The organism is Rhodoferax sp. RT5P35, from assembly GCF_056521385.1.
Genome location: NZ_JBWMAX010000016.1, coordinates 56,593 through 112,052 on the forward strand (window position 1 = coordinate 56,593; position 55,460 = coordinate 112,052).

At 62.5% G+C, this 55,460-nt stretch carries 52 protein-coding genes and 2 pseudogenes (2 of these 54 only partly in view); 22 read left to right on the forward strand and 32 right to left on the reverse strand.

Annotated features, from left to right (window positions below; all coding sequences use genetic code 11):
- A protein-coding gene (locus tag AC097L_RS20715) for a phospholipase D-like domain-containing protein (RefSeq protein WP_479588607.1) crosses the window boundary here: on the reverse strand, window positions 1-409 show its beginning. Its footprint begins 989 nt before the window's first position; 409 of the gene's 1,398 nt are visible here — the first part of the coding sequence; the start codon lies at window positions 407-409; the stop codon falls past the left edge of the window.
- Between the two features lie 148 nt (window positions 410-557).
- Here AC097L_RS20715 and AC097L_RS20720 point away from each other — a divergent pair, with 148 nt between their 5' ends.
- On the forward strand, window positions 558-767 hold the full coding sequence (locus AC097L_RS20720) for a hypothetical protein (RefSeq protein WP_479588608.1): 210 nt from the start codon (window positions 558-560) through the stop codon (window positions 765-767).
- A 74-nt stretch (window positions 768-841) separates the two neighbouring features.
- Here the strand turns inward: AC097L_RS20720 and AC097L_RS20725 are convergent, their stop codons facing one another.
- The 5 genes from AC097L_RS20725 to AC097L_RS20745 are packed head-to-tail and all read right to left on the reverse strand — an operon-like array spanning window position 842 to window position 4,546.
- Window positions 842-1,603 (reverse strand): amino acid ABC transporter ATP-binding protein, encoded by a 762-nt coding sequence (locus AC097L_RS20725; RefSeq protein WP_479588609.1) that lies wholly within the window; start codon window positions 1,601-1,603, stop codon window positions 842-844.
- On the reverse strand, window positions 1,587-2,240 hold the full coding sequence (locus tag AC097L_RS20730; RefSeq protein ID WP_479588610.1) for an amino acid ABC transporter permease: 654 nt from the start codon (window positions 2,238-2,240) through the stop codon (window positions 1,587-1,589). The genes AC097L_RS20725 and AC097L_RS20730 overlap by 17 nt, the downstream gene beginning before the upstream one ends.
- A 6-nt stretch (window positions 2,241-2,246) precedes the next feature.
- Window positions 2,247-2,918, reverse strand: coding sequence for an amino acid ABC transporter permease (locus AC097L_RS20735; protein WP_479588611.1), 672 nt, complete (start codon window positions 2,916-2,918; stop codon window positions 2,247-2,249).
- A 24-nt stretch (window positions 2,919-2,942) separates the two neighbouring features.
- Complete coding sequence (locus tag AC097L_RS20740; protein WP_479588612.1) at window positions 2,943-3,755, reverse strand: transporter substrate-binding domain-containing protein; 813 nt, start codon at window positions 3,753-3,755, stop codon at window positions 2,943-2,945.
- Entirely contained in the window at window positions 3,752-4,546 is a 795-nt protein-coding gene (locus tag AC097L_RS20745; RefSeq protein ID WP_479588613.1) for a GntR family transcriptional regulator, read from the reverse strand. Before AC097L_RS20745 ends, AC097L_RS20740 begins: the two co-directional genes overlap by 4 nt.
- A gap of 177 nt (window positions 4,547-4,723) precedes the next feature.
- Here AC097L_RS20745 and AC097L_RS20750 point away from each other — a divergent pair, with 177 nt between their 5' ends.
- Window positions 4,724-5,713 (forward strand): diguanylate cyclase domain-containing protein, encoded by a 990-nt coding sequence (locus AC097L_RS20750; RefSeq protein ID WP_479588614.1) that lies wholly within the window; start codon window positions 4,724-4,726, stop codon window positions 5,711-5,713.
- On the opposite strand, the gene AC097L_RS20755 is transcribed toward AC097L_RS20750, so the two are convergent.
- From AC097L_RS20755 to AC097L_RS20815, 13 genes and pseudogenes are all read right to left on the reverse strand, one after another.
- Window positions 5,710-5,985: an HNH endonuclease gene (locus tag AC097L_RS20755; RefSeq protein ID WP_479588615.1), complete on the reverse strand. Its 276-nt coding sequence runs from the start codon at window positions 5,983-5,985 to the stop codon at window positions 5,710-5,712. The genes AC097L_RS20750 and AC097L_RS20755 overlap by 4 nt on opposite strands.
- 53 nt (window positions 5,986-6,038) lie before the next feature.
- Window positions 6,039-7,127: a PepSY-associated TM helix domain-containing protein gene (locus AC097L_RS20760; protein WP_479588616.1), complete on the reverse strand. Its 1,089-nt coding sequence runs from the start codon at window positions 7,125-7,127 to the stop codon at window positions 6,039-6,041.
- Window positions 7,049-7,255 (reverse strand): annotated as a pseudogene (locus AC097L_RS20765) (PepSY domain-containing protein); the annotation flags it as partial. The pseudogene AC097L_RS20765 and the gene AC097L_RS20760, both read right to left, overlap by 79 nt.
- Window positions 7,255-9,651 carry a TonB-dependent siderophore receptor gene (locus AC097L_RS20770; protein WP_479588617.1) on the reverse strand — a complete coding sequence of 799 codons (2,397 nt, stop codon included), beginning with the start codon at window positions 9,649-9,651 and terminating at the stop codon, window positions 7,255-7,257. The pseudogene AC097L_RS20765 and the gene AC097L_RS20770, both read right to left, overlap by 1 nt.
- A gap of 81 nt (window positions 9,652-9,732) precedes the next feature.
- A complete protein-coding gene (locus AC097L_RS20775; protein ID WP_479588618.1) occupies window positions 9,733-11,040 on the reverse strand; it encodes a sigma-70 family RNA polymerase sigma factor in 1,308 nt (435 codons plus the stop codon).
- Between the two features lie 172 nt (window positions 11,041-11,212).
- Window positions 11,213-12,508 carry a hypothetical protein gene (locus tag AC097L_RS20780; protein WP_479588619.1) on the reverse strand — a complete coding sequence of 432 codons (1,296 nt, stop codon included), beginning with the start codon at window positions 12,506-12,508 and terminating at the stop codon, window positions 11,213-11,215.
- A gap of 54 nt (window positions 12,509-12,562) precedes the next feature.
- A complete protein-coding gene (locus AC097L_RS20785; RefSeq protein WP_479588620.1) occupies window positions 12,563-14,185 on the reverse strand; it encodes a diguanylate cyclase domain-containing protein in 1,623 nt (540 codons plus the stop codon).
- 71 nt (window positions 14,186-14,256) lie between these two features.
- Window positions 14,257-15,531 (reverse strand): hypothetical protein, encoded by a 1,275-nt coding sequence (locus AC097L_RS20790; RefSeq protein WP_479588621.1) that lies wholly within the window; start codon window positions 15,529-15,531, stop codon window positions 14,257-14,259.
- A 140-nt stretch (window positions 15,532-15,671) separates the two neighbouring features.
- Window positions 15,672-16,421 (reverse strand): hypothetical protein, encoded by a 750-nt coding sequence (locus AC097L_RS20795; protein WP_295956419.1) that lies wholly within the window; start codon window positions 16,419-16,421, stop codon window positions 15,672-15,674.
- Window positions 16,422-16,435: 14 nt separating this feature from the next.
- Window positions 16,436-16,969, reverse strand: a complete 534-nt coding sequence (locus AC097L_RS20800; RefSeq protein ID WP_479588622.1) for a hypothetical protein — start codon at window positions 16,967-16,969, stop codon at window positions 16,436-16,438.
- Window positions 16,966-17,244, reverse strand: coding sequence for a DnaJ domain-containing protein (locus AC097L_RS20805; protein WP_479588623.1), 279 nt, complete (start codon window positions 17,242-17,244; stop codon window positions 16,966-16,968). The genes AC097L_RS20800 and AC097L_RS20805 overlap by 4 nt, the downstream gene beginning before the upstream one ends.
- Before the next feature lie 186 nt (window positions 17,245-17,430).
- A complete protein-coding gene (locus AC097L_RS20810) occupies window positions 17,431-20,115 on the reverse strand; it encodes a bifunctional acetate--CoA ligase family protein/GNAT family N-acetyltransferase (protein WP_479588624.1) in 2,685 nt (894 codons plus the stop codon).
- Between the two features lie 25 nt (window positions 20,116-20,140).
- Entirely contained in the window at window positions 20,141-21,067 is a 927-nt protein-coding gene (locus AC097L_RS20815) for a LysR family transcriptional regulator (RefSeq protein ID WP_479588625.1), read from the reverse strand.
- Between the two features lie 124 nt (window positions 21,068-21,191).
- Here AC097L_RS20815 and AC097L_RS20820 point away from each other — a divergent pair, with 124 nt between their 5' ends.
- Window positions 21,192-21,779, forward strand: coding sequence for an NADPH-dependent F420 reductase (locus AC097L_RS20820; RefSeq protein ID WP_479588626.1), 588 nt, complete (start codon window positions 21,192-21,194; stop codon window positions 21,777-21,779).
- A 43-nt stretch (window positions 21,780-21,822) separates the two neighbouring features.
- Here AC097L_RS20820 and AC097L_RS20825 read toward each other — a convergent pair whose 3' ends face one another.
- A complete protein-coding gene (locus AC097L_RS20825) occupies window positions 21,823-22,851 on the reverse strand; it encodes an NADP-dependent oxidoreductase (protein ID WP_479588627.1) in 1,029 nt (342 codons plus the stop codon).
- A 121-nt stretch (window positions 22,852-22,972) separates the two neighbouring features.
- Here AC097L_RS20825 and AC097L_RS20830 point away from each other — a divergent pair, with 121 nt between their 5' ends.
- The 3 genes from AC097L_RS20830 to AC097L_RS20840 are packed head-to-tail and all read left to right on the forward strand — an operon-like array spanning window position 22,973 to window position 24,256.
- On the forward strand, window positions 22,973-23,254 hold the full coding sequence (locus AC097L_RS20830; protein ID WP_479588628.1) for a DUF427 domain-containing protein: 282 nt from the start codon (window positions 22,973-22,975) through the stop codon (window positions 23,252-23,254).
- The gene (locus tag AC097L_RS20835) at window positions 23,251-23,994 is read left to right on the forward strand and encodes a 2OG-Fe dioxygenase family protein (protein ID WP_479588629.1); all 744 of its coding nucleotides are present in this window, start codon (window positions 23,251-23,253) and stop codon (window positions 23,992-23,994) included. The genes AC097L_RS20830 and AC097L_RS20835 overlap by 4 nt, the downstream gene beginning before the upstream one ends.
- 22 nt (window positions 23,995-24,016) lie before the next feature.
- Window positions 24,017-24,256, forward strand: a complete 240-nt coding sequence (locus AC097L_RS20840) for an HP1242/YdcH family protein (protein WP_479588630.1) — start codon at window positions 24,017-24,019, stop codon at window positions 24,254-24,256.
- Here AC097L_RS20840 and AC097L_RS20845 read toward each other — a convergent pair.
- Window positions 24,253-24,663: a hypothetical protein gene (locus AC097L_RS20845; RefSeq protein WP_479588631.1), complete on the reverse strand. Its 411-nt coding sequence runs from the start codon at window positions 24,661-24,663 to the stop codon at window positions 24,253-24,255. The two genes, AC097L_RS20840 and AC097L_RS20845, sit on opposite strands and share 4 nt — an antisense overlap.
- Window positions 24,664-24,798: 135 nt before the next feature.
- On the opposite strand from AC097L_RS20845, the gene AC097L_RS20850 reads away from it, so the two are divergent.
- The 5 genes from AC097L_RS20850 to AC097L_RS20870 all read left to right on the forward strand — a co-directional run bounded on the left by AC097L_RS20850 (window position 24,799) and on the right by AC097L_RS20870 (window position 31,530).
- Window positions 24,799-26,415, forward strand: coding sequence for a methyl-accepting chemotaxis protein (locus AC097L_RS20850; RefSeq protein WP_479588632.1), 1,617 nt, complete (start codon window positions 24,799-24,801; stop codon window positions 26,413-26,415).
- A gap of 205 nt (window positions 26,416-26,620) precedes the next feature.
- A complete protein-coding gene (gene pssA / locus AC097L_RS20855) occupies window positions 26,621-27,436 on the forward strand; it encodes a CDP-diacylglycerol--serine O-phosphatidyltransferase (protein WP_479588633.1) in 816 nt (271 codons plus the stop codon).
- 184 nt (window positions 27,437-27,620) lie between these two features.
- Window positions 27,621-29,240 (forward strand): 2-isopropylmalate synthase, encoded by a 1,620-nt coding sequence (locus tag AC097L_RS20860; RefSeq protein WP_479588634.1) that lies wholly within the window; start codon window positions 27,621-27,623, stop codon window positions 29,238-29,240.
- Window positions 29,241-29,260: 20 nt separating this feature from the next.
- Complete coding sequence (locus AC097L_RS20865; RefSeq protein WP_479588635.1) at window positions 29,261-30,799, forward strand: 2-isopropylmalate synthase; 1,539 nt, start codon at window positions 29,261-29,263, stop codon at window positions 30,797-30,799.
- On the forward strand, window positions 30,796-31,530 hold the full coding sequence (locus AC097L_RS20870) for a heparan-alpha-glucosaminide N-acetyltransferase (RefSeq protein WP_479588636.1): 735 nt from the start codon (window positions 30,796-30,798) through the stop codon (window positions 31,528-31,530). The genes AC097L_RS20865 and AC097L_RS20870 overlap by 4 nt, the downstream gene beginning before the upstream one ends.
- Before the next feature lie 39 nt (window positions 31,531-31,569).
- Here the strand turns inward: AC097L_RS20870 and AC097L_RS20875 are convergent, their stop codons facing one another.
- From AC097L_RS20875 to AC097L_RS20895, 5 genes are all read right to left on the reverse strand, one after another.
- Window positions 31,570-32,355: a peptidylprolyl isomerase gene (locus tag AC097L_RS20875; protein WP_479588637.1), complete on the reverse strand. Its 786-nt coding sequence runs from the start codon at window positions 32,353-32,355 to the stop codon at window positions 31,570-31,572.
- Between the two features lie 206 nt (window positions 32,356-32,561).
- On the reverse strand, window positions 32,562-32,822 hold the full coding sequence (locus AC097L_RS20880; RefSeq protein WP_479588638.1) for a BolA family protein: 261 nt from the start codon (window positions 32,820-32,822) through the stop codon (window positions 32,562-32,564).
- Window positions 32,819-33,385: a septation protein A gene (locus AC097L_RS20885; RefSeq protein ID WP_479588639.1), complete on the reverse strand. Its 567-nt coding sequence runs from the start codon at window positions 33,383-33,385 to the stop codon at window positions 32,819-32,821. Before AC097L_RS20885 ends, AC097L_RS20880 begins: the two co-directional genes overlap by 4 nt.
- Window positions 33,386-33,516: 131 nt before the next feature.
- Window positions 33,517-33,930, reverse strand: coding sequence for a peptide-methionine (R)-S-oxide reductase MsrB (msrB, locus tag AC097L_RS20890; RefSeq protein ID WP_479588640.1), 414 nt, complete (start codon window positions 33,928-33,930; stop codon window positions 33,517-33,519).
- On the reverse strand, window positions 33,927-35,417 hold the full coding sequence (locus AC097L_RS20895) for a protein adenylyltransferase SelO (protein ID WP_479588641.1): 1,491 nt from the start codon (window positions 35,415-35,417) through the stop codon (window positions 33,927-33,929). Before AC097L_RS20895 ends, msrB begins: the two co-directional genes overlap by 4 nt.
- Before the next feature lie 139 nt (window positions 35,418-35,556).
- Between AC097L_RS20895 and AC097L_RS20900 the strand changes: the two genes are divergently transcribed.
- The 7 genes and pseudogenes from AC097L_RS20900 (at window position 35,557) to eda (ending at window position 44,343) form a co-directional block, all read left to right on the forward strand.
- Window positions 35,557-37,191, forward strand: coding sequence for a 3-(methylthio)propionyl-CoA ligase (locus tag AC097L_RS20900; protein WP_479588642.1), 1,635 nt, complete (start codon window positions 35,557-35,559; stop codon window positions 37,189-37,191).
- Window positions 37,192-37,797: 606 nt separating this feature from the next.
- The gene (locus tag AC097L_RS20905; protein ID WP_479588643.1) at window positions 37,798-38,919 is read left to right on the forward strand and encodes a transposase; all 1,122 of its coding nucleotides are present in this window, start codon (window positions 37,798-37,800) and stop codon (window positions 38,917-38,919) included.
- Window positions 38,920-38,994: 75 nt separating this feature from the next.
- Entirely contained in the window at window positions 38,995-39,387 is a 393-nt protein-coding gene (tnpA, locus tag AC097L_RS20910; protein WP_479588644.1) for an IS66-like element accessory protein TnpA, read from the forward strand.
- Window positions 39,384-39,722 carry an IS66 family insertion sequence element accessory protein TnpB gene (gene tnpB, locus AC097L_RS20915; RefSeq protein WP_479588645.1) on the forward strand — a complete coding sequence of 113 codons (339 nt, stop codon included), beginning with the start codon at window positions 39,384-39,386 and terminating at the stop codon, window positions 39,720-39,722. The genes tnpA and tnpB overlap by 4 nt, the downstream gene beginning before the upstream one ends.
- A 228-nt stretch (window positions 39,723-39,950) precedes the next feature.
- Window positions 39,951-41,492, forward strand: a pseudogene (gene tnpC, locus AC097L_RS20920) (IS66 family transposase).
- 386 nt (window positions 41,493-41,878) lie between these two features.
- Window positions 41,879-43,696, forward strand: coding sequence for a phosphogluconate dehydratase (gene edd / locus AC097L_RS20925; RefSeq protein WP_479588646.1), 1,818 nt, complete (start codon window positions 41,879-41,881; stop codon window positions 43,694-43,696).
- Window positions 43,687-44,343, forward strand: a complete 657-nt coding sequence (gene eda / locus AC097L_RS20930) for a bifunctional 4-hydroxy-2-oxoglutarate aldolase/2-dehydro-3-deoxy-phosphogluconate aldolase (protein ID WP_479588647.1) — start codon at window positions 43,687-43,689, stop codon at window positions 44,341-44,343. Before edd ends, eda begins: the two co-directional genes overlap by 10 nt.
- Before the next feature lie 80 nt (window positions 44,344-44,423).
- Here the strand turns inward: eda and AC097L_RS20935 are convergent, their stop codons facing one another.
- From AC097L_RS20935 to AC097L_RS20945, 3 genes are all read right to left on the reverse strand, one after another.
- Window positions 44,424-44,561, reverse strand: coding sequence for a hypothetical protein (locus AC097L_RS20935; protein ID WP_479588648.1), 138 nt, complete (start codon window positions 44,559-44,561; stop codon window positions 44,424-44,426).
- 48 nt (window positions 44,562-44,609) lie between these two features.
- Complete coding sequence (gene gloA, locus AC097L_RS20940) at window positions 44,610-45,017, reverse strand: lactoylglutathione lyase (RefSeq protein ID WP_479588649.1); 408 nt, start codon at window positions 45,015-45,017, stop codon at window positions 44,610-44,612.
- Window positions 45,018-45,186: 169 nt separating this feature from the next.
- Window positions 45,187-47,076, reverse strand: a complete 1,890-nt coding sequence (locus AC097L_RS20945) for a DEAD/DEAH box helicase (protein ID WP_479588650.1) — start codon at window positions 47,074-47,076, stop codon at window positions 45,187-45,189.
- A 255-nt stretch (window positions 47,077-47,331) separates the two neighbouring features.
- Here AC097L_RS20945 and ettA point away from each other — a divergent pair, with 255 nt between their 5' ends.
- Entirely contained in the window at window positions 47,332-48,993 is a 1,662-nt protein-coding gene (gene ettA / locus AC097L_RS20950) for an energy-dependent translational throttle protein EttA (RefSeq protein WP_479588662.1), read from the forward strand.
- A gap of 144 nt (window positions 48,994-49,137) precedes the next feature.
- Here the strand turns inward: ettA and AC097L_RS20955 are convergent, their stop codons facing one another.
- Together AC097L_RS20955 and AC097L_RS20960 are read right to left on the reverse strand one after the other, a co-directional pair.
- Window positions 49,138-50,505 carry a TAXI family TRAP transporter solute-binding subunit gene (locus AC097L_RS20955; RefSeq protein WP_479588663.1) on the reverse strand — a complete coding sequence of 456 codons (1,368 nt, stop codon included), beginning with the start codon at window positions 50,503-50,505 and terminating at the stop codon, window positions 49,138-49,140.
- On the reverse strand, window positions 50,505-53,549 hold the full coding sequence (locus AC097L_RS20960) for a bifunctional diguanylate cyclase/phosphodiesterase (protein WP_479588651.1): 3,045 nt from the start codon (window positions 53,547-53,549) through the stop codon (window positions 50,505-50,507). Before AC097L_RS20960 ends, AC097L_RS20955 begins: the two co-directional genes overlap by 1 nt.
- 461 nt (window positions 53,550-54,010) lie before the next feature.
- Between AC097L_RS20960 and AC097L_RS20965 the strand changes: the two genes are divergently transcribed.
- Both AC097L_RS20965 and AC097L_RS20970 read left to right on the forward strand, forming a co-directional pair.
- Complete coding sequence (locus AC097L_RS20965) at window positions 54,011-54,190, forward strand: hypothetical protein (RefSeq protein WP_479588652.1); 180 nt, start codon at window positions 54,011-54,013, stop codon at window positions 54,188-54,190.
- Window positions 54,191-54,202: 12 nt separating this feature from the next.
- Window positions 54,203-54,643, forward strand: a complete 441-nt coding sequence (locus AC097L_RS20970) for an EamA family transporter (RefSeq protein WP_479588653.1) — start codon at window positions 54,203-54,205, stop codon at window positions 54,641-54,643.
- Between the two features lie 74 nt (window positions 54,644-54,717).
- Here AC097L_RS20970 and AC097L_RS20975 read toward each other — a convergent pair whose 3' ends face one another.
- Window positions 54,718-55,089, reverse strand: coding sequence for a hypothetical protein (locus AC097L_RS20975; RefSeq protein WP_479588654.1), 372 nt, complete (start codon window positions 55,087-55,089; stop codon window positions 54,718-54,720).
- A 69-nt stretch (window positions 55,090-55,158) separates the two neighbouring features.
- Between AC097L_RS20975 and AC097L_RS20980 the strand changes: the two genes are divergently transcribed.
- Window positions 55,159-55,460, forward strand: partial view of a single-stranded DNA-binding protein gene (locus AC097L_RS20980; RefSeq protein WP_479588655.1) — the 5' portion only. Its footprint extends 1 nt past the window's final position; only the first 302 of its 303 coding nucleotides appear in the window; the start codon lies at window positions 55,159-55,161; the stop codon is cut by the window's right edge — 2 of its three bases fall inside, at window positions 55,459-55,460.

Sequence of the window (55,460 nt, forward strand, 5' to 3'; positions counted from 1 at the left end):
AAATAAAGGTGCAGATGTCCAGCGTGTGCTGGGCTTTGGCAATCAGTTCTTGCAGGCTCTGCAGGGCTTCGCTGCCGTTCTTGTGGATCGCCAGCGAGTCGAATGTGGCGGCCGCACCCAGGCCCAGTGCGGTGGCAAGCTGTTCTTGGGCCGTAGCCGGTTGCGGGCTGCCTTGGGCCAGGGTTTTTAGCGCGCGGCGGGTGCTGGCCAGCTTGCGGCGGCCAAACATAAAGTACAGCGGCAGGGCGATGTAGGGCAGCAACACCAGCGAAATCGTCCAGGCGATGGCGGCGGACGGGTGGCGGCGCTGCTTGAGCGTGTGGGAGCCGGTGATGTAGATGCCCAGGCCCAGCAAGACCAACACACTGTGCAGCGTAATCCAGTGGCGGGTGAAGATGTCGTGTAGCAAGTTCGGTGTGTCGCAGAGGTAAAGAAACGGCGGATGACCGCCTGCCTAGTGTCTACCCGATTGCCATTCGCTCCAAACAGGATTGAAATGGCTTACGCGCTGATGCAATCCGCGTTGGCCGTAATTAATAATTTCGAAAGGATTCACCATGAGAGTCGAACTTATGCAACCCACTGCCACCATCGTTGCAGCCTTGATTGCCACCGAAGCCGACCGCAGCTCCACCGGCCACCGGGTCGCTTGCCAGGATTTGTTTGTGGCCACCTACCGCAAGCTGGAAACCGCGATGCTGCAAATCCAGAAGGAAGATGATGCGAAACTGGAAGTCAAGCGCGAACCTCAGCGCGAATACGCCTGAGCATTTTTTAAATAAAAATAGCTGCTAGCGCAGACACTATCTGCGCTAGCAGCTATAAATACAAGAGCAATTGCTTAATCTGTCAGTGAGGACAGGAACTGCTTGAGTTCTGGCGTTTGCGGGTTGCCAAACAACTCGGCGGGCGGCCCCATTTCGTGCACCCGGCCTTGGTGCATGAAGATCACGCGGTTGCTGACCTTGCGGGCAAAGCTCATTTCGTGCGTCACCATCAGCAGGGTCATGCCCTCGTCGGCCAGGCCTTCGACCACGCGCAGCACTTCGCCGACCAGTTCCGGGTCGAGCGCCGAGGTGATTTCATCGCACAGCAGCACCGCAGGCTCCATCGCCAGGGCGCGGGCAATGGCCACGCGTTGCTGCTGGCCACCGGAGAGCTGGTCGGGCCAGGCATCGAACTTTTCGGCCAGACCTACGCGGGCCAGCAGCTTCTTGGCCTGGGCGGTACCGGCATCGTCGGCCTGCTGCTTGACCAGGCGCGGGGCCAGCATCACGTTCTTGCCCACCGTCAGGTGCGGGAACAGGTTGAAACCCTGAAAAATCATGCCCACGCGCTGGCGCAGCGCCCGCATGGCCAGGGCGTTGTCGTGCAGCAGCGGCTTGCTGTCTACGGTGAGGCTGCCGCTCTGGAAGACTTCCAGCCCGTTGATGCAGCGCAGCAGCGTGCTCTTGCCCGAGCCGCTTTTGCCGATGATGGCGATGACCTCACCGGCCTGCACCTCCAGGTCGATGCCTTTGAGCACCTCGTTGGTACCGAAGGACTTGCGCAGCCCTTTGATTTCGACGATCGGGCCAGCTTGGGGTTTAGCGACGGGCTGCATGCATCTTCCTCTCTAACAATTTGGCGTAAAAACTGACCGGGAAACACAGGGCGAAGTACATCAATGCCACGCAGCTATACACCACGAAGGGCTTGAAGGTGGCGTTGGCGATCATGGTGCCAGCCTTGGTGAGCTCGATGAAGCCGATCACCGAGGCCAGGGCCGTGCCCTTGATCACCTGCACCAGGAAACCCACCGTGGGCGCAATGGCGATCTTGATGGCCTGGGGCAGCACCACGTAGCGCAGCCGTTCGCCAAAGCTTAGCGCCAGGCTTTCCGAAGCCTCCCACTGCCCCTTGGGAATCGAGGCCACGCAGCCGCGCCAGATCTCGGTCAAAAACGCGCTGGTGTACAGCGTGAGCGCGGCAGCTGCCGCCACCCAGGCCGAGGTGTTGATGCCAAACAGCGCGATGCCAAAGTACGCCAGAAACAACTGCATCAGCAACGGCGTGCCCTGAAAAACCTGCACATAGGCGGCCACAAAGGTGTTGGCCCCCCGCACCTGGCTCAGCCTGGCCACCAGCAGCAGCACGCCGACGATGCCGCCGCCGATAAAGGCCATCAACGACAGGCCCACCGTCCAGCGCGCCGCCAACAATAAATTACGAAAAATATCCCAAAGGGCGAAATCCACCATGGCTGTTTACCTTCCGTAAATGAAACGCGGACCCAGCCAGTTCAGCAGCTTGCGCACCGACATCGACAGCGCCAGGTAGATGCCGGTGGCGATGATGAAGGCCTCGAACGCGCGGAAATTGCGGCTTTGGATCAGGTTGGCGGCGTAGCTCAGCTCTTCGGTAGAGATTTGCCCGCACACCGCCGAGCCCAGCATCACGATGATGATCTGGCTGACCAGCGCGGGCCAGACCTTCTTCAAGGCGGGCGGCAGCACCACCCGGGTGAAGATCTGCATCTGGCTCAGCGCCAGGCTGGAGGCGGCCTCGATCTGGCCCCGGGGTGTGGCATCAATCCCGGCGCGGATGATCTCGGTGGCATAGGCCCCCAGGTTGATCACCATGGCCAGAATGGAGGCCACCTCGGGCGACAGCTTGAAGCCCAGGGCGGGCAGGCCAAAGAAGATGAAGAACAGTTGCACGATGAACGGCGTATTGCGGATCAGCTCCACATACGCGCCCACCAGCCACTGCAGCCACTGGGGTGCCCGCGTGTTCTGGCTGCGCACCCAGGCGCAGCAGATGCCCAGCACCGCGCCAATCACCGTAGCGACCAGCGTCAGCCCCAGGGTCCAGACGATGCCCTTGGCCAGCAGCGGCCATTGCGCCAGCACGGCGTAGAAGTCGAATGCAATGCGCATGGCTTGGCTCCGGTGTGGCTAAATTTATTCGGGTAACACACCAGCCGGACGGCCCAGCCAGCGCACGGCCATCTTGTCTAGGTCGCCGGACTTTTTGGCAGCGAGGATGATTTCATTGACCTTCAGGCGCAGCTTGTCTTCGCCTTTGGACACGCCAATGAAGTTGGGCGAGTCTTTCAGCAACAGCTTGTATTCGGCGTTGAGCTGCGGGTTCTTGGCCATCAGGTTGCCTGCGACGGACGCACCGGTGGCAATCACCTGCACCTGGCCGGAGACGAAGGACGAGACGGTGACGTTGTTGTCTTCAAAACGCTTGATGTCGGCGGTAGGCGGTGCCAGTTTAGTCAGCTCCTGGTCTTCGATCGCCCCGCGGGTCACACCGACCGATTTGCCCGCCAGATCCGCAAAGCTTTTGATGCTGACGCTCTTGGCGGCAAACACAGCCTGAAAGAAGGGCGAGTAGGCTACGGTGAAGTCAATCACGGCTTCGCGCTCGGCATTTTTGCCCATCGACGAGATCACCAAGTCGGCCTTTTTGGACTGCAGATAGGCCACGCGGTTGGTGCTGGTCACGGGGGCCAGTTCCACCGCCACGCCGAGCTTGGTGGCGATGTAGTTGGCCATGTCGATGTCCAGGCCCTGGGGCTTCAGGTCGGTGCCGACAAAGCCGTAGGGCGGGAAGTCGGTGGGGATGGCGATGGTGATCTTTTTGGCCTTGAGCACGTCGTCCAGTGCGGTCTGGGCGTGGGCACCCAGGCTGGCGAGCAGGGCGATGGCGGCGAGGCCGGATTGGAAGTGGCGGCGGGTGAACGGGATAGCGGGGGACGTACGTGTCATAGCAGGGCTCCTAGGTAAGTGGAAGGGTCGTCGGGGGGCGCATCCATGCCGGTGCCGGGTTTGGATTTGGCCTTACGGGATCTTGTATGCAAGTCTTGTGCCGCAGATGCTGCTTTGGCTGAAGAGCCCACCGGTGCCAGGGCATCGCGCAACTGGGCCAGCGGGTCGATGCTGACCGGCAGCCGCAAAGCGTGCTGCACCGTGCCGATGTGTGCGGCCATGAGTTGTTCGGCCAGGGCGGTGTCGCCTTTTTCTAGCGCGGCGACGATTTGCACGTGGTCTTCGCAGGACTGCTCGGCGTTGTGCGAGGACTGGTAGAGCATGGCGATCAGCGTAGTGCGGGCGGTGAAGTCGCGCAGCGTGTCGGCCAGCAGGCTGTTGCCAAGGCATTCGGCCAGGCACACATGGAAGTCGCCCAGCAAAAAGCTGCGCGTGCCTACGTCACTGCCTTTAACTGCGGCCTGCTCCTCTTTCAGGTGCTGTTTGAGTCGCTTCAGGGCAGGCTTTTCAATGCCTTGCAGGCTGCGGATCAGCCCGGTTTCGATCACCCGGCGGGCCTCAAAGGCCTCGCGGGCTTCGTCTTGCGAGGGCTCTATCACATACCAACCCCGGCGTGCGCTGACGGTGACGATGCCGCGTGCCGCCAGCCGGGTCAGTGCCTCGCGCACGATGGTGCGGCTGCAGTCGAACAGCATGGCCAGCGGCTGCTCGCCCAGGCGCGCGCCAGGGGCGAGTTTTTGCGCCATCACGGCTTCGATGATGCGGGTACTGATGTCGGCGGCAGTGGTCATTGCTGCGGATTATGCAGAAACTGTGCCAACTGATATACAAGATATGTGCACCTATTCGGTGACTATTCAGTGACCATTCGGCGTATTTCGCACCAATCGGGGACGTAAGGCCTGCAAGCTGTTACGCTAATTCCTTGGCGGCAGGCGCAGCGTGAGCATCGGCACTAAGATTCGTCCATGCTATTGCAGACTTCCGTTGTGGCCTTGGTGCTGCTCACCGCCTTGCTGGTGGGGGGTGTACTGTGGCTTGTGCACCGCCAACGCCTCCACGGCCTGCAGCAACGCCTGGAGGCGATCACCCAGACCTCTACCGATGCCATCAGTTGGGAGGGCCTGGACGGCGTTGTGCACCGCTGGAGCCCGGGCGCAGAAGCTATGTTTGGCTACACCGCGCAGCAGATGCAGGGGCAGACGCTCCAGCGGCTCGTTCCCGCCGACCGCTTGCACGAAGAAGACGCTTTGCTAGAGGCCTTGGGCACCGAGGTGCAGACCCTGGACACCCTGCGCCTGCACCAGGACGGCAGCCTGGTGCCGGTGTCAATCGCCCTGGTGGCCCTGGTGGATGGCCAGGGGCGGCGTACCGGCGTGGCCCGGGTGGTGCGCGACACCACGCGGCTGCAGGTGTCGGCCGAGCTGATCCAGTCCATGGCTTTCAACGATGCCTTGACCGGCCTGCCCAACTGGCGTTTGCTGCGCGACCGGATTTGGCGGGCACAGCTCAACAGCGGTCGGCAGCGCTCTTACTTTGCGGTGCTGTACGTCGATGTGGACAACTTCAAAGCCGTCAACGCCACCTATGGTCGCGCGGTCGGCGACAAAGTGCTGGTCGAGGTGTCGGTACGGCTGATGGCCGCCATCCGGCAAAACGACACCGTGGCCCGGGTACGCGGCGATGAATTCGTGGTGCTGCTGGAAGACCTGGGCGGCAAAGAGCCCGCAGCCGTCCACCATGTGAACGCCGTGGCCGACAAAATCTGGGACATGCTGGAGCGCGATTACGCGGTGGCTGCCTTGCCTGTGCGCTGCACGGCCAGCATTGGCATCCAGCTGCGGCTGGGCGGCAACGGCAGCGTGGACCAGATCATCCAGGCCGCCGATGCCGCCATGGAGCAGGTCAAGCAGGGCCGTAAATCCATTGCACGCGGTGTGTTTGGCGGCGTGGGTTAGCCGCGCTGCACTCTTACCCGTTGCACATTCCCAGGCTGCGCGGTCGATACCGGCACCACGCCTGTCGCATGGCGCTGGTTGTTGCACACATCGTGGCTGATGGCCAGGTTCTCCAGGTGGCTGTTGCCGCCCTCGCTCAGGGGCTGGATGTGCTCCAGCGTGGCAGCGGCGGGCAGCACATGTTCGCCACACACCCAGCACGGCACCACGCCATGCAGTTGGCGGGCCACAGTTTTGTAGATTTTGTCGCGGGTGTGGCCGAGTCGGCTCATGGCGTGTCTCTGGAATTGATTTGCTATTTATTGTATAGCTGGTGGCGTATGTTCTATATGCGCTGGAGGCTGTTTTTATTCAAATTTTGTACTTGGCGGGCGCGCCGCTTTTTGTGCCACACCAGTACACCCGTGACCGACAGCACCGTAACCGCCAGCCCCAGCAGGCAGATAAACAACCTGAACGGCCATCCCCACGTGGCCGCCATGTGCAGGGCGGCGAGCCAGATGCGGATGGTGTCCCCCGCGGCCGCGCCGGTGGGCCGCCAGAGGTGGCGCTGTGCGCCGGTATGGGCATCGAAGTACAGGCTGGTGGCGCCGCCGTGGTCGCGCGGGTCCAGGCTGCTGAGCACGTCGTAGCGGTACAAGGCCTTATGCGGGTCGTAGACCAGGGCTTCTTCTTCCAGAACGGCGAAGCCGTGCTGCAGCGCCGCCTGCGCCATCAGGCTGCGACCGATGGCGCGGGCCTCGGGCCAGGCGATGCCGGGCTCGGGCTGCGGACGCGGCAGCAGCGGCAGGCTGCGGGTGTTGGGCTGGTAGTCCACCAAGATCGACATGGTGGGCTTGTAGACCTCGGTGAGGTTGAAGGCGACGCTGCTCCAGGCCAGCACGAACAGCATCGCCCAGGGCCACAGGCCGCTGGCGCGGTGCAGGTCAAAATTCAGCTTGTGGCTGCCGCTGCCCCAACGGATTTTCCAGGCTGGCCACCATCGGCTGAACCAGGGCTTGGATGTCTTCGCGCGGAGCGGAAAGCTGAGGTAGGCCCCGACGAAGCAATCCAGCGTCCACAGCAACGCCACGATGCCGAAGGCATAGCTGCCCACCGTGCCGAGCGCCAGCGAGTAGTGCATGCGGTAGACGAAGGGCATCAGGTTCTTGCTGCCCTGCGACAGGTCGCCCCAGCGGCGCTCGCCCAATATTTCGCCCGTGGCCGGGTGCACGAAGACTGGTTGTTGGGCAGCGGGCCAGGTTCTCCCACCCGCGTGAACAGCAGGAATTTGGCCGCGTGGCCCGGCTCCTGCCGCAGCTTGGCGTACGTGACGCGGGCTTGCGGGTAGCACGCGGCCACCAGGGCACGCAGCACCAGCGGGTCGAGCGGTTGCATCATAGGATCCACCCGGAACAAGCGCGGGCTGATCCACGCCTCCAGCGCGTCGTTCCAGGCCAGCAGGCTGCCGGTGAGCCCGGCCACCAGCAGAAAGCCCGCCATCACCAGGCCGACATAGCGGTGCACGGCCACCAGCAGCGGCCGCATCACCAGCCTAGGCATCACCAGCGGTAACGCAGGCTGGCAATCGCGGTGCGGCGTGCGCCGTACTGGCAAGAGTTGTAGCAGTAGCCCGCGTAAATTTTGTCGCCCAGGTTGCTGACGTTCAGGCTGATCTGCGCGCCGCGCAGGGCGCTGCTGGCCTGGCCCAGGTCGTAGCGCAGCGCAAGGTCGAACAGCGTTACGTCGGACACGCTCCAGGTGTTCAGGTTGTTGCCGTAGCGCTTGCCGATGTGGCGCAGGCCGCCGCCCAGGCTGAGCCCGCGCAAGCCTTCTGATGTAAACGCGTAGTCGGCCCAGGCCGAAGCCAGGTGTTTGGGCGCGTTGGGTACGGACTTGCCGACCAGGTCGGGTATACCGTTGCGGTCGCTGTCGGTGTTGTCCTTGGTGATGTCGGCATCGGTGTAGGTATAGCTGCCGCTCAGGGTCCAGTCGCGGGCCACCACGGCCTTGCCTTCGAGTTCCAGGCCGCGCGAACGCACCTCGCCGGTCTGGACCAGGTAGTTGGTGTGCGCCGGGTCGGTGGTGCTGGCATTTTGTTTGCGTAGGTCGAACACCGACAGCGCCAGCATGCGGCTGCCGTCCTGCGGCTGGTATTTCATGCCGATTTCGAACTGCTGGCCGGTCTCGGGCTGGAACGGTGTGCCGTCGAAGCTGCCAATGCTGGTCACCGGCATGAACGAGGTGGCGTAGTTGGCGTACGGCGTGATGCCGGATTCGGACAGATAGGCCAGCCCGGCCTGGCCGGTAAAGGCGCTGTCTTGCATGCGGGCTACGGTGTTGCCGCTGGTGCGCTGGCGTTCGCTGCGGTAGTCGGACCAGTCTTGCCGGCCACCCAGCGACAGCACCCACTTTTTGTCGTATTTGAGTTGTTCCTGCAGGTACAAGCCGGTCTGGCGCAGGTCGTTCTGGTTGTAGCCGGTGGCCGCCGGGCGCGGTGCCGACACGTAGACCGGCGCGAACAGGTTCAACGTGCCCGATGCGCCGTCGCCCGTCACGGTGTGGCCGCTGCCACGCACGTAGTCCAACCCGACCAGCATGGTGTGCTCGGCTGCGCCGGTGTTGAAGCGTGCCTGGGCCTGGTTGTCGGCGCTCCACTGGTCGCCGTCGGTGACCATCAGCGAATTGGTGCTGGTGACGTTGCGCTGGTTGGCCGCGTAGGTGGTGAGGATGCCCAGGCCCCCAGCGTCAGCCTTGGTTTGCGAATAGCGCAGGCTCTGGCGCAGCGTCCACGTTGCATTGGCGCGGTGTTCCAGCTGGTAGCCAAAGTCGGTGTTCTGGTAGGTTTTGCCTGCGTCCGTGCTTTGCGCGCGGTTCACCGGGATTTTGCCGTTGGGGTTGGGCAGTACGGTGCCGGAGGCGGGCAGCAGGTTGATGCCGCCGCCCTTGTTGTGCTGGTATTCGGCGCGCAGCGTTACGTCGGTTTGGGTTGTCGGGTGCCAGGCCAGCGTGCCAGACAGAAAGTCGCGCTGGTCTACCAGGTAATCGGTCTGGGTGTCGCCGTCGCGCTTCAGGGCGGTCAGGCGGTAGGCCAGTTGGCCTTCGGTGTCGATTGGGCCGCTGAAATCGGCGGCCACCTGCTTGCGGTGGAAGCTGCCAACTTGCACCTCCACTTCGCGCTGCGGCAGGTCGGTGGGCTGCTTGGACACCAGGTTGACGATGCCGCCCGGCACGTTCTGGCCGAACAGCACCGACGCCGGGCCGCGCAGCACTTCGATGCGCTCCAGCGCATACGGCTCGACCGACTGCCGCCCGGTGAAGGCGATGGTGGCGATGCGCATGCCGTCGCGGTAGAAGAAGTCGCTGGTGCCGGTGGTGCTGGTGAAGCCGCGCAGCGCAATCTGCTGCGAATCGGTTGAATACGGGTTGTTGGCAGAGAACACGCCCGCCGTGTAGCCCAGCGCCTGCACGATGCTGCTGGGCTTTTGGTCGTCCAGCTCCTGGCGGGTGATGACCGAGATGGCGCGGGGGATCTCGCCCAGCGGCGTGTCGGTCTTGGTGGCGGTGGCGCTGCGCTGGGCGATATGGCCCTTGACCGGACCGTTGGCCCGTTCCCGCTCGGCCTGGGCGGTGACCCTCACCTCCGGCAGGGTTTGCGCGGCGGCCGACGGCAGCCGTTCTACCACCAGGGTGCGGCCGTCCACCCGGCCCTGCAGGCCGCTGCCGCGCAGCAGGCTTTCCAGCGCGGTGCGCAGATCTGGCGTGGGGGCGATGGCCAGCGCCTGGCGGCCCTGTAACTGGTCGTGCGGCGCGACCAGTTGCAGGCCGGCCTGGCGGGCGAGTTGCACCAGGGCCTGGTCCAGCGGCTGGGCGGCCAGGGCATACGGGGCCTGGGCCCAAGCGGGGGCATGGAATGCGATGGCCAGGGTCGTCAGGGCGAAAAGGGAAGGGCGGGTCATCCGGTGGAACTCCATCAATGCAGGTTAAAAACAAGGTCTCACTTCCATGAACACCTGGCCCGCTAAATTCCCTCAGGTTTTTTAATTCTTTGGCGTGATCTCCACCGCGCCATCCGCTGCCAGCGCTACCCGCACCGGCAGCGACCGGGGCAGCAGCCGCAGCCATTCACCGGTACTGGCGGTACGCAAGCGGCCCAGCACCGGCAACTGCGCCACGCCGGGAGCCACGCGTATGGGGTGCGGGTAGTAGCGCGCCAGGCGCTGCACCGCAACGGCCAGCGGCGTGCCGCGAAAGTCCAGCCAGCCGCTGCGCCAGGGGGCTATGTCTTGGGTGTCAGTGGGCAGCGCGCGTTGCAGTTGAGGTGCTTGGGCGGGCGCGATGCGCACCTGGTCACCGCCCAGCAGGTCTACCGGTGGGCCATCCAGCGGCTGCACCTGTACGCGGCCCGATGCCACGGCCACCAGCACCGCGCCGTCTTCCATCTCCACCGCGAACTGGGTGCCCAGCACGGTGATGCGGGCCAGCGCGGTGTCCACCACAAACGGGCGTTCGGTGTCGCGCGCCACGGCAAAGAAGGCGCTGCCCGCCAGCAGGCGCACGCTGCGGCGGTCGGCATACAAGGCCACATCGGCGCGGCTGGCGGCATCCAGCGTCAGCACGCTGCCATCGGGCAGGGTTTGCTGTAACTGGCGTGCGGTAGGGGTTTGCAGGGCCAGTGTGAACGTGGCTACGCGGCTGCGCCACTGCTGCCAGACGGCATGCGTTACCGTGGTTGCCGTACCCAAGCCCACCACCGCCAGCAGGGCTGACAAGGTTTGGCGGCGGCCGTGGCGCGGGCTGCGGACAGGCGGATCGCCGCGCCAGCGCAGCATGGCGGCGTGCACGCTGTCCATGGCCAGCAGGATGTCGCGTTCCACGGTTTTGACGGAGATGCCGTGCTGCAACGCCAGGGCTTGCTGGCCCACACCGTCGAGCCGGTGGGCCAAAAAAATGCTGCGGCAACGCGCGGGCAGGGCGTGCAGTGCGGCTTCGATGGCCGCAATGGCCTGCTGCAGGCCGAGCCGCTGGGCTGCGTCGCCGGTAGGGGGGTCGGCGTACAACGCAGTGTCGGTACCCGGTACAAAGAGCTCGGCCCCCCGGTCGTGGTGGCGGTGCAGGTTGGCAGCCAGGTTGGCGGCCACGGTGTACAGGTAGGCGCGGGTGTCAGAGTCGGGTGCCAGTACTGGCGGGGTCAGCGCCTGGTTTCGTTCGGCCAGTCGCATCCAGGTGTCGTGGGCCAGGTCTTGCGCGGTGTCCACACAGCCGGTGCGGCGGGCCAGAAAACGCAGCAGCCCCCGGTAGTGGGTGGGAAAGTCCGCCAGCAGGGCATGGGTGGGGGCAAGCGACATGGACGGCAGGCACTACTTTGTTGAGAATAATTCTCATTATAGTTGTGCTGACCGGTTCAACCTGCCCAAAGACGGCATGGCTCAGAAGCCTGTTGCTACATATTTAATAGCATATAGCGCAGATGGAATATGCGCTAGAGCCCTAAAACGCTTAAAAAATTACCTTGTGGACTCATCGGTACAACCCGAGCGCGCCGATGCGGCGTTCAATCTCCAGCGCCATCTTTTTGTAGCCCGGGCCGTCCACCCCGCCAAAGCGTTTCTGGAACTCTGCGGCTTGCAGGTCTTCGGGCAGGTCGCTGACCTTGGGCAGCAGGTCGGCATCGCCCAGGCCCTGGGCCAGGCGTTTTTGCAGGCTGAGCTGGGCGGCGGCACCGCCGGTGGCCAGCTCGCCCAGGCGGGTGCCAGCGCGGTCGGCGGCCAGGTCGTTGAACGAGAAGCCGCTGCCGCCTTGCGCATCGTCCAGCTCTTTGTATACGCCCACCATGTCGGCCAGCGGGCTGCCTGCGGCGGCCGCCAGCGCGGCAGAGATGCTGAAGTGCTGGGCAGTGTCGGTGCGGCCCGCCAGGGTGGTGGTGCGCAGCGCGGGCCGCGGCCAGTCGCGCGCGGCGGGCAGGATGGCCCCGATACCCTTGCCATTGACATAGAAGGCCAGTGCGACCAGGGCGGCACGGTGTTCGTCGGCCAGGCTGTTAGTGGCATCGCTACGTTGCGCAGCCAGCTCTAGCAGGGGCTGTACCAGCGCGCCCAGGCTCAGGGTGCGCGGGCCGGGCTGGGCGGCCGCTTCGACCAGGCGGCCCTGGTAGGCCTGCAGCCGGGCCTGTACCTCGGGGGGCACCAGGGCGGCCTGGAGCTGGGCGGGGATGGCATCGTTCCACACAAACTGCACGCTCAGCACGCCGTTGCGCACGCCCACGTGCTGGATGCTGTCGGCAGCCGCGCCCGCCACGGATGTGGGGCTGGCCTGCAGCCGCCACAGGCCAAAGCGCAGCAACTGGTTGGCGATCTTGGGCGGCACGGTGAGGCGGCCCAGGGTCAACCGGTCGATCTGCGGAGTGCCCGGCGTCTCTAGCAGCACGGCCTGGATGTTGAGGTAGTCGCCAAACGGATTGGGTGGCAAAAAGGTGCTGGCGCGCAAGGTGGCGCTGCCATCTTGCAGCAGCACCTGGGCGCGGGTGTGGGGGCGTTGGCTGGCGATGTAGGCCACTGCCAGGTTCAGGTCGTCCTCGCCCAATTGCAGGGTGCGCAGCGCGCCCGGCGGCGTTTTGCGCGGGTCGATGCGGGCCAGCAGGCGTTGCGCGCTGGCCATACGGCTGGGGGTGATGCTGTTGCCAGGGGCAGTAGCCAGCAGGGGTGCATCGTCGATGGCCAGGTATGCGGCCCAGGCCAGGGCCAGCGGGATACAGAGCAGGAGAGTCAAGACAAGGGTGCCCAGCAGGCGGCGGATTCGGGACCAGAAGAGGGGCATTTTTAACTTGAAAAAACTTTGATGGCTCGGGTGCTCTGCACCGAGTCCATAAAGTTAGGGTGGGGTGAAGAAGCTCACGTCGTTGCGTCCGCCGGCTTTGGCGTGGTACATGGCGTTGTCGGCATGGGAGAGCAGCTGCTGTACATCGGTGCCGTCTTGCGGATAGCGACTGATGCCAATGCTGGCGGTAACGTGCACACTGTGCCCGCTAAGCAGATACACGGGTTCTACTGTATGCAGGATTTTATCGGCGATAAGCTGTAGTTCTGCCATGTCGTGCTGCTCTTCCACCACCACGATGAATTCGTCGCCACCCAGCCGCGCCACCAGGTCACCGCCGCGCATGCAGGACTGGATGCGCTGGGCCACTTGCTGTAACAGTTGGTCGCCCGCTATGTGGCCCAGCGTGTCGTTGATAGATTTGAAATGGTCCAGGTCGATGAACAGGATGGAAAACGGCAGGCTTTTGCGTTCGCACCGGCACAGAATGCGCTGCAGCGCGTCCATGCACATGGCGCGGTTAGGCAGGTCGGTGAGTTCGTCGTGGTAGGCCCGGTGGTGCAGGGCATTTTCGGCCCGCTTGCGCAGTTCGATGTTGTTGAGCGCATTGAGCATGCAATCCTGGCCCTGGAATTGGATCCTCTGGGACGACACCAGGGCCCAAAAGCTGCCACCTTGCCGGTCCTTCAACTCCACCTCCCAGTCTTGCATGCTGTCCTGGCCCTGGAAGCGCTGCAGCCACTGCGCGCGGTCTTCCGGGCGGCAGTAGAAGTCTTTGGAGTTGGCGTTCTGCAGGTCTTGCATGGTGGTTTTGAACTGCGCCAGCGCCCGCTGGTTGGCGTACAGCACGGTGCCTGTGTGTTCAGACGTAATCGTCATCGGGAAGGGACCGGCCTGCAGCAGTTTCTGTAGTTGCTGCCCGCCTTCTTGCAGCGCGCGTTGCAGGCTCTCGCTGTCGCGCACCAGCCGCCGCGAGAACACCAGCGCAGCGGTGGCCAGCAGGGTGGCGGCAATGAACATGGTCCACAGCAAGGCACTTTTGGCACGCCGCGAGGCTTCGCCCAGCGAATAGGAGAACGCGTCGGCCAGTGGTGCCAGCGTCAGGCTGATCTGGTACAGCTCTTCCTGGATATCGTTGGCCATGGGCGCGTCCAGGGTCTGGGTTTGCACGGCGGTGTGCAGGCGCTCGCCGACCACCTGCAGGTGGTCGATGCTGGTGTCGGCCGTGGCCCAGAGCGTTATGGCCCGGTCGATTTCTGCAACCTGGCGAAAGTTGCGAAACAGGCTGACCATGCCGTCTATGTCGTCAGGGTGGTTGCGCCCTAGCAGCAGGCCCTGGCGGGATAGGTGCAGGTTGGGCTGGGGTTTGTCCAGCTCCAGGCGGAACTGGCGGTCGCCCAAAATAATGCCCAAGGCGCTGGAGTAGGCTTGGTAGTCGCGCTCGTCGCGGGTGTTGGCGTAGCGGGACAGTGCGTAGATGGCATCCCGTTCGGCTTTGGACCACAGACCTTCGCCCCCCACAAAAGCCCGCGCCGCCGACAGCACACCCATGCTGTAGTAGGCAAAACCAAGCGTTGCGCCTACCAGGGCCAGAAACAGCCAAGCGATCCAGATCAGGCGTTGCCCACGCCGTGCTGGCGGCTGGGAACTTGGTTCCTGGAGATGGGTGGGCGCCATGTTGCGTACGCTTACATCAGTGCTTATGTCCGCAGTATAAGAAAATGTTTGGGCTCGTAGGGTCGAAAAAATCAGCTGTTGGCTGGGGACTTGGTTGACTTGGTTGACTTGGTTGCCTTGGACTCCTTTGGCGTGGCTTTGACGATGTTGCAGTGCAACTTCAGCGCGGCCATCGCTTCCACCAGCCGGGTATCGCGTTCGTCCAGCAGGTCGCGCTGGTTTTCCTCGACAAAGTTCTGCCACAGCGTTTGGTAATCACCATGGTGCTCGTGCGGGGCATATTCGCGGATGAAGTCGCTGGCCTGCTGCGGGTGGAAGCCGCCTTTGCGGATCTTGCGCACGATGCTGGCGGCGGTGGTCTCGGTCAGCGTGGTCTTGCGGGCCGCACCGGTGGCGATGCACAGGAAGAGGGTGATCAGCGAGCTGTCGTCGGTGTGCCGCTGGGTCACTTTGAGCCACTGGTCGGAAATCGCCCGGTCGAGTTCGCTGATGTCGTCCACGCCTTCATCCAGCCAGAAGTAGCGGCCCATGAAGGCCAGGGACTGGATGAATAGCTTGCGCGGCTTGACGCTGGCGTCCAGGATTTTCTGCAGGTCGTGCTCTTGCATGCTCTCCAGCGTGGCCTGCAGCACCGGCTGGAACTGCGCGGGCGCACCCTGGGGCAGCGCCAGCGGCACGGCTTTGCCACCCTCGGTGCGTTTGCGCAGCAGGTTGACCACGGTTTCAAACTGCGCCCAGTTGGGCATCAGGCTGCGGCCTGCGGCAGCGCACAGCAGGGCAGTGCGGATGACGGCCTCGCTGTCGGTGTCGGCGGCCTGCAGCTCGCGCCGGGCCACACCCAGCTTTTGGGCAAACCACATGGCGGCTTCGATGCGGGTTTCGATCTCGCTGCGCTTGGCCAGTTCCAACTGGATTTCAGGCAGGGGCTTCAGGGCCCATTTGGCCAGCACCGGGATCAGTTCGTCGCGGAACTCACCGCTGTCTTGCATGCTGAAGTGGGTGTTGTCTGGCAGGGTCAGCAGGGCTTTGAGCATGTCGGAGCCGGCCTTGGAGCGCGACAGGATGGAGTGGTCGCGCAGCAGCGTGGCCGCCGCATGCAGGTCGCCATCACTCACATGTTCCAGGTGCAGGCTGACCAAGTTGACCATGCGCTCGCGCGACTTCTCCAGCTCGGGCCGCAAGAATTCGGTGCCAAAGTAGCGCGCAATCTGCACCATGCCCTTGGGCGCATCGTTGCGAATCGACTCCAGCTTGGCCGCGTCGATCAGCCCGTGCTGCAGGCCATAGCGCAAGGCTTTTTCAAAAAATGGGCGGTGGTCGTAGACGGCAATGCCGGTGTCTTGCATGGTTCGGGAACTCGCAATGTGTGAAACGGAACGGAATCATTCCAGAAACACCGTGGAACTGGCTTTGCCAGGCCACTGGTGTTGCCCCCTGCAAGGGGGGTGGCGCTGTTACACGCAGTGAACAAGCCTGGGGGTGTGCTCTAGATTGCCGATTCTTCGTCTGGGTCCACCGCGCGTTTTTGCGAGCCTTCGCCTTCGCCGTGGGTTTCGCGGAACGGAGTGTGGCCGCCCTGGTGGTGGCCGTCTTCTTCTTCCTCGGACTCCTCTTCAAAAGCCTTGACGCGGGCGCGCAGGATCACCATGACTTCGATCAGGATGTCAGGGCAGTGGGTGCGCAGCAGCCAGGTAAATTCCATCCAGTCGTGGTCGGCGACTTCGTCCTGGTCGACCTTGAAGTCGTTGTACATCTGGGGCACCAGTTCGGCCTCAGACAGTACTGCGCCCGTGTCTTCCGAGGCTTCAAAGGTGCCGGTACGCAAAAAGCTTTCGACCCGGCCCCAATGGTCGGCCAAGTAGTCGGCCAGCGCATCGCAGCCGCCTTCGCGTTCGCCAATGGCGCGCAGAAACTCGACCGGGTCGTTGTCATCCCGGAAGATGACCGAATTCATCATGCCGCGCAGGTGGGCGTGGGTCAGGTCTTTGTACTGCTTTTCGATGACCACGGCGCGCGAGAACTGCTCGGGCGTGACCAGCAGGTTGATGACCGAGTCTTTGGACGGGTCGTACTCGCGGATCACGGCCAGCAGGTCTTTGGGCGGCAACTGGTCCAGCGCCAGCACCAGGGCGTGGTCGCCTTCTTCGTCGGCCAGGGTGACCAGGGCGGCTTCGGCGCCGACGATGTCGCCAGCGAGGATCAGGCTTTGGGCTTTGATGATGGCGGGGTAGTGCATAGGGGTTTAACCTTTTAGGCTTTGGGCGGCTTGTGGTCGAAGCCTTGTTCTTCCATCCAGGCCGCACCGGCGTCTTCGCGGTCGCGGGCTTCTTGCTCTTCGGGGTCGATGTCTTGGTCTTCTTCGTCCTCGTCATCTTCCACCGGTGCGCCGCGGTCGTCGGCGCGGGTGTACAGGTATTCCAGGCAGGCGGCAATCACCATGAAGATTTCGCCAGTGGGTTCGCGCAGCACGCGGGCGGCCAGGGGCACAGCCCAGGGTGCCAGGGTAATGGTGCGGGCCAGTTGGTCCCAGTCAGGGAATTCCTCGGGCTCCAGTGCCACCAGCAGGTCCATGGCCTTGGGGCTGGGGAAGCGAAAGCCCTGGTGGAAGGCAGCGGCCAGCATTTCCGGGCTGTCGTCCATCATCACCAGCAAAAATTCGAGCTGGCTGCGCTTTTCTTTCAGGCGGCGGTCGAGCACGTTCTTGCCTTCGGAGTCGGACACCAGGTCGTCCATCTCGGCATCGTAGGCGCGGGCATGGTTGGCAAAGTAGCGGGAGAGTTTCATTGCAGTGCTTGGTCTAAGTAGTTGTGCCAGATTTCGCGGGCGGTCTCTAAGGGATCGTCTAGCAGGCCCCGGCGGCGGTTGTCGTCATAGGTTTTGCGGCGCTCGTCGTCACTCAGCACATCGTAGGCGGTTTGCACCGCGCGGAAAAGCTGCGGGGCATCGGCGGCGGCGTTGCGGTCCGGGTGGTACTGGGCGGCGCGCTGCCGGTAGGCTTTTTTGATATCGGCCAGCGTCGCGGCTGCGGACAGGCCTAGCGCGGTGTAGTGGTCTTGCATGGGGAGTGTCTTCGCAAAAAAAGACAGCCCGACAGGCTGCTGGCGGGCTGTGCTTGGTTGGCGACGCGGCATCGTCGACAAATGATTTTAACTGCCTGCCTGGCGCGGCTAATTTTTAAAGGAAAATGGCCTCTGGCGCAGGTGAGATATACGCAAGTAGCTATATTTTATGTAGCAAGACGATTTTTAGAGGGCATGCGCCACCAACCGGAAGTCCGGGTCTTCCGCAAATGGCTTCACGGTGAAGCCCAGGCTGCGCATCAGCTTGAGCATGCCGGGGTTGCTGGCCAGCACCAGGCCTTCGATGTCACTCAGGCCTTTTTCGCGGGCGACTTCCATGATGCTGAGCATGAGGCGGCTGCCCAGGCCGCGGCCGCTGTAAGTATCGGCCACCACCAGCGAGAACTCGCAGCTGGTGCTGTCGGGGTTAGTGATGAAGCGCGACACACCCAGGATGCGTTCGGTCTCCAGGATGCTGCCGTCGTCGGTGACTGTGCGCTCCTTGAACACCGCCACCAGGGCCATCTCGCGGTCGTAGTCCATCAAGGTGAAGCGCGATAGCATGCTGGGCGGCAGCTCGGACAGCATGGACACATAGCGGAAGTAGCGGCTCTCGGCCGACAGGCCGCGCACCAGGTCTTGCAGCATCTGGGCATCGTCCGGGCGGATGGGGCGTACGGCGTACTGGCCGCCGCCACGCAGCGGCCACACATGCTCGTAGTGGGCGGGGTAGGGCAAGATGGCCAGGTGCTGGTAGCTTTGGCCACGTCCGCTGTGGCCGACCGGTGCACTGTCGATGACGATGCGCGCATCCACCGCCACCGCGCCCGAGGCATCGACGATGACCGGATTAATGTCCATCTCGCGCAGCTGGGGCAGGGCGCAGACCATTTCTGACACGCGCATTAGCACCTGCTCCAGCGCGTGCATGTCTACCGGGCTGGCACCGCGCCATTCGCCCAGGGTTTCGGCCACCCGAGAGCGCTCAATCAGGCTGCGGGCCAGAAACTGGTTCAGTGGCGGCAGCTCCATGGCGCGGTCGTTCAGCAGTTCGATCATGGTGCCGCCCGCGCCAAAGGCGATCACCGGGCCAAACGGGTCGTCGGTCACCAGGCCGATGTAGATTTCGCGGCCGCGCTTGTGGCGGGCCATGTTTTGCACCGTGACACCGTTAATCCGGGCCTGCGGCATCTGCCGGGCCACCAGGGCCACCATGTCGTTGTAGGTATCGCGCACGCCCACGGCGTTGGCGATGTTCAGCGCCACGCCGTCCACGTCGGATTTGTGGCTGATGTCGGGCGAGTCGATCTTCAGCGCCACCGGGTAGCCCAGCTGGGTGGCGATCATCATGGCCTCGTTGGCGCTGCGGGCCAGCACGGTGTGCGTCACCGGGATGTGGAAGGCGGCCAGCAGGGCTTTGGATTCCATCTCGGTCAGCACCTTGCGGCGCTCGGCCAGCACGCTCTCGATCAGCAGGCGCGCGCCTTCGATGTCGGGCTTGGCCAGGGCCGACAGCGGCGGTGGGGTTTGCTGCAGCAGGCGCTGGTTTTGGTAGAACGAAGCGATGTTGCCAAACGCGCCCACCGCCGCCTCGGGCGTGCGGAAGGTAGGGATGGCGGCGGCATTGAGCAGCGTACGCGCGTCCCCCACCGAGGCGTCTCCCATCCAGCAGGTCAGCAGCGGCTTGGTGGTGCGCGGCATGAACTCGGCCAGCGCGGTGGCAATGGCGCTGGCATCGCAGCCGCCTTTGGGCGAGTGGATCACCAGCAGGCCATCGACCTGCGGGTCGGCGCTGGCGGCCTGCACGGCGGCCAGGTAGTGGGTGGGCGTGGCATCTTCGGACAGGTCTACCAGATCGGTCAGCGTGGCCAGTGGCGGCAATTGGGATCGCAGGGCCGCGACGGTGGCGGCGCTGAGCGTGCCCAATTGCAGGTCGATTTCGCTGATCCAGTCGGCCGCCAGCACGCCGGGGCCGCCGCCGTTGGTCACGATGGCCAGCCGCTTGCCCACCGCCCGGTAGCGCGATGCCAGGCATTTGGCGGCCGAAAACAGCTGCACGAAGGAACGCACCCGCACCGCCCCCGCCCGGCGCAGGGCCGCGTCGAACACGTCGTCGCTGCCGACGATGGTGCCCGAATGGGTTTGCGCCGCCTTGTTGCCACCGGCCTTGTGCCCGGCTTTCAGCACCACCACCGGCTTGGCGTTGGCCGCGGCGCGCAGGGCGCTCATGAAGCGGCGCGCGTCCGAGATGCCTTCCATGTAGACCACGATGCTGTGGGTGTTGGCATCAACGGCCAGAAAATCCAGCACCTGGGCCAGATCCACGGCGGTGTTCGGCCCCAGCGACACCACGGTCGAAAAGCCCACCGCGTTTTGCTGCGCCCAGTCCAGAATCGACGCGGTCAGCGCCCCCGACTGCGATACCAGCGCCAGATGCCCCGGCGCGGCCAGCGCCCCCGCCACGCTGGCGTTCAGCCCCCGGCGCGGGCTTTGGAAGCCCAGGCAGTTGGGCCCGAGCAAATGCATGCCGTGGCGCTTGGCCACCCGATGCAGGTCGGCCGCCAGCGCGGCGTTGATGCCGCTGGACACCACCAGGGCCGAGCGGCATTTGATGCGCCCGGCCACCTCCAGCGCGGCAGCCACGTCTTCAGGGGGCAGGGCGATGATGGCCAGGTCGGCCCGGGTTTGCGCCAGATCGGCCAGCGTGCCGGTGGTGTGGATGTCCAGAAAGCTGAGGCTGCCGCTGAACTGCTGGGCTTTGAGTGCCGCCAGCAGCGCCTGCGCCTGGGGCGTGCCGGGTGTGTCTGCCGCACCGGCAAACACCACGATGGAGTCGGGGGCAAAAAGGGAAGTCAGGTAGTGTTTGTCCATCAGTCATCTTAGAACAAGCCCTTGGCTACTGCGCTGTTGCACCGCTTTGCACGGCGGTTACGGCCCAGGCCTTCAGGTGGTCGATGAACCATCTGCCCGCAGGCCCCGGTGGCGTTGACGCCGTATGGCAGGCCGACATCGCCAGCGGGTAGCCGGTGCGCGGCATGCCGTCCACATCCAGCACGACCAGCGTGCCCGCTGCGATGTCCTGCGCCACCATGTGCAGCGGCATGCTGCCCCAGCCCACGCAGTCCTTCAAAAAGGCGTATTTGGTGGACAAGTCTGCCAGCCGCCAGGTGGAGGGTGACAAAACACCGTAGTCCCGGCCCGCCATCAGCTCGGACCGGTCGGTGAGCACCAGTTGCACGTGCTGCGCCAGCAAGCGCTTGGGAATCTGCTGTGGTACGTGTGCCAGAGGATGGCCAGGTGCCGCTACCATGACCAGCGTGACCTCGCCCAGGAGCTCGCTCACCAGCGTGGGAAATGCGACCGGCAGGGCGGCCAGAATGCCCAGGCTGCAACGCCCATCCAGCACCGGCTGGTAGCCCGCGCCCAGGCCCTCCACAAACAGCCGCAGCGGGGTGAGCGGAAACCGGCTGGCAAATGCCTTGGCGGCTTCGGTGATCACGGCGGTAGGAAAGAACACATCCACCACCACCGACAACTCGGCCTCCAGTCCCGCCGCCATGAGCTTGGCCCGGGCCTTGAGCGTGTCCACGCCCGACACGATGTTGCGGGCATCGGCCAGCAGCAGTACGCCTTCTGCGGTGAGCTTGGGGAAGCGACCTGAGCGGTCGAAAAGCGTAACGCCAATCTGCCCCTCCAGGCTGTTCACCCAGCCGCTGACCGCCGATTGCACGCGGTTGAGCTTGCGGGCGGCGGCTGAAAAGCTGCCTTCATCGACCGCTGCGATAAAGGTTCTGAGTTGATCGAGTGAAACACCATCCAGCATACGTAAATATGAAAATTGGCCATCCATCCCGAAAACAGATGGATTGCATCTCAATATACCGTCTTTTCAGAATGCATGAAAGGCCGCACCATTCGGGACTCTTTAGAACTTTAAGGAAACTACCATGACCTATTCCATCATCGGCTCCGGCAACGTCGGCACAGCCCTGGCCCGCCAATTCGCTCGCAATGGCATTCCCGTCGGCATCGCCAACACCCGCGGATCCGACTCCCTGGCCGCACTGGCGGCAGAACTGGGTGGCACCGTCACGGCCATGGCGCTGCAAGACGCACTGCAGGCGGACACCATCCTCCTGGCCATTCCCTTCATGGCCCACACGGCGGTGGGTGCTGCGGCATCGGACTGGACCGGTAAAACCATTGTGGACGCGATGAATACCTACGGTGTGCCGCCCGAAGCGCTTGCAGGTAAAGCCTCCAGTGATGTCGTGGCGGCCGCGTTTCCGGGGGCCCTAGTGGTCAAGACGCTGAACCAGTTGCCCGCGAAGCTGTTGGCAATGGATCCCGCTGAGCACGGGGGCCGCCGCGTGATGTTTTTAGCGGGCAATGACGAGGCTGCCTCTGCGGCGATCGTGCAGCTGGTGGCCGATCTGGGATTCGCTCCCATCTTGCTCGGCAAGGTCAGCGAAGTCGGTGCCTTGCTGGAAAAAGGCGGGCCGCTGGTGCTGAAAAACCTCATCAAGCACGGATAACAACGACGACCAGGCGCTGCTGGCACACCGTTTTCGGCATGCCTTAGCCCTCGGCCACCTGCAGCACCAGCTTGCCAAAGTTCTCACCCGCAAACAGCTTCAGCAGCGTTTCCGGGAAAGTGTCCAGGCCCACCACCACGTCTTCCTTGCTGACCATGCGGCCATCCTTCAGATAACCGGCCAGTTCGGCCACGGCTACGGGGTAGCGGTCAGCGTAGTCGAACACCACCATGCCTTGCATGCGGGCGCGGTTGACCAGCAGGCTGAGGTAGTTTTTCGGGCCCTGCACCGGCGTGGTGTTGTTGTACTGGCTGATGGCACCGCAGACCACGATGCGGGCCTCGCGGGCCAGTTGGGCCAGCACGTGGTCCAGGATGTCGCCGCCCACGTTGTCAAAGTACACGTCTACCCCGGCGATGCAATGCTCTTTGAGGCCATTGCGTACTGCGTCCGGTCCGGCCTTGTAGTCGATGCAGGCATCAAAACCCAGGGTTTCGACCACCCAGGCGCACTTGGCCGGGCCGCCCGCAATACCCACTACCTGGCAGCCCTTGAGTTTGGCCAACTGGCCCACCGTCTGGCCCACGGCACCGGCTGCGCCCGACACCACTACGGTTTCACCCGGCTTGGGCTGGCCGATGTCGAGCAGGCCGAAATAGCCCGTCATGCCGGGCATGCCCAGCACGTTGAGCCACTGCGTCAGGCTGCCCAGGGACAGGTCGATTTTAAAAAGGCCGTTGCGGCGCAGTTGCTCTTGGGGAATCAGCGCGTACTCCTGCACGCCCAGCGAGCCCGATACGTGGTCGCCCACCGCAAACAACGGGTTTTTAGACTCCACCACCACGCCCACGCCGCCTGCGCGCATCACCTCGCCAATGCCCACCGGAGGGATATAGCTTTTGCCTTCGTTCATCCAGCCGCGCATGGCCGGGTCGAGCGACAGGCTGAGCACCTTGACCAGCACGCCGCCCGCTGCGGGCTGCTGTGCGGCTTCGGTGGTGGCGCTCCAGTTGGCGCGGGTAGGCAGGCCATTGGGGCGGCTGGCAAGGCGGATCTGGTGGTTTGTGGTCATTGTCTGGGCTCTGGTAGGCAAAAAAAGCATGGTAACCAAACCAGGTTCCTTGACAGATCGCAAGCGTGACAGGCGGGCGACTGGTATATCCTTTACCTCTGAGCCAACCGAAGGAGTCTCTATGAAAGCTATTTGGAACGGCGCTGTGATCGCCGAGAGCGACGATATTGCCGTGGTCGAAGGCAACCATTATTTTCCGCTGAGCTCGCTGAACCGCGAGTTTGTGGGTTTCAGCAACCACAAAACCACCTGCGCCTGGAAGGGCCAGGCCAGCTACTACTCGCTGATGGTCAAGGGCGAGATGAATACCGACGCAGCCTGGTACTACACCAACCCTAAGATGGGTGCCGAAGAAGTGGCAGACCGCGTGGCTTTCTGGAAAGGCGTGAAGATCGAAGCATGAGCGCCGTGTTGCTTATCCCCCCCATCACGCCGCCCGCCCAGGTGGTGGACGTGCTGCGCCAACAGGCCTACGCAGCCCTCAGCCCTGAAGGCGTGGCCGCACTGGCTGGGTGCACCCTGACCGATTTGAACGGTTTGGTTCCTAGCTGGGACGACCTGCAGCCCGACGAATACCTGAAAGACGGTGGGCGCTACCGGCGTCGGCGCCACTCCTGTTTTGTGCTGCAAGGTGACACGCTGCAGCAGGTACCGCACCGCCCGCACTGGCAGCCGGTGGAGTACAACGCCTTGCACGGCGGCATGGAGCGCTGGTTTGCCCCCATGCTGTCTGATACCGTGGCCCAGCCCGCGTGGACCCAGTTGCTGGTGGCGCTGGGGCAGATTTGCTCCACGCTTAAAGGCAACCGCCAGGCCCCCTGGTACGTGGAAGCGCACCAGTTTCGCATCGACACCACCGACGGCATTGGCCGCCCCACGCCCGAGGGCGCGCACCGCGACGGCGTGGACTTTGTGGCCGTGCTGCTGGTGGGACGCGAGGGCATCAAGGGCGGTGAAACCCGGGTGTTTGAAGCCGATGGGCCCCACGGCCAACGCTTCACCATGACCGCGCCCTGGACGCTGCTGCTGCTGGACGATGCCCGCGTGGTGCACGAGTCCACCCCCATCCAGCCCACCGCACAGGGCGGTCACCGCGACACGCTGGTGCTGACCTTCCGGTCATCCCATTTTCAGAGCAGTTAAAACTACAACCCAAGGAGACACCATGGAACTACTCAACCACGACCTGGCCCATGAATTCCCGCAGCTCATTGGCAAGATGCGCAGCCTGAAGCTCAGCAGCTCGCGCTTTTTGCACCTGTTCAATGACTACGACGAAGTCAACCACGCCATCACCAAGATAGAGCAAGACGGCGGTGCGATTGGTGACGAGGCGATGGAGAATATGAAGAAGAAGCGGTTGAAGATCAAGGACGACATCTACCAGATGCTGGTGGCTAGTTAAGCTACAAAAATAATAGCTTCTAGCGCAGGTGTTATATGCGCTAGCAGCCTTTTTTCCTTAAAATCCAGGCTTGCGCTCAGATTGAAGCTGCGCGGCGCACTGGCGACCAGGTAGCCGTAGCCCGCGTAGCCCCCCCCCCCCCCCGACTCCCAGTAGCGCTTGTTGGCCAGGTTGTCGACCCGCAGGCGTGAGCCCCGGGCAGTTTGGACTTGCAGCGTCAGCTTTATACGCCGGTGGCGGTGTTCTCCGCTGGCGCTGAAGATGTTTATGCTGGCATTGAGAAAATCGCGCGGCGGGTTGGTGTGATTGGGTGCGCGTTGGGGTACCAGATTGACGGAGCCACCGATGCCGCTACCGCCCGAGTGCACACCGTTCAAAGAGTTAGAGGCACAACGCAGCATTTTCACCCGCTCGACACGCTTGATGGCGAACAGGGCTTAATTCACGTGCGGTAAGCCTTCGGGCTGCTGAGAATAAGGGTTTACCAGTGTGCCTTATGCTTGAAGCCTTTTGATACAACTCTGCCAAACCGGACAAAACACATGCAATCCCCCTCTCGAACCACCTCCCTGTCCATTTCCACCCGCCTGGGCCTGGGTTTTGGCTGCATGCTGGTACTGGTGATTGCCATTGCCGCCGTGGGCCAGATATCGGCGGGCACGGTGCAGGACCAGATGCACCAGATCACCGGCACCAATGCCACCAAAACACGGCTGGTCAACAGCATGCTGGAAAGCGTCAGCACCCTGGGCATCCAGAGCCGGTCGGCGGCCATGCTCACTGAAATCGACACCAAAAGGTCGGCCGAACTGGTTAAACAACTCCAGCAAACCCTGGCCCAGTACACCGAGCGCGAAGCCGCCTTGACCACGCTCTTCACCGCCGCCGACACCACCGCGGCCGAACGCAAGCTGCTGCAAGACATCACCGACATCGGCAGCAAAACCCGGCCCGAGCTTGCCAGTGCCATCCAATCCGCCACCGATGGCGATACCGTGGCCACCACCACTGGCCTGATGAACCGGGTGGACCCGAGCGAAACCCTGTGGCGCGCCAAATTGGCCGAGCTGATCGAGCTGCAAAATACCCTGAACAAAGACACTACGGCCCAGGCCGAGCAAACCCAAAGCCGCGCGCGCACCACCGGCGGCCTGCTGGTGCTGTTGGCGCTGGGGCTGGGTGGCTTGATTGCCTGGCGCACCACTGCCAGCATCACCCAGCCTTTGGGCCGGGCGGTGGTGGTGGCCGAGCGGATTGCGCGGGGTGACTTAACCTCGCAGGTGGAGGTGCGCATCCATGACGAAACAGGCCGCCTGCTGGAGGCCATTGCCGCCATGCAGGACCGGCTGCGTTCCGTGGTGGGCGAGATCAGCCAAACGGCAGAGTCCATCCAGGTCGCCAGTGCCGAGGTGGCTTCTGGCAACCTGGACCTGAGCCAGCGGACCGAGCAGGCTGCCACCAATCTGCAAGGTGCGGCCACCGCGCTGTCGGACCTGACTGGCACTGTCAGCCAGAGCGCCGGTTCAGCCCGCCAGGCCAATACCCTGGCTGCGTCGGCCTCGGAAGTGGCCCAGCGTGGAGGCGAGGTGGTGCTGCAGGTGGTGCGCACCATGGACGAAATCAGCACCAGCTCGAAAAAGATCGCCGACATCATCGGTGTGATCGACGGCATCGCTTTTCAGACCAACATCCTGGCGCTAAATGCCGCGGTGGAAGCGGCGCGGGCGGGCGAGCAGGGGCGGGGCTTTGCAGTAGTGGCCAGCGAGGTGCGCAACCTGGCTGTGCGCTCGGCCACGGCGGCGCGTGAAATCAAGGCCTTGATCGGCAGCAGCGTGGAGCGGGTGCAGGTGGGCAACAGCCTGGCCAACCATGCCGGTCAAACCATCCAGGAGCTGGTGCAGTCGGTGCGGCGGGTGTCTGACATCATGGGTGAGATCACCTCGGCTTCTGAGGAGCAAAGCCATCGCATTGGCCTGGTGAGCTACTCGATGGAGCAACTGGATGCCGCGACCCAGCAAAACGCGGCCCTGGTGGAAGAGGGTGCGGCCGCCGCCGACAGCCTGCAGGACCAAGCGGGCAAACTGATGCAGGTGGTGCACACCTTCCGCCTCACGCGAGACACAGGCGACGTTTTGCAGGTACCTGTGGTGCTGCGCTAAAGACCTGCAAGGCGGGTTGACTGGCTTACACTTGACCGTATTCCGCTGGCGCCCATGGGCCAGCGTGCATTACTTGCTTGACACCGGCCTAACTTGCATGAAACCAGGTGCAAAGCATCCCGAGCCGTGCAAGTTGTTTCACGTGATTCGGCCCATTTTGTCCAGCGCGAACCGTGCGATTTTCTATTTTTGACAGGCAACCGCCATGCAACTCGGCAAAGACCCCAGCCTTACCCCCAACCCCGCAGTGCTGGTGCGCAAGCGCCGCAAGGGCATCTACATACTGCCTAATCTGTTTACCTTGGCAGCTTTGTTTGGTGGCTTCTACGCCATCGTGATGGCGGTGAACGGGCGCTTCGACCAGGCCGCCATCGGCGTGTTTTGCGCCATGGTGCTCGACAGCTTGGATGGCCGCGTAGCCCGCATGACCAACACCCAGAGCGCCTTCGGCGAGCAGATGGATTCGCTGTCCGACATGGTGTCGTTCGGCGCGGCTCCGGCTTTGATTGCCTACATGTGGACCCTCAAGGGCCTGGGCCGTTGGGGTTGGATTGCCGCCTTTGTGCACTGCGCTTGCGCGGCCTTGCGGCTGGCGCGTTTCAACGTGAACACCACGGTGGTAGATAAGCGCTATTTCCAGGGCCTGCCGTCGCCCGCCGCCGCCGCGCTAATCGCCGGATTTATCTGGCTGATGAACGACCTGGAGGTGCCGCCCACCGATGTGTCGTGGGTGATGTTTGCGCTGGCGCTGTACGCGGGCCTGAGCATGGTGACCAATGCGCCGTTCTACAGCTTCAAAGACGTGCAGATGAAAAAGAGCGTGCCGTTTGTGGTGATCGTGCTGATTGCCCTGGGCCTGGCCGTCATTACCATCCACCCGCCCATCGTGCTGTTTGCGGCCTTTGTGGTGTACGGCTTCAGTGGCTACGGCGTGTATGCCTGGCGCAAATTCAAGGGGGTGCAGACCAGCGTGATCAGCACATCCAAAGACGAACCGGATGAACGCGGCCTGCACAAGTAAAAAACAAGGCTAGAATCCGCAGCTATGCGCTTTATTTCTCTAGCACTACTACTGATCCCCTTTGGGCGGAGACGGTAGCGCACGCGACTTAAAGCGTCATCACCCCTCACAACGGCCCGTATGCACCAGCAACGGGCCGTTTTGCGTTGGGTTGCTGGTTTTGAATACCTTGAAAGAAATGACCATGTTGAAGCAACCTGCCAGCAAGTACCCCGCGTTTGCCCCCATCCGCTTGACCGACCGCACTTGGCCCGATGCCGTGCTGACCCAGGCTCCCATTTGGCTCAGCACCGACCTGCGCGACGGCAACCAGGCGCTGATTGAGCCCATGGACATGGCCCGCAAGCTGCGCATGTTTGAGACGCTGGTGGCGATTGGCTTCAAGGAAATCGAAGTCGGATTCCCGTCCGCATCGCAGGTCGAATTTGACTTCGTGCGCCGCCTGATCGACGAGAACCTCATCCCCGATGACGTGACCATCCAGGTGCTCACCCAGGCCCGCGAGTCCCTGATTCGCCGCACTTTCGAATCGCTGGTGGGTGCCAAGCAGGCCATCGTCCACATGTACAACGCCACCGCCCCGGTGATGCGCCGCGTGGTGCTGGGCATGGACGAAGACGGGATTGTCGATTTGGCGGTGCGCCATGCGCAGATGTTTTGCGATATCGCCGCGACGCAGCCCGGCACCCGCTGGACCTTCCAGTACTCGCCCGAGATGTTTTCAGGCACCGAGCTGGCGTTTTCCAAGCGCGTGGTGGATGCGGTCACCGGCGTGTGGCAGCCCACGCCACAGCACAAATGCATCGTCAATTTGCCGTCCACGGTAGAGCATTCCACGCCCAACATCTTTGCCGACATGATCGAGTGGATGCACCGCCACCTGGAGCGCCGCGACAGCATTGTGTTGTCGGTGCACCCGCACAACGACCGGGGCACGGGCACGGCGGCAGGCGAATTCGCCTTGATGGCCGGGGCCGACCGCATCGAAGGTTGCCTCTTTGGCAACGGCGAGCGCACTGGCAACCTGGATTTGGTCAATGTGGCTTTGAACCTCTACACCCAGGGCGTGTCGCCCGGCCTGGATTTCTCGCAGATCGACGAGATCCGCCGCACCGTGGAGCACTGCAACCAGTTACCGGTGCACCCGCGCCACCCGTATGCGGGCGATCTGGTCTACACCTCGTTCTCGGGTTCGCACCAGGATGCCATCCGCAAGGCGTTCTCGGCCCGGCAAGAAGGCGCGGCCTGGGACATTCCGTACCTGCCCATCGACCCCAAGGATTTGGGCCGCAGCTACGAGGCCGTGATCCGCGTCAACAGCCAGTCCGGCAAGGGTGGTATCGCCTATTTGCTGGAGAGTGAATTCGGCCTGGAATTGCCGCGCCGCCTGCAAATCGAGTTCAGCCAGATCGTGCAGGCCGTGATGGACGGCGCGGGCAAGGAACTGACCGCCCAGGATTTGTGGGCGCTGTTTGAGCGCGAATACGGCACGGCCAGCATCGCCACGCCGAAAGTGCCCGCAGCCGGGCAGGGCGTGGGGCCGATCGACGCCTTTGTGAACCACTGGAACGCCACGAACGCCACCCAGGTGCGCGTGTTGGACTACCACGAGCACGCGCTGGGTGCCGGGGCCAACGCCCAGGCCGTGGCCTATCTGGAATTGCGCATTGACGAGCAGCACACCGTGTTTGGTGTGGGTATCGATGCCAATATCGTCTCTGCCTCGTTGAAGGCTATTCTGAGCGGTCTGCAGCGCTCCCAAAAGCGTGAAAATACCCTGCAAACAGCCTTCCAGGCTGCATAAAAAATTCCCAGGAGCACCCCATGACCGACAAACTCATTATTTTTGACACCACGTTGCGCGACGGCGAACAGTCGCCCGGCGCCAGCATGACCCGCGACGAAAAGCTGCGCATTGCCCGCCAACTGGAGCGCCTCCAGGTGGACGTGATCGAGGCGGGTTTTCCGGCCAGCTCGGTGGGGGACTTTGAATGCGTGCAGGCAATTGCACGTGCCATTAAGGACGCGACCGTCTGCGGCCTGTCGCGCGCAAATGACCGCGACATTTCCCGCGCCGCCGAAGCCCTGAAAGACGCGGCCAATGCCCGCATCCACACCTTCATCGCCACCTCGGCGCTGCACATGGAGAAAAAGCTGCGCATGACACCCGACCAGGTGTTTGAGCAAGCCAAGCAGTCGGTGCGCTTTGCGCGCAACTTGGTGGCGGATGTGGAATTCAGCCCCGAAGACGGCTACCGCAGCGATGTAGACTTTTTGTGCCGTGTGCTGGAAGCGGTGATTGACGAAGGTGCCACCACCATCAACGTGCCTGACACCGTGGGCTACGCCATCCCCGAGCTGTACGGTAACTTCATCAAAACCCTGCGCGAGCGCGTGCCCAACAGCGACAAAGCCATCTGGTCGGTGCATTGCCACAACGATCTCGGCATGGCGGTGGCCAACTCGCTTGCTGGCGTGAAGATTGGCGGCGCACGCCAGGTGGAGTGCACCATCAACGGCCTGGGCGAGCGGGCGGGCAACTGCTCGTTGGAAGAAATCGTCATGGCCGTCAAAACCCGGCGCGACTACTTTGGCCTGGACATCGGTGTCGATACCAAGCACATCCTGGCCACCAGCCGCATGGTCAGCCAGACCACTGGTTTTGTGGTGCAGCCCAACAAGGCGGTGGTGGGCGCGAATGCTTTTGCGCATGCCTCCGGCATCCACCAGGACGGCGTGCTCAAGGCCCGCGATACCTACGAGATCATGCGCGCCGAAGACGTTGGCTGGAGCCACAACAAGATCGTGCTGGGCAAGCTCAGTGGCCGCAACGCCTTCAAGCAGCGCCTGCAAGACCTGGGCGTGAGCATGGAGAGCGAATCCGACATCAACGCCGCCTTTGCCCGCTTCAAGGAGCTGGCCGACCGCAAGAGCGAGATTTTTGACGAAGACATCCTGGCCCTGGTCAGCGACGAAGCCGTGGCGCACGACAACGAGCAGTACGGCTTTGTATCCCTGTCGCAGCACAGCGAAACCGGCGAGCGCCCGCAGGCTAGCGTGGTGTTTACCGTCAACGGCAAAGAGGTCAAAGGCGAATCCGACGGCAATGGCCCGGTGGATGCGTCCCTCAAAGCCATTGAAATGCATGTGCAAAGCGGTGCCGAGATGGTGCTGTACTCGGTCAACGCCATCAGCGGCTCCACCGAGAGCCAGGGCGAAGTCACGGTGCGGCTGCAAAACAGTGGGCGGGTGGTCAACGGTACCGGCTCCGACCCCGACATCGTGGTCGCCTCCGCCAAAGCCTATTTGAGCGCGCTGAACAAGCTGCAAAGCAAGGCGGACCGGGTCGCCGCACAGGGTTGAAAGACTTGAAGACCCGGTTCGACCGCATCGACGGCCTGCGTGGGTTGGCCGTGGTGTGGATGACGGCCTTCCACTTCAGCTTCGACCTGGCCCACGCGGGTCTGTGGCCGCAGAATTTCTATGCCGATCCGTTTTGGACCTGGCAGCGGGTGGCCATCGTCAGCTTGTTTATGTTTTGCGCTGGGCTGGGCCAGGCGGTGGCCGCCCAGCACGCCGTGGGCTGGCCACGCTTTTGGCGGCGATGGGCACAAGTGGCGGGGTGCGCGCTGCTGGTGTCGGCCGGGTCGGCCATCATGTTTCCGAATAGTTGGATCTACTTTGGCGTGCTGCACGGGATCGCCGCAATGCTGCTGATTGCCCGGCTCACGGCGCGCTGTGGTCGGTGGTTGTGGCCCATGGGCGCGCTGACCATTGCTTCTAAATTCATAGCTGCCTACGCAATTGGTACCAGCGCCAGCGCCACATTTTTCAACCAAAATACCGTCAACTGGTTGGGCTGGATCACCCAGAAGCCCATCACCGAAGACTACGTGCCTATTTTTCCCTGGTTGGGCGTGCTGTGGTGGGGCATGGCTGCAGGCTTTTGGCTGTTGAGGACGCACCCGCAGTGGCTGCAGGGCAGTGCACCGCGTTTTTTGTCTTGGCTGGGCCGTTGGAGCTTGCCGTACTACATGCTGCACCAGCCCATTCTGATCGGCTTGGTCACTGCTTTCACCTGGATCAAGGCGTAAAAAAAGCGGCCGAGGCCGCTTTTCGAGATGCACAGAGGCTTATTCGACTTTGGCTGCTGCGCGCAGGTCTTGTTGGAACGTGACCAATTTTTGCTGTTGCATTTGCTTGGCGATTTCAGGCTTCACTTCTTCAAACTGGGGCAACTGGGCTTGGCGCTCGTCGTCCAGGCGGATGATGTGGTAGCCGAACTGGCTCTTGACCGGGGTGTCGGTGGTCTGGCCCTTTTTCAGCAGGATCAGCGCTTCGGTGAATTCTTTCACGTAGCTGCTGGGGTTGGCCCAATCCAGGTCACCACCCTTGGCCCCAGAGCCTTTATCGGTGCTGGACTTCTTGGCGATGGCTGCGAAGTTGCCGCCTTTTTTCAACTGGGCAATGATGGCCTTGGCTTCGGCTTCGGTGGCTACCAGGATGTGGCTTGCCTTGTATTCCTTGCCGCCATTGGCCGCCACAAACTTGTCGTACTCGGCCTTCATTTCCGCATCGGTCACGGGGTTGGCTTTTTGGTAGTCGGCAAACAGTTCGCGGATCAGCAGGGTCTGGCGGGCCAGTTCCATTTGCAGCTTGAAGCTGTCGCTGGCATCCAGGCCACGCTTTTGCGCTTCTTGCATGAAGATTTCGCGGGCAATGACTTCTTCCTTGATCTGGCCTTCCATTTCCGGTGTGACCGGGCGGCCGGACTGAGACACTTGCTGCACCAGTGCGTCGATGCGCGTCTTCGGTACGGCCTTGCCATTCACGATGGCGATGTTTTGGGCCGTTGCCGACAGCGCCAGGCTACCCAGCAAAGCAGCGGCGACCATGGTGGATAACAGTGTTTTTTTCATGCGATTCCTAGGAGGGGTTGCGAGCTGCCGGGAAAGGTGGCTCAAAAAAGTGGAGGACTATTAACGACCCACCACCAGACATTCAGGCATAACGCACGCGCGCCAGAAACACCGCAGAACTGGCTAAGCCAGGCTGCTGGTGTTGCCCCCTGCAAGGGGGGTGGCGGAAAGTGCGCAGCACTGTAGCCTGGGGGTGATTCATTAGCTTAGAGGACTTCAATCGCGATGGCGTGAACGCCCTGGTCAATGAATTCTTGCAGCGCATCATACACAAGGCGATGGCGCGCCACCCGGGGCTTGCCCGTAAACAAAGGTGAAGCAATCCGCACCCGAAAATGCGTGCCAAATGCGCTGCCGTTCGAGCCCGCGTGCCCGGCATGGGCGGCGCTTTCGTCCAGCACTTCGAGCTGGCTAGGCCCCAGCTTTTCACGCAGGCGCAGCGCCAGGTTGTCGGCGGTAATGTTCATACCGTTTTGTCGGTTTCCGCAGCCTCGGCAGCAGCGTCATCGGGGCCCAGGTAGCGCGAGACGTACCAGCCTTGGCCCGCCATAAACACCAGCGGAAACACATAGCCCCAGATCTTGAAGTTGATCCACTGGTCGGTGGTGTAGTTGGCGGCCACGTAGCCGTTGACCGCGGCCATGAACAGGCAGTACAGCATCCAGGCCACGTTCAGGCGCATCCACACCGCGTCGGGCAGGTCCAGCTGGCTGCCCAGCATCAGCTTTAGGTAGTTTTTCTTCATCACCCACATAGCTACGCACATGGCCAGCGCCATGGCGATGTAGAGCACTGTGGGTTTCCATTTGATGAAGTTTTCGTCTTGCAACACCAGTGTGAGCGCACCAAAACCCAGCACCATGCCCAGGGTCATCTTGTGCATGGTGGTGAGCTTTTTGTCGATAGCGTAAGTCACCGCCATTTGCAGCACGGTGGCCACCATCAGCACGCCGGTGGCGATGTAGATGGTGGTGAATTTGTACGCGGCAACGAAAAGCAGGATGGGCAGGAAATCAAGCAGAATTTTCATAACAGTTAAAAGTTGGCAGGAGGTAGCGACGTTTCATTCCAGAGATACCGTTGAACCGGCTTTGCCGGGCTACTGGTATCGGCCCCTGCAAGGGGGTTGGAGGAGCGCAGCGTAGCCTGGGGGTGAGCCACTTAAATTTTAGGTTTGAAATCGAGCGAAGCCGAATTCATGCAGTATCGCAGCCCGGTGGGCGAGGGGCCGTCGTCGAACACGTGGCCCAGGTGCGCGCCGCAGTCGGCACACACGGTTTCCACCCGGCGCATGCCGTGGCTGACGTCGGTGATCTCTTCGATGGCGCCCGGCGCGGCTTCTTGCGAGAAGCTGGGCCAGCCGCAGCCTGCGTCGAATTTGGTGGCCGAGTCGAACAGCTTGGCACCGCAGCAGATGCAACGGTATTCACCCGCGACCCAGTTCTGGTCGTATTTGCCGGTGTGGGGGCGTTCAGTGGCCGCATGGCGCGTGACCTGGAAGGCAGCGGGTTCCGCGCCTTTTTCCGCCAACAGGGCTTTCCATTCGGCGTCGGTTTTTTCAATTTTGTGGGTCATGATGAGCAGCTGATCGCGATAGATGAAGCCCAGTCGGGCGGGAAGTCGGCGTAGGCCTCAAACCCCGGATGTTCGTCAAACGGGGTTTCCAGCAGCGCTAACAGTTGTTGGACTCCGGCAAAGTCCTTTTGGTTCGCACGGCGAATGGCTTCTTCGCCCAGGTGGTTGCGCAGCACGAACCTTGGGTTGTTTTTAAGCATCAAATCGACCGCTAACGTATGGTCTACCTTCGCAAGACGCTCTGAATATTGTAGCAACCACGCGCCGGCGGCATCGCGGTCCACCCACAGGTCGCGCACAGCGTTGGGAGAGGTGCCCGGAGTTTTGGCGACCCAGTGGCTCAAAGTGCGCCAGAAGATGGTGAAGTCCACGTGCTCTTGCGCCAGCAGGGCCAGGATCCCGTCAGCCAGCGCCTGGTCGCCAGGTTGCGCGTCGACCAGACCCAGCTTGGCGCGCATGCGGCGGGCCAGGGCGGCGGGGAAGGCGGTCTTGTAGGTTTCCAGCGCGGCCAGCGCGGGCTCTTGCGCGCCGATCAGCGGCAGCAGGGCTTGGCCCAGGCAAAACAGGTTCCAGTTGCCAATATTGGGCTGCTGGTCATAGGCGTAGCGGCCATGGTCGTCGCTGTGGTTGCAGATATGGCCGGGGTCATAGCCGTCCAGAAACTGGAATGGGCCGTAGTCCAGCGTCAGGCCCAGGATGCTCATGTTGTCGGTGTTCATCACCCCGTGGCAAAAGCCCACGGCCTGCCACTGGGCAATCAGCTCGGCGGTGCGCTCGGTCACCGCCTGCAGCAGGGCCGCGTAGGGGTTAGCAGCATCCCTGCAGGAGGGGTAGTAAGTGTCGATCACAAAGTCGGCCAGTTGCCGCAGGGGCTCGATCTGGTTGCGGGCCGCGAAATGCTCAAAATGCCCAAAGCGGATGAAGCTGGGAGCCACGCGGGTCACCACTGCGGCAGTCTCTACCGTTTCGCGGCGGATGGGTGCGTCCGACCCGGTGATGCACAGCGCCCGCGAGGTCGGAATTCCTAAGCCATGCATCGCCTCGCTGCACAAAAATTCGCGGATGCTGGAGCGCAGCACCGCCCGGCCGTCGCCCATGCGCGAGTAGGGCGTGCGGCCCGCGCCTTTGAACTGCAGTTCCAGACCCAGGCCGTTGGGCGTGACCACCTCGCCCAGCAAAATAGCCCGTCCATCGCCCAGTTGCCCGGCCCACTGGCCAAACTGGTGGCCGCTGTAGACGCTGGCCAGGGTTTGCGTGCCGCGCAGGACGGTGTTGCCGGTGAATGCTTGTGCGCCGTCCTCGGATGTCAACCAGGCCGGGTCCAGCCCCAGCTCCCGCGCCACCGCCAGGCTGTGGCCCACCCAGTAAGGAGCGGGCAGGGGTGTAGGCTGCAGATGTGTGTAGAACGCGCTGCCCAAGGTGGCAAAGCGGTTGCGCCAGGTCAGGTCCAGATCGGGTTGGGTGGCAATCTCGGCGGCAATGGTCATAGTCTGAGATTGTCCCGCAGTTCCATAGGACGCACAGCATGCAGGGCCATGCCGCCTGCGCGACAGCCTGCGGGTCCATACCGGGATACATCCATCCACCGCCGGGCCATACTGGCAACCCATTCCAAGGAGACCGCCGATGCTGGGCCTGATGCAAAACCAACCCCTGTTGATCTCTACCCTGATTGCATTCGCCGACCGCCACCATGGCGATGGCGAAATCGTCTCGCGCCGGGTCGAGGGCGACATCCACCGCACCCGCTACAGCGCTGTAGCCGCCCGCGCCCGGCAGGTGGCCAACGCGCTGGACGGCTGGGGGCTGGCCTTCAGCGACAGGGTGGCCACGCTGGCCTGGAACGGCTACCGCCACCTGGAGCTGTACTACGGCGTCAGCGGCTCTGGCCGGGTGCTGCACACCATCAACCCGCGCCTGCACCCCGCGCAAATCGCCTGGATCACCCAGCACGCCGAAGACCGGGTGCTGTGCTTCGATGCCACGTTCCTGCCGCTGGTCCAAGCCATCCACGCGCAATGCCCTACGGTGCAGCACTGGGTGATGCTGTGCGATGCCGACAAGCTGCCTGCGGACACCGGTATCCCCGGCCTGGTGAGCTACGAGGCCTGGATCGCCGCGGCCTCCAGCCAGTACGTGTGGCCGCAGTTTGACGAAAACACCGCCTCCAGCCTGTGCTACACCAGCGGCACCACCGGCGACCCCAAGGGCGTGCTGTACAGCCACCGCTCCACCACCTTGCATGCCTACGCCGCGGCATTGCCCGATGCCATGGACCTCAGCGCCCGCGACGCGGTGCTGGCCGTGGTGCCCATGTTCCACGTCAACGCCTGGGGTCTCCCGTACAGCGCGGCGCTGACCGGCTGCAAGCTGGTGTTTCCAGGCCCGGCCATGGACGGCCCCTCGGTCTACCAGCTGATCGAGTCGGAAAAGGTCACTTTTGCCGCAGGCGTGCCCACCGTGTGGCAGATGCTGTTGGGCCACATGCAGCCCGGGGGCTTGCGGTTTAGCAGCCTGCAGCGCACGGTGATTGGCGGCTCTGCCTGCCCACCGGCCATGGTCAAGGCCTTCCAGCACGACTACGGCGTAGAGGTAATCCACGCCTGGGGCATGACCGAACTGTCACCCCTGGGCACGCTGTGCACCCTGAAGAACAAACATCTATTGCTATCCAAAGAAGAGCAACTGGCCATGCGCCTGAAGCAGGGCCGGGCGGTGTACGGGGTCGATATGAAGGTGCTGAGCGAGGACGGACAACCCCTGCCGCACGATGGCCAGTCGGCGGGTGATTTGCTGGTGCAAGGCCCGTGGATCGTGGCCGACTACTACCGCAGCCCGGACCCCAGCCCGCTGGTGGACGGCTGGTTCCCCACTGGTGACGTGGCCACGATTGATGCCGACGGCTACCTGCAGATCACCGACCGCAGCAAAGACGTAATCAAGTCTGGCGGCGAGTGGATCAGCTCCATCGCGGTAGAAAACATCGCCGTGGCCCATCCCGCCGTGGCCATGGCCGCCTGCATCGGCGTGGCCCACCCCAAGTGGGACGAGCGGCCCATTGTGGTGGTGGTGAAAAAGCCCGGCATGGAGCTCACGGTGGCCGAATTACTGCAGTTTTACGAGGGCAAGATCGCTAAATGGCAGGTGCCCGACGACGTGGTGTTTGTCGATGCCATCCCGCTGGGCGCCACCGGCAAGATGCAAAAAATGCGGCTACGCGAGATGCTGAAGGACTACCGGCTGCCGGGGCTACAGGCATAGGCTTGTACGGCATTTTGCTATCTAAAATATAGCTAGTGACGTAGGTTTTAATTGCGCTGGAGCCCTGAAACACGCTGAAAACGTTCTAAAACATTTGTACCGCGGTGTAGAACGTAAAAAGACTGCTTCCGTGTCCACCAAAATAGTGTGGGCAATGCGCCCGTTGTCGGCCCCAAAGCGGTCGTCTAGCCGAGTCACACTGCTGGCGTCGGGCAAGGTAGCCACCAGTTACCTGCACATGCAAGGCAAATGGCTCCAGCGGCACGCCGCAGCGCACGTCTACCGACTCGCTGGCCTGCTATGGTCGCCAGGGAGCGGTCTTGGAGGCGCTGGGGCGGGAAGCGGGTTACGAAGAAAGTTCGCTATTTATTCGAGCCACTTGCACAACGCCCCAAAGAGGCAATTTCCTAGCGGGTTGTATGCGGATTTTTGAGAATGAAGGAGTAGGCGCAGCCACAGCGAAGTGACATCATCTGGTGTACCAAGACGAGATGAAAGCGCCTATCCATGAACTGTACGGCAAGACAAGGTTATCGCCCACACTACACGCTGCTGCAGTGCGAACTGGGCCAATGGGCAGGAGGTCTAGAGTTGACATTGACACCGATGCACCAACGCATCGTGCGCACCCTGGACTGGCTGAACTTGGAAGGCTTGATAGGTTATGCAGGCAAACGCGCCGGTCCTCCCGAGCGCAGCCGCCTGGCGCTAGCCCAGGCGTTTGTGGCCAAGGCTATCTTGGGCTTTGAGAAGACCACCCAACTGCGCAGCCGATTGGCGGTGGATACCGTGCTGATGCGCCTGCTGGGCTTTGAGTCCCACCGCAGGCTGCCCAGCGAAGCCACGTTTAGCCGGGCCTTTACCGAGTTTGCCCAGATGGGTTTACCTGCCAAGGCCCACGAAGCGCTGATACGCCAACACCTGGGGGGCCAGGTCATAGGCCACATTGCCCGCGACTCCACCGCCATCCATGCGCGTGAGCGGGCCCAGTACAGCCAGGAACAAACAGCCGCACTGAACCAGGCTAAAGCAGCCAAGGTGGCAAAGGCTGCAGTGAAGGCCTCAGCAACGCCCGACAGTGCGCCCAAACGGCGTGGCAGACCAAGCGCAGGCTCGGAGGCAGGCAGCAATGCAGACAAAGCTGACAAAGCCAAGCCACGCAGCCGCATCCCTGTGCAGCTACTGCAAACACCGGCCCAAACGCTGGCCGAGCTGCCCCAGCTATGCAACAAGGGAAAGAAGCGCAACGCCCAGGGCCACTTCAACACCTGGGTGGGCTACAAGCTGCATCTGGACGTGGCCTGCTGCGGTGTACCCATCACAGCCGCCTTGACCTCGGCCAATGTCTATGACAACCAGGTCAGCGTACCGCTGGCGCGGCTGTCCGCCCAACGCGTCACCAGCCTGTACACACTGATGGATGCGGCCTACGACAGCGAGGCGCTGCGCCAGTTGGAGCGTGAGCTCGGACATGTGCCGATCGCGGCCATCAACTCGCGCGGATGCAGCCATCCGCCAACGCTGGACGAGGCAGAGAAGAGACGCTTTGGTGAGCGCACGGTCGTTGAGCGCATCAACAGCCGACTCAAAGACAGCTTTGGCTGCGCCAGCATGTGGGTCAAGGGCCCGACCAAGGTGCTGTGCCACACCACGTTTGCGGTGTTGGCCGTCAGTGTGGATGCGTTGATGCGCCTCATGCTGTACGACAACCCGCTGCCAGCGGCGTAAGCGTCCAGCCATCCCATCTTGAAACGGCTCTAGGTTCATAGGAGCCTCGTGTCCACCTCAACTCTTGGTGGACACGTGAACACTATCTCCGAACAAGCCGTTGGCAATCGTCGACGCCGTCGCATTCACAGCGACGAATTCAAAGCCACTGTCGTGGCATCGTGCCTGCAGCCTGGTATTTCCATGGCCGCTGTGGCAATGGCCAACGGCATCAACGCGAACTTGCTGCGGCGCTGGGTGCGCGCATCCGAGATGTGCGGCGACGCTGATCAGGTGCAGGCACTGCCGGCGCTCAAACCAGCAGCGCAGACCGCCGCGGCTGGCTTCGTGCCAATGGCCTTACCCGCCCCGAGTGCACCACCGGACATCCGTATCGAACTGCGCTGCGGCGCGACGGCGATCACCGTCACTTGGCCGACGCAGGCGGCCAGCGAGTGCGCGGCTTGGATGCGCGAGCTGCTGCGATGATCCGCATCGATGCCATGTGGCTGGCGACGGAGCCGGTAGATATGCGCGCCGGTGCCGACCGCCTGATCGCCCGTGTGGTGCAGGTCTTCGGTGCCGCCCAGGCGCACCACGGTTATCTCTTTGCCAACGCCCGCGGCACACGCATGAAGCTGGTGGTGCACGACGGCTTCGGCGTATGGTGCGCCACGCGACGCCTCAACCAGGGCCGCTTCGTATGGCCCAGTGCCGATGCGCCGCTGCAACCACCCACGCTCACGCAGGCGCAGTTCCAGGCCCTGGTCGTGGGCCTGCCGTGGCAGCGCCTGACGCACATGCAAGTCATTACGCGCGTTTAAATGCGCAGCCCCGCAAGCACCTGTGAAGGCTGCATGCGGGGCAATCCGAATAAGCACCAATGACGGCCGTCGCCAGCCTCAAGACAATGGGGCATGTTCGACGTAAACCTCGATGCCAACTTCGATGTAACTGCGCTCCACGCCGTTGACCTCAAAGGCCTGAGCAAGGGCGCCGTGACAGAGCTGGCAGCAGCGCTGCTCGCACAGCTGACCGCACAGAGCACACAGATGTCTGCCCAATATGCATCCCTCCAGGCCAAGGACGAGCACATTGCGCAGCGTGAGCGCGAGATCAGGTTCAAGGACACTAAGATCGAGCGCATCACGTTCGAGCTGGCGCGCCTAAAGGCGTGGAAGTTCGGCGCCCGGACCGAGCGCATGAACGCCGAGCAGCGCCAGATGTTCGAGGAGACGTCGGCCGAGGACGAGGCCAGCTTGCAAGCCCAGCTTCAGGCCTTGCAAGGTACATCTACCCCGAGTTCCCTGCCAGCGGCAGACACCACACGCCGGCCGCGCCGCCAACCCCTGCCCGAGCAGTTGCGCCGTGTCGAGCATCGCCACGAACCCGAGAACACGACTTGCCCCTCTCCGGGGTGTGGCCAAGCCATGGTGCGCATCGGCGAAGACGTGAGCGAGCGCCTCGACATCGTACCGGCCGAGTTCTTCGTGCACCGCCATGTGCGTGGTAAATGGGCCTGCAAGTGCTGCCAACAAAAGGGTGAAGGTCGGCTGGTGCAAGAGCCCGCAGCACCCCAAATCATCGACAAGGGCATGCCCACCGCAGGCCTGCTGGCGCATACCCTGGTCAGCCGCTTCGTGGACCACTTGCCGTACTACCGGCAGGAACAGATCAACGCCCGCGCGGGCGTGCACACGCCGCGCTCGACGCTGGCTGCCTGGTCGGGCGCGGCAGGCGCCAGCCTGCAGCCACTGTTCGATGCGCACCGCGCGTTTGTGCTGGGCGCTCAGGTGCTGCACGCCGATGAGACCCCGGTCAGGATGCTGGACCCCGGCGCGGGCAAGACCACCAAGGCTTACGTCTGGGCATATGCGCGCGGCGAACACGATGCCACGCCTGGCGTCGTCTACGACTTCTGCGTGGGCCGACGTGCCAAGTACCCGATGGCCTTCCTTCACGGCTGGTCGGGCACGATCACCTGCGACGACTACAAGGGCTACGACGCGGTGTTCCGGCTCGAAGGGCGCACGGAGGCGGGCTGCCTGGCGCATGCACGCAGGAAGTTCGATGAACTGGCCAAGGCGCATGCCAGCCCGGTGGCGATACAGGCCATCGAGCGCATTGCGTGGTTGTACCGGATCGAGCAGGAGGGGCGCGAGATGACAGCCACGGATCGGCTGACGTTGTGAGGCAGCAGCGTGCCCAGCCGCTGTGGGACGCGTTGCACGTCTGGATGCGCCTGGAGAGGTCCCGCGTGGCAGATGGGTGGCGGCATCGCAGCCGCGCTCGACTACAGCCTTAAGCGCTGGGATGCACTGGGTCGCTTCCTGCACGACGGCGAGGTCAGCATCGACAACAACCACATCGAGCGGCTGATGCGGCCCTGGGCCATGGGCAGAAAGGCCTGGCTCTTTGCCGGTAGCGAACTGGCCGGCCAGCGGGCCGCGATGGTGATGAGCTTGGTGCAGTCGACCAAGCTTAATGGACACGAGCCGTGGACCTACCTCAAGGATGTGCTTGAGCGGTTATTGGCGCATCCGAACAACCGGATCGAGGAGCTGTTGCCGCATCGTTGGGGCAACGCCGGCTGACCTCGTCAAGATGGGATGGCTGGACGCTTACCCAGCGGCTGCACATTAGCGGCTTGAGCTAGGTAGCTTAAAAATAATAGACCGATGAGGTCTTTGCGCCACAAAAGCGAGGGCGCGTTGGATGAACTCGCCCAAAAACAGGGCTTTGAGTGCAGTTCAACGCTGCCAACCGCTATTCGGTGCCCCAGCAACCTGTTTCAAATTGACCAACAACCCGTTGGCTGCTAACTCGCAGAATTGTGCAAGTGGCTCTATTTGATAGTTTTTGACAGGCTGTTTTTACGCCTACTTGCGGTGGCCTTTCGTACCCTACTGGTAACTCCCAAGCTGCCCACTCCTATGGTTCGGGAGTACCATTGCGGTTGTAATTTAGTTACCAAAAGACCATGACACTCCACCCCACGGTAGCGGCGGTCACAGACCGCATTCGTGCGCGTAGCGGCCCCAGCCGCAGCGCTTATCTAGAACGCCTGGACGCCGCCGCCCAGCGCAAACCGGGGGCCGAGCGCATGGGTTGCGCCAACGTGGCCCACGCGTTTGCCGGTATGCCGGTGAACGACAAGCTCAAGGTGGTGACCGAAAAAGCCCTCAACATCGGCATCGTCACCGCCTACAACGACATGCTGTCGGCCCACACGCCGATGCAAACCTACCCCGACATCGTCAAAGCCGAAGCCCGCCGCCACGGTGCCACTGCCCAGGTTGCCGGTGGCGTGCCCGCGATGTGCGACGGCGTGACCCAAGGCACGCCCGGCATGGAACTCAGCCTGTTCAGCCGCGACGTGATCGCCATGGCCACCGCCGTGGCCCTGAGCCACGACATGTTCGATGCCGCCCTGATGCTGGGTGTGTGCGACAAGATCGTGCCCGGTTTGCTCATCGGCGCACTGCAGTTCGGCCATTTGCCCACCGTGTTTGTGCCCGCAGGCCCTATGCCCACCGGCCTGTCAAACAACGCCAAATCCAAAGTGCGCGAACAAGCCGCCCAGGGCCTGGTGGGCCGCACCGAGCTGCTGCAGGCCGAGTCCGCCGCCTACCACGCGCCCGGCACCTGCACCTTCTACGGCACCGCCAACAGCAACCAGATGCTGCTCGAAGCCATGGGTCTGCACGTGCCCGGCACGGCTTTTGTGGCCCCCGGCGGCGCGATGCGCGACGAACTCACCCGTGAAGCCACCCGCACCGTGCTGGCCGACGTGAAAGCCAAGCGCTACGCTCCCATCGGCCACGTGGTGGACGAGCGCTGCATCGTCAACGCCATGGTCGCCTTACTGGCCACCGGCGGCTCCACCAACCACCTGATCCACTGGGTCGCGGTGGCATCCGCCGCCGGTATCGTGATCGACTGGGACGACTTCAGCGCTTTGTCGGATGTAGTGCCCACGCTGTCGCACGTTTACCCCAACGGCAGCGCCGATGTGAACCAGTTCCAGGCTGCAGGCGGCCCTGGTTTCATCATCCGTGAGCTGATGGACGCAGGCTTCATGCACGCCGACGTGCTCACCGTGCGCCCCGGCGGCCTGCGCGAATTTGCAGGCGAGCCCGCGCTGGTAGGCGACACCCTCACCTGGAACACCGTGCTGGAATCCAAAGACACCACCATCGTGCGCCCAGCAAACAACCCGTTCAGCCCCACCGGCGGCCTCAAGCTGCTCAAGGGCAACCTGGGCCGCAGCGTCATCAAGGCATCCGCCGTGCCGGATGACCGCCACACCATCGAAGCCCCGATCCGCCTGTTTGACTCGCAAGAAGCCCTGCACCTGGCCTTCAACGCGGGCGAGCTGAACCGCGACGTGGTCTGCGTGGTGCGCTGGCAAGGCCCGCAAGCCAACGGCATGCCCGAACTGCACAAGCTCACCCCTCCGCTGGCCGTGCTGCAAGGTAAGGGATACCGCGTGGCCCTGGTCACCGATGGCCGCATGAGCGGAGCATCCGGCAAGGTGCCTGCCGCCATCCACGTATCGCCCGAAGCCCTGGCCGGTGGCCCGCTGGCCAAGCTGCTGGACGGTGACGTGGTACGCCTGGATGCCGTGGCCGGTACGCTGCAGGCCCTGGTGCCCGATGCCGAATGGGATGCCCGTCCCCTGGCCACCATGCCCGAAGCCTTGCGCGAGGCCAATGGCTTCGGCATGGGTCGCGAACTTTTTTCTGGCATGCGCCGCAATGCCCTCACCGCTGAACAAGGAGCTCTCTCATGGGTCTAAGCAACCACACCGGCCGCTGGACGGCCCTGCAAGTCATGCAAGACGCGCCGGTGATCCCGGTCATCGTACTCAACGACGTGGCCAACGCTGTGCCGCTGGCGCGCGCGCTGGTGGCTGGCGGCATCCGCATGCTGGAAGTTACGCTGCGCACCCCGCAGGCGTTGGAATGCATTGAGCGTATCGCCAAGGAAGTGCCCGACGCCGTCATTGGCGCAGGCACCATCCGCAGCGCCGCCGATGCGCAAGCCGCCGCCAAGGCCGGTGCGCTGTTTGGCGTGAGCCCCGGCTACACCCGCACGGTGGGCCAGGCCTGCCGCGATGCCGGTCTGGCCCTGCTGCCCGGCGTGGCCACAGGCAGCGAAATCATGATGGCCCAGGAAGACGGCTTCACGGAGTTGAAGTTTTTCCCCGCCATGCAAGCCGGTGGTCCGGCCATGCTCAAGGCCTGGAGCGGTCCGTTCTTTGACGTGAAGTTCTGCCCCACGGGCGGCGTGACGCTGCAAAACGCGCCCGAATTTTTGGCTCTGCCCAACGTTATTTGCGTGGGTGGCTCGTGGATCGTCCCGGTGGACGCGATGAAGTCGGGCGACTGGGGGCGCATCACCCAACTGTGCCTGGATACGGCGGCTTTGAAGAAGAAAGCCTAAAACAAAAAGCGCCTTTTCAGGCGCTTTTTTTCAGACCGTAAAAGGCTTCTGCTTCAAAAATGGGCCTGCTTTACCCAGGGTCATAAGGTTGGGCGATAGGTCGGAGGCAGGCCGGCACGCACCTTGGCGTGGACCTGGCGATAGGTACCCGTAAACGTACCTTTGGCCCACACCTTGAGCACCTGCTCTGTGAACGCGCCGTTGTGGTCGCCGTCCATCGAGGTCTGGTTGTCCTGGCAGCCCGACACCAGCACCAGCGCAAGACATCAGATGCCCGAACCGCCTGCGTGTTCGGCGCGCTGGATCAGCTCGATTTTGTAGCCGTCCGGGTCGGTCACGAAGGCAATCACCGTGGTGCCGCCCTTGACTGGACCGGCTTCGCGCGTGACCTGGCCACCGGCGGATTTGATTTTTTCGCAGGCAGCATAGGCATCGGGCACGGCCAGGGCGATGTGGCCGTAGGCGGTACCCAGCTCGTAGCTGTCCACGCCGTGGTTATAGGTCAGCTCCAGCTCGGCATGGTCGGGGTTGGAGCCAAAACCGACGAAGGCCAGGGTGTATTTGTATTCGGCGTTTTCCGACATGCGCAGCAGTTGCATGCCCAGAATATGGGTGTAGAAGTCGATGGAGCGCTGCAGGTTGCCGACGCGCAGCATGGTGTGGAGAAGTCGCATGGTGTTTTTTTAAAAGGGAGTGGGGGGAGAGCGTAGATTGTAAAAATAAACGCCCACAAAAAAGGCGCATGCCAAATGCCATGCGCCAGATAAGGAGTATCAAACACTCCTCATTTAATAGCATCTAGCGTAGATTGCATATGCGCTAGATGCCAAAAAGACTCTTAAATCAGCGTCCGAACGAACCGCGTGGGCCGCCGGGGCCACGAGAGCCGCCGCCACCGCTGCGGCCGCCGCCGAAACCACCACCACCACCATTACCGCCGTTACCGCCGCCATTACCACCACCGTAGCCGCCGCCGCCACCACCGCCGCCATTGCGGTTGCCGCCGCCGAAGCCGCCGCGGCGACCCCGGTCGAGCATGCTGTCTACGCTGGTACGCATGGGGTCAGGTTGGCCGCCCTGGGCAGGGCGGGGCGCAGGGCCTTGGCCACCCATGGAGGCGGAACGGGTGTGGTCAGGCTGGGCACCGCCGTAGCCGCCGCCATTGCCATTTCCGTTACCACCACCGTTTCCGCCGCCACCATAACTATTCCCGCCGCCGTAACCACCACCTGCATTGCCACCGCCGTAGCCGCCGCCACCGGTGCGCGCACCGCCAGGGCCGCTAGGACGGCCACCACGGCCACCTTGGGGTGGACGCGCGCCTTGGGGGCGTGGAGCCATGCCGTCACCTTGTGGGGCACGGGGGCCGCCACGGGGTGCATTGCTGCGGGGGCCGCCATTGCCGCCACCGTTGTTGCCACGGCCAGCGCCGTCGCCGCCATTCGCACCCTTGCTGTCGCGCACGCGCTGCAGCATTTCGGTACGGGCTGCCTTGGCAGCAGCCTGCATCACGTCGCGGCTAGGTGGCTTGCCGGCTCCGCCCCAGATCGTCTGGCGACCCATGGCGATGGGTTCGGCGCGCTCGTTGGGTTCGGGCATGAAGCCTTCGATGACTTGCACGGCAATTTCTTGCTTGGTGAAGCGTTCGATGTCTTGCATGAAGCCTTCTTCGTCCAGGCACACCAGGTTCACTGCAGCGCCTTCGGCACCAGCGCGACCGGTACGGCCGATGCGGTGCACATAGTCTTCGCAGACGTTCGGGATTTCGTAGTTGACCACGTGTGGCAGGTCGTCGATGTCGATACCGCGGGCGGCGATGTCGGTAGCCACCAGAGCGCGCACATCACCGCTCTTGAAGCCTTGCAGGGCCTGGGTACGGGCCGACTGGCTCTTGTTGCCATGCAGGGCCATGGCGGTGATGCCGTTCTTTTCCAAGAATTCGGCTACGTTGTTTGCGCCGAACTTGGTACGGGTGAACACCAGCACCTGGCTCCAGTTGTGTTCCTGGATGATGTGGGCCAGCAGGGCCTTTTTCTTGCCGCGACCGACCGGGTGGATCACCTGGGTGATGCGCTGCACAGTGGTGTTGCGCGGCGTGACCTGCACGCTTTGTGGGTTCTTCAGCAGCGTGGCTGCCAGGTCACGGATTTCATCGCTGAAAGTGGCCGAGAACAGCAGACTTTGCTTGTCTTTGGGCACAGCGGCCAGTACTTTTTTCACGTCGTGGATGAAGCCCATGTCGAGCATGCGGTCGGCTTCGTCGAGCACCAGCATTTGCACCTGGCCCAGGTCCAGCACGCCTTGTTGCATCAGATCCAGCAGGCGGCCCGGGGTGGCGACCAGAATGTCCACGCCTTTTTTTACCTTGGTGATTTGCGGGTTCATGCCGACACCGCCAAAGATTACGGTGGACGTCAGTTCCAGGTACTTGCCGTAGGTTTGCACCGATTCTTCCACCTGTGCGGCAAGTTCACGGGTCGGGGTGAGCACCAGGGCGCGGATGCCCTTGCCGCCAAATTTGTTGGTGGCGGGTGCGCTCTCGGTAAGGCGCTGCAGCAGGGGCAGGGTGAAAGCTGCCGTTTTGCCGGTGCCGGTTTGCGCGCCGCCCAGCAGGTCATGCCCAGCCAAGACGACCGGAATGGCCTGCGCTTGGATCGGTGTGGGCTCGGTATAGCCTTGCTCTTGCACGGCTTTCAGAATGGCCGGGGCCAAATTCAGTTCTTCAAAGTTCATTTTTGTGCACCCGTCCTGGGCGCTTGGGAAGCCTGGCCTATCGCCCGTCGTGTGAAAACAGGCACCAATCAAAGGCAGACATTTTTAAAAATAGGCGCAAAACAAGAGGGTTTATCTTGGTTTTGGCCCCCAGCGAAGTGCTGGCGTTGCAGCCAATTGGAATGCCGCAACCTACGGATTGTCGCATGCTGGGATAATCGGTGTTCGCCCGACTTGTTTCGGCAGATTTTTTGCAGCAACTTCACCCTCAAAAAGATGGCCCAGTACGTATTTACCATGAACCGCGTCGGCAAGATCGTGCCGCCCAAGCGCCACATTCTCAAAGACATTTCGCTCAGCTTCTTCCCTGGCGCCAAGATTGGCGTGCTGGGTACCAACGGCTCGGGTAAGTCCACCTTGCTTAAGATCATGGCCGGGCTGGACAAGGAAATCGAAGGCGAAGCCCAGCCCATGGCCGGCCTGAACATCGGCTACCTGCCCCAGGAACCCCAGCTGGACCCCACGCAAACCGTGCGTGAAAGCGTCGAGTCCGCCATGGGCAAGGTGTTCTCCGCCAAGGCGCGCCTGGAAGAGGTCTACACCGCCTATGGGGAAGAAGATGCCGACTTTGACGCGCTGGCCGCCGAGCAGGCCGAGCTGGAAGCCATCATCGCCACCGCCGGCACCGATTCCGAGCACCAGCTGGAAATCGCCGCCGACGCGCTGCGCCTGCCACCGTGGGATGCCGTGGTAGGCGTGTTGTCCGGTGGTGAAAAGCGCCGCGTGGCGCTGTGCCGCCTGCTCCTAAGCAAGCCCGACATGCTGCTGCTGGACGAGCCGACCAATCACTTGGATGCCGAATCGGTGGACTGGCTGGAGCAATTTTTGCAGCGCTACTCGGGCACCGTGGTGGCCATTACCCACGATCGCTACTTTTTGGACAATGCTGCCGAATGGATTTTAGAACTGGACCGGGGCTCCGGCATTCCATACAAAGGCAACTACTCCGACTGGCTGACGCAAAAGGGCGCGCGCCTGGAGCAAGAGCAAAAGGGCGAAGAATCGCGTGCCAAGGCCTTGAAGAAGGAATTGGAATGGTCGCGCCAAAACCCCAAGGCCCGCCAAGCCAAGAGCAAGGCCCGTCTGGCCCGCTTTGAAGAATTGAGCGACTTTGAATACCAAAAGCGCAACGAGACGAACGAAATCTTCATCCCCGTGGCCGATCGCCTTGGCCAGGAAGTAATCGAATTCGTCAACGTCACCAAGTCGTTTGGTGACCGTGTGCTGATCGACAACCTGAGCTTCAAAGTGCCACCTGGCGCCATCGTCGGCATCATCGGCCCCAACGGCGCCGGTAAATCCACGCTGTTCCGCATGATCGCTGGGCAGCAGCAGCCCGACAGCGGCACGGTGAAAATCGGCCAGACCGTCAAGATGGCCTTTGTGGACCAGAACCGTGATGATTTGGCCAATGAAAAAACCGTTTGGGAAGACGTGTCCGGCGGGCTGGACATTCTGAACGTGGGCAAGTTCCAGATGGCCAGCCGCGCCTACTGCGGCCGCTTCAACTTTAACGGCGGCGACCAGCAAAAGCGCGTCGGTTCGCTGTCTGGCGGTGAGCGTGGCCGTTTGCATCTGGCCAAGACCCTGATTGCGGGCGGCAACGTGCTGATGCTGGATGAGCCGTCCAATGACTTGGACGTGGAAACCCTGCGGGCACTGGAAGACGCGCTGCTGGAATTCGCCGGTTCGCTGATGGTCATCAGCCATGACCGTTGGTTCCTGGACCGTATTGCCACCCACATCCTGGCCTGCGAAGGCGACAGCCAGTGGACTTTCTTTGACGGCAACTACCAAGAGTACGAAGCCGACAAGAAGAAGCGTCTGGGCGAAGAGGGCGCCAAGCCTAAGCGGATGCGTTTCAAGGCATTGAAGTAGGCACCCCCCCAGGCTTGCCCACTGCGTGTGGCAGCGCCAACCCCCTTGCAGGGGGCGATTTCAGCAGCCTGGCAGAGCCAGTTCTGCGGAATCCTTGAAGCAAGAACGGCTCGTTATGTGGGCCGTTTTTGTTTTTGGGGGCGTTTACGCTTCTGCTATTGCTGGCACCGGCTCTTTAGGCCAGTTCGCCAGCAGGCGCCTGCGCACGGCGTAGATGTTGTTGCGCAGGGCGTAGAGCTCGTCGGTATAGGACAAGGGGACGGTGATGCGGTGGGTCACGCGGTCGAGTTCGTCGAGTTCGTCCAGCAGGGCTTCACGGTCGCCAGTGCGCTCGTCCACCTTGGTTTCGATCTCGCGCAGGCGGGCGTACCAGCGGAAAACCCGGCTGCGCACGCGAAACTGGTACAGCGGCGGCACGATCTTGCTCAGCGGCAGCATTAGCACCAACAGACCACCCAGTACCAGCCACATACGTTCGATCAGGTTGCTGGCCCAGAAGGGCAGGTAGCGCTGCCAGAACGGCGGCGTGCCGTTGATGGCGCGGTCACCCTCGGGGCTGACCGGCAGCTCGCTGGTGCGGGTGTTGGGGAAGTCGCGCGCGCGGTTGAACCAGCCCGCGCCGCTGTGCACCGTTTGCGCACTCTGGGCGAAGAGCTGGCGCAGGGCGGGATGGGTCTGGTCGCTGGAAATCAGCGAGGTGGTGGCGGCCAGCATCGACACGTCATGCGGTGGCATATCGGCGGCCAGGTCAACCACGCCGCGCGGCAGCGTCACGGCCGAGAGAAAGGCAAAGCGACGGGCGTAGGCATCGCTTTGGCCAAAATCCATCAGCTGGATGCCGCGGGCGCGCAGCAGGCGCTGCACCAGCGGCGACTGGGGGGCCGAGGCCAGCACCACCACGTCCAGCTTGCCTGCCAGCAGCGCGTCCACGGCGGGTGCGGGCTCCAGGTTCGAAGAACGCAGCGTACGGGCCTCGATATGGTTGGCCTTGAACATTTTCTCCATGATGTCCGGCACGCCGCTGCCTTGTTTGTCGATGTTGATGCGCAGCATCTTTAACTGGGGCAGGGCGGTCAGCGTGGCGGTCGCGGGATCAATCTTGCGGGCCGCGTCGGTTCGGTAAAACAGCCAGATGGGTTCGTAAAACAGGCTTCCCAAGGACATCAGGCCTGCTTCTTCATCGGCCAGCGGGTCGGCGCTGCCGCCGCGCACAAAACCTACGTCGGCCTCGCCATTGCGCAGCATTTGCAGGTTGTCGGCTGCACCGTCGGTGGCTTTCAGTACCACCTCGATGCCGTGGGTCTTGAGCGCATTGGCGTAGCGCTGGCCAAACTCGGCATAGGCGCTGCCTGCCGGGCCGGTGGCCAGGGTGACGGTTTTGGGCGGCTGCGGGTCAAGATACCAGTAGGCGGCGGCAATCGCTCCGATCACGATGAATACGACCGGACCGGCCGAGACGACCAAATCGCGCAGGGACAGCAGGATCAGTTTGAGGGTCTTGGGCATGGAAATCAGATAGCTGGAAAACCGGGCGACTGTGCCGTTTGTGTGCCTGCCGAGCGGTGTAGCCACGCGCCGAAAGCCTGCTCTGGCAGGGGGCGGCTGAACAGGTAACCCTGGTAGGCATCACAGCCCTGCGTCGCCAAAAAGCTGTGCTGTGCTTCGGTCTCTACGCCCTCGGCGATCACTGCCAGGCCCAGGCTGTGGCCTAGCGCGATGACCGTGCGGGCAATGGCGGCATCGTTGGGGTCGGTAAGCAAGTCGCGCACAAAAGACTGGTCGATTTTCAGTTGCTCCAGCGGCAGGCGCTTCAGGTAGGACAGCGATGAATACCCGGTGCCAAAGTCGTCCAGCGAAAAGCCGACACCCTGCGCCTTGAGCAGCCGCATCTTGGCGATGGTTTCCTCTACATCATTGACCAGCAGGCTTTCGGTCAGCTCCAGCTTCAGCAGGCGCGCTGGGGCACCGGTAATTTCCAGCACCTGCAGCACCGATGCCACAAAGTCCGGCTGCCGAAACTGCCGCGCGCTGACGTTGACTGCCAACGTCAGGTGCCGGGTATGGGCCTGCTGGCTCCAGGCGTGGAGCTGGGTACAGGCCTGCTGCAGTACCCAGTGGCCCAGCGGCAGGATCAGCCCGGTGTCTTCGGCCAGTGGAATGAAGTCGTTGGGTGGCACCATGCCACGCTGCGGGTGCGGCCAGCGCAACAGTGCCTCAGCTCCTACGGGCAGGCCCTGTGCATCTACCTGTGCCTGGTAGTACAGCTGGAACTGCTGCTGCAACAGCGCGCGCCGGATATCTGCCTCCAGCGCCACCCGGCTGTTCACTACCGCCTGCATCTGCGGGTCGTAAAAGCGCAGGGTATTGCGGCCGACTGCTTTGGCCTGGTACATGGCCAGATCGGCCTGTTTCAGCAACTCGTCAATGCTGGCATCCATGCCCTGGTACAGGGTAATGCCCAGGCTGGCCGATAGCTGGTGCTCGTGCGTTTCCAGCAGGTAAGGCTGGGTGATGGCATGGCGCATTTTTTCACCCACTGCCTCGGCATGGGCAGCGGCTTCGTCACGGTCGGCGCTGAGTTGGGTCAACAGCACCACAAATTCGTCTCCGCCCAGGCGCGCCACGGTGTCGGTGGACCGTACGCATACGGCCAACCGTGTCGCCACCTGCTGCAGCAGCAAGTCGCCGATGTCGTGCCCCAGGCTGTCATTCAGCGCCTTGAAGTTGTCCAGGTCAATAAACTGGAGCGCGCCAAAATGGTGGTTGCGTGCGCCCTGCGCCAATTCCTGGCGTAGCCGATCCACCAGCAAGCGGCGGTTAGGCAGGTGGGTCAGCGGGTCGTAAAACGCCAGATGGTTGATTTCTTCTTCGGCGGCCTTGCGCTGCGTCATGTCATTGAAGGTGTTGACGTAATGTGTGATCTGGCCTTGGGCATCTTTCACGGCCGTGGTGCTGCGCGCATCGGGGTAGATGTCGCCGTTTTTGCGCCGGTTCCAGACCTCGCCGCGCCAGGTACCGGTAGCATCCACGCTGTCCCACATGGCTTGGTAAAACTCGCGCGGGTGACGGCCCGAGTTGAGGATGTTCAGGCTGCGCCCTTGCACATCGGCTTCGGTGTAGCCGGTTATCTGGGTAAACGCCAAATTGCAGCGCAGGATGCGGCGCTGCGCATCGGTTACCGCCATGCCGTCCTGGGCATTGAAGGCCGTGGCAGCAATCCGCAAATCCAGATCCGCCTGCACCCGTTGGGTGATATTGCGGGCCAGCAGAATGAAGCGCGGCGCATCTTCATCAGGCGCGTTGCCCGGTGCCGCTTCCAATGGAGTTTTGCGTGCCACGGAAATTTCAAACCACTGCCGCCCCTGGGCAAACGGCAGCGCCACCTGGCCACCTTCGGAACGTCCGTTTAGCTGGGCTTCGTCCAAGGCGAGGCCTACCGTGCGTGCGGCTTCTGCGGGCAATATATCTTTCGCTTTGCGGCCCAAATACTGCTCGGGTCGGATGTCCAGCGGCAGGGCAGGGGGCATGCGGCAGTCGTACACCGTGCCGTCCAAGCCCAGTTCGAACATCAGGTCGGGAATGGCATCCAATGTGGCCTGCAGCTTGTTTTGGGTGGCGGAAATTTCTTGGGTACGCTCGACCACCTGGGCTTCCAGACTGTGTTCCTGGCGTTTGAGTTGCAACAGCAGGTGTGCGGCCCAGCCCAGCAGGGCACTGAACAACATGCCCAGCGCTACTTTGAACGCCAGTCCTGCCGGGTCGCCCCAGCCCTGGATGGGCGCAGCGCTCAGCACCCAGCGCCCGTTGGGCACCAAGACATCGCGGTCCACGGTATCCACCGGGGCGTGCGTGCCGGACATGGCGATGCTCTGCCGAAGCTGGTTGTCAGGTCGTACGCGCCACAGCTCGTAGGCCATGCCGTGGTCTGTCAACTGTGCCACGCCACTGCTGGCCAGGACCTCCGGCAGCCGGATCACTACCGACACAAACCCCCAAAACCGAGGCCGCGTGTTACCTAAATCCGCGGGCAGAAAATCCGACAAATACACCGGTAGCCGTCCGACCACCCCCAATCCGCCTTGCACCAGGTTCAACGGCCCTGCGAGCGTCAGCTTGCCGGTTTGCACGGCGCGGTTGGCCTCTTTGCCTTGCACAGGATCTATAAGCTGGTTGAAGCCCATGGTGCGTTCATTGCCCGCCATGGGAGCCACTTTGCGAACAATGCCGTCTGGCGACAGGCTGAACATAGTGACTCCTGGATACAGAGGGAGCATTTCGCCAGCAATGCCCTCAAAATTCGAGAATTCCCCCCCTGCCTGGTGCACCATGGCAGACAACGCATAGGTGCTGGACAGCGCACGTTCCATCGTGCTCTGGATGGCGTGGGCCCTGTCTGCCACGATACTATCGACCCGGGCGCGCTCGCTTTGTACCCGGCGTTGCTCCATATTCCATACCAACAGCGCAGCCGCACAGGCTGTGACCACAAAAACAATACCAGCCAATACCCGTGCATAGACGGCGCTGGGATGGCGTCGGGACGGCTTGGTAGTCATCGTTGAGGGAGCTGCCTCTGTCTCTAATTGTGTCAATTTGTTTCTTTTGGCCCGACTATAAAGCCTGTGGCCTGACCGCTTCTGAAGCTTAGCCGTAGGAGTTTGGGGCATATGGCCCAAGTGCAACTACAAGCGGAGAGGGGAGCAGGCCCATCCCAAAATATAAATATATATAAAAACAGCTTCTTGCCCATATTATTGCTACATGAGTAGCTATTTTTTATATAGCATTTAATGCATTCGCCACAAGCTTAGTTCGCAAACCACGATGCCTATCCACGCTAATGTTGACCAGCGTACACCCGCTGATGCTGGCTGTACTGCTGTATTTGGGGTCCGGCATCGGCTTGGCCTGCATCCGTGGGTTGTAGCGCAAGCCTAGCACCTTGCCCAAGGGGGCCGAGGGGGGCTGGTTGGTCACAGCCGTATTGGCCGGTGGCGTAGCCAGGCCCGTGTTGTTGATGTTGGAATTACAAGGCTTTAGTGGTGGGAGTGCGGGCAGTGCCGCGCTGATCGTGGCGGCTTGCCTGGCTTGGGCTGTTGACAACAATCTGACCCGTAAAGTTGCGCTGGTGGACGCCGGCTTTATCGCCATGGCCAAGGGTCTGGCGGCGGGTAGTGTCAGCCTGGGGTTGGCCTGAGCCAACGGTGCCATGATGCCGTCCCATGGCGTGCTTGCGCAAGCTGCCTTGCTGGGCTTTGCCAGCTATTGCATCAGCCTGGTGTTATTTGTGCTGGCGCTGCGCCATCTGGGTACGGCCCGTACCGGTGCCTACTTTTCTGTGGCACCGTTTGCCGGGGCCGTATTGTCTGTATGGCTGCTGGATGAGCCTATCACCACCCAATTGCTGTTGGGCGGTGCCTTGATGGCCATGGGCGTACTGCTGCATTTGGTCGAACGCCACGCGCACAGCCATCAGCACGACGCACTGGCGCACGACCATGCACACACCCACGGTACCGGTCCGCACCATGCGCACGCACATGACCAACCGATCGCCGCGCACTCCCGCCATAGCCATCCGCACAAGCACATACCGCTGATCTACAGCCACGTGCATTTTCCCGATGCCCGCCATTGGCACAGCCATTGATACTTGGGGGCAAGCAGTACCAAAACCTGTCTGCGAAGATCTGTACACCATGATTGCGGAGCATGCCTGTTACTTCATACGATGTATACAAACGTAATGGTATCGTCAGTCTTTGCTACTTTTTCCATAGCGTAAATCGAGCCTCCGCTGTAGGATAAGAGCCACACCACCGCCACGCCAGCGGCTAGGCCCTTTCCCAGAACCGCCCGCATCACACCTTCTTTTCTCGTCCCTTTGGCTCGGATGATGATCGCGTCGATAGCGGCTTGCACCGCATCTTCGCCCGCAATGTCGGCCAATTCAGCCGCAACTTCAGGGGAGAAAGGTCTTCTTCCTGTTCGTAAGTGCGACACGTCTGATATGTAGATTCCCATTCGTAAAGCTAGCGCTTTATCGCTCCCGCACACTTTCGATGCTTTGTCAATTAGGGTATTAAGTTCTTGCATTAGGAAACCTTTCCTATAAAAATTTAGGCACTAGGAAATCTTTCCTAGGTTCTAAATGGAACACAAATCATGATCAAAGTCTCGGTAACGTCGACCGAAGTCCGCAACCAAAGCGGCAACGCCAAAGCAAGCGGCAAGCCCTATTCTCTCAATTTCCAAACCGTTTGGCTGCACCTTTCGGACAAGAACGGCACCGCCAACCCCTACCCAGAAAAGTGCGAAATCATCCTAGAAAAATCTTCGGATGGTGCAGCGCTGTATTACACACCCGGAGAGTACATCCTGGCGGACAACAGCATCTATGTTGACCGTTCCGGCAATCTGGCGGTATCCCCCCGCCTGACCTCCCTCCCCAAGCCCAAAGCCATCTA

Excerpts from the sequence above, each read along its gene's own strand:
- AC097L_RS20860 (WP_479588634.1), top strand. The coding sequence starts at position 27,621 with ATGTTGAAGCAACCTGCCAGCAAGTACCCCGCGTTTGCCCCCATCCGC.
- AC097L_RS20790 (WP_479588621.1), bottom strand. The coding sequence starts at position 15,531 with ATGCAAGACACCGGCATTGCCGTCTACGACCACCGCCCATTTTTTGAA.
- AC097L_RS20935 (WP_479588648.1), bottom strand. The coding sequence starts at position 44,561 with ATGGACGGCGACCACAACGGCGCGTTCACAGAGCAGGTGCTCAAGGTG.
- AC097L_RS20805 (WP_479588623.1), bottom strand. The coding sequence starts at position 17,244 with ATGCAAGACCACTACACCGCGCTAGGCCTGTCCGCAGCCGCGACGCTG.
- AC097L_RS20830 (WP_479588628.1), top strand. The coding sequence starts at position 22,973 with ATGAAAGCTATTTGGAACGGCGCTGTGATCGCCGAGAGCGACGATATT.
- AC097L_RS20975 (WP_479588654.1), bottom strand. The coding sequence starts at position 55,089 with ATGCAAGAACTTAATACCCTAATTGACAAAGCATCGAAAGTGTGCGGG.
- AC097L_RS20965 (WP_479588652.1), top strand. The coding sequence starts at position 54,011 with ATGTTGGAATTACAAGGCTTTAGTGGTGGGAGTGCGGGCAGTGCCGCG.
- AC097L_RS20750 (WP_479588614.1), top strand. The coding sequence starts at position 4,724 with ATGCTATTGCAGACTTCCGTTGTGGCCTTGGTGCTGCTCACCGCCTTG.
- AC097L_RS20785 (WP_479588620.1), bottom strand. The coding sequence starts at position 14,185 with ATGGCGCCCACCCATCTCCAGGAACCAAGTTCCCAGCCGCCAGCACGG.
- pssA (WP_479588633.1), top strand. The coding sequence starts at position 26,621 with ATGCAACTCGGCAAAGACCCCAGCCTTACCCCCAACCCCGCAGTGCTG.
- AC097L_RS20795 (WP_295956419.1), bottom strand. The coding sequence starts at position 16,421 with ATGCACTACCCCGCCATCATCAAAGCCCAAAGCCTGATCCTCGCTGGC.
- AC097L_RS20725 (WP_479588609.1), bottom strand. The coding sequence starts at position 1,603 with ATGCAGCCCGTCGCTAAACCCCAAGCTGGCCCGATCGTCGAAATCAAA.
- AC097L_RS20850 (WP_479588632.1), top strand. The coding sequence starts at position 24,799 with ATGCAATCCCCCTCTCGAACCACCTCCCTGTCCATTTCCACCCGCCTG.
- AC097L_RS20840 (WP_479588630.1), top strand. The coding sequence starts at position 24,017 with ATGGAACTACTCAACCACGACCTGGCCCATGAATTCCCGCAGCTCATT.
- AC097L_RS20735 (WP_479588611.1), bottom strand. The coding sequence starts at position 2,918 with ATGCGCATTGCATTCGACTTCTACGCCGTGCTGGCGCAATGGCCGCTG.
- AC097L_RS20740 (WP_479588612.1), bottom strand. The coding sequence starts at position 3,755 with ATGACACGTACGTCCCCCGCTATCCCGTTCACCCGCCGCCACTTCCAA.
- ettA (WP_479588662.1), top strand. The coding sequence starts at position 47,332 with ATGGCCCAGTACGTATTTACCATGAACCGCGTCGGCAAGATCGTGCCG.
- AC097L_RS20755 (WP_479588615.1), bottom strand. The coding sequence starts at position 5,985 with ATGAGCCGACTCGGCCACACCCGCGACAAAATCTACAAAACTGTGGCC.
- AC097L_RS20960 (WP_479588651.1), bottom strand. The coding sequence starts at position 53,549 with ATGACTACCAAGCCGTCCCGACGCCATCCCAGCGCCGTCTATGCACGG.
- AC097L_RS20800 (WP_479588622.1), bottom strand. The coding sequence starts at position 16,969 with ATGAAACTCTCCCGCTACTTTGCCAACCATGCCCGCGCCTACGATGCC.
- AC097L_RS20835 (WP_479588629.1), top strand. The coding sequence starts at position 23,251 with ATGAGCGCCGTGTTGCTTATCCCCCCCATCACGCCGCCCGCCCAGGTG.
- AC097L_RS20875 (WP_479588637.1), bottom strand. The coding sequence starts at position 32,355 with ATGAAAAAAACACTGTTATCCACCATGGTCGCCGCTGCTTTGCTGGGT.
- AC097L_RS20945 (WP_479588650.1), bottom strand. The coding sequence starts at position 47,076 with ATGAACTTTGAAGAACTGAATTTGGCCCCGGCCATTCTGAAAGCCGTG.
- AC097L_RS20895 (WP_479588641.1), bottom strand. The coding sequence starts at position 35,417 with ATGACCATTGCCGCCGAGATTGCCACCCAACCCGATCTGGACCTGACC.
- AC097L_RS20780 (WP_479588619.1), bottom strand. The coding sequence starts at position 12,508 with ATGCCCCTCTTCTGGTCCCGAATCCGCCGCCTGCTGGGCACCCTTGTC.
- AC097L_RS20825 (WP_479588627.1), bottom strand. The coding sequence starts at position 22,851 with ATGACCACAAACCACCAGATCCGCCTTGCCAGCCGCCCCAATGGCCTG.
- AC097L_RS20820 (WP_479588626.1), top strand. The coding sequence starts at position 21,192 with ATGACCTATTCCATCATCGGCTCCGGCAACGTCGGCACAGCCCTGGCC.
- AC097L_RS20865 (WP_479588635.1), top strand. The coding sequence starts at position 29,261 with ATGACCGACAAACTCATTATTTTTGACACCACGTTGCGCGACGGCGAA.
- tnpB (WP_479588645.1), top strand. The coding sequence starts at position 39,384 with ATGATCCGCATCGATGCCATGTGGCTGGCGACGGAGCCGGTAGATATG.
- AC097L_RS20970 (WP_479588653.1), top strand. The coding sequence starts at position 54,203 with ATGATGCCGTCCCATGGCGTGCTTGCGCAAGCTGCCTTGCTGGGCTTT.
- AC097L_RS20770 (WP_479588617.1), bottom strand. The coding sequence starts at position 9,651 with ATGACCCGCCCTTCCCTTTTCGCCCTGACGACCCTGGCCATCGCATTC.
- gloA (WP_479588649.1), bottom strand. The coding sequence starts at position 45,017 with ATGCGACTTCTCCACACCATGCTGCGCGTCGGCAACCTGCAGCGCTCC.
- AC097L_RS20885 (WP_479588639.1), bottom strand. The coding sequence starts at position 33,385 with ATGAAAATTCTGCTTGATTTCCTGCCCATCCTGCTTTTCGTTGCCGCG.
- AC097L_RS20730 (WP_479588610.1), bottom strand. The coding sequence starts at position 2,240 with ATGGTGGATTTCGCCCTTTGGGATATTTTTCGTAATTTATTGTTGGCG.
- AC097L_RS20745 (WP_479588613.1), bottom strand. The coding sequence starts at position 4,546 with ATGACCACTGCCGCCGACATCAGTACCCGCATCATCGAAGCCGTGATG.
- AC097L_RS20900 (WP_479588642.1), top strand. The coding sequence starts at position 35,557 with ATGCTGGGCCTGATGCAAAACCAACCCCTGTTGATCTCTACCCTGATT.
- msrB (WP_479588640.1), bottom strand. The coding sequence starts at position 33,930 with ATGACCCACAAAATTGAAAAAACCGACGCCGAATGGAAAGCCCTGTTG.
- edd (WP_479588646.1), top strand. The coding sequence starts at position 41,879 with ATGACACTCCACCCCACGGTAGCGGCGGTCACAGACCGCATTCGTGCG.
- AC097L_RS20720 (WP_479588608.1), top strand. The coding sequence starts at position 558 with ATGAGAGTCGAACTTATGCAACCCACTGCCACCATCGTTGCAGCCTTG.
- AC097L_RS20880 (WP_479588638.1), bottom strand. The coding sequence starts at position 32,822 with ATGAACATTACCGCCGACAACCTGGCGCTGCGCCTGCGTGAAAAGCTG.
- AC097L_RS20905 (WP_479588643.1), top strand. The coding sequence starts at position 37,798 with ATGCACCAACGCATCGTGCGCACCCTGGACTGGCTGAACTTGGAAGGC.
- AC097L_RS20810 (WP_479588624.1), bottom strand. The coding sequence starts at position 20,115 with ATGGACAAACACTACCTGACTTCCCTTTTTGCCCCCGACTCCATCGTG.
- AC097L_RS20775 (WP_479588618.1), bottom strand. The coding sequence starts at position 11,040 with ATGTCGCTTGCCCCCACCCATGCCCTGCTGGCGGACTTTCCCACCCAC.
- AC097L_RS20815 (WP_479588625.1), bottom strand. The coding sequence starts at position 21,067 with ATGCTGGATGGTGTTTCACTCGATCAACTCAGAACCTTTATCGCAGCG.
- eda (WP_479588647.1), top strand. The coding sequence starts at position 43,687 with ATGGGTCTAAGCAACCACACCGGCCGCTGGACGGCCCTGCAAGTCATG.